This is a genomic window from Pseudomonadota bacterium, from assembly GCA_039815145.1.
GTDB lineage: Bacteria > Pseudomonadota > Gammaproteobacteria > Steroidobacterales > JBCBZW01 > JBCBZW01.
This window is the reverse complement of the sequence record JBCBZW010000029.1, coordinates 1-49588: the sequence shown is the minus strand read 5'-3', so window position 1 is coordinate 49588 and position 49588 is coordinate 1. Positions and strand designations below refer to the sequence as shown.

Sequence of the window (49588 nt, the reverse complement as noted above, 5' to 3'; positions counted from 1 at the left end):
CGGCGCCGTACGCCCGGATCCCGCAGGTCGCGCGTTCCTCACCCTCTTGCATTGCCGCGACGAGAGCTACTCGGCGCATCGCTTCGCCGAGTACCTGTCCTTGGGCGAGGTGCCCGCGGCTGCGGCTGCGGCGGCCCCGGCAGCGCAAGCCCCCGCCGGCGAGTGGGTCGCCCCGGACCCGGAGCTTGCCCCCATCCTTGGCTTCGCGGAGGAAGACCAGGCTGACGCCTTGCGCGGCAATGGCCCCCTCGGCGAGCCGACGCCAACCCGCGCTGATGAGGCGGTGCAGCTCGGTGGCTTGCGCGCGCCGCGACGCTGGGAGCAGCTGCTGCACGAGGCCGCGGTGATCGGCGGCCAGGCGCGCTGGCAGCGCCGCCTCGACGGGCTGCGCCAAGCGCTCGAGGTGGCCCGCGACGAGCTGGCGGACACGGACAACGACGTGCGCCAAGCGATGGTGGAGCGCGACCTCGAGGACCTGGCACACCTGAGCGAATTCGCGCTCCCGGTCATGGCCACCCTCTCGCAATTGCCGAGTGCCGCCACCTGGGGCGAGTGGTTGGACCACCTGGCGCCCCTCGCCACCATGACTCTGCGCGATCCGCGCCGGGTGCTCGCGGTGTTGTCCGAGCTCCGGCCGATGGCGGGCGTCGGGCCGACGGGCCTGGCAGAAGTCATCGCGGTGCTGGGGCCACGCCTGCGCGAACTGGCTGAGCCACCGCCGCGCAGTCGCTACGGCCGGGTCTTCGTTGCCCCCGTGGACAGCGCACGGGCGATGGCCTTCGATCGCGTCTTCGTGCCGGGCCTTGCCGAGAAGCTGTTCCCGCAGAAGATCAGCGAGGATCCGATTCTCCTCGACGCGGTGCGCGACCAACTCGACCCTGCCCTGAAGACCAACCGCGATCGCGTCGAGCAGGAGCGCCTGGCCTTGCGTCTGGCCGTGGGCGCAGCGCGCCAGCACGTGGTGCTCTCCTACCCCCGCATGGACATGGAACAGGGGCGCCCGCGCGTCGCCTCCTTCTACAGCCTCGAGGCGATTCGGGCGGCAGAGGGCGAACTGCTGGACTTCGAAGCGCTGGCGAAACGTGCGGAACGCCAAACCCAGGCTCGCATCGGCTGGCCGGCACCCGATGCGCCGAGCGACGCCATCGACGAAGCGGAACACGACCTGGCGCTGCTCCAGGGCGTGCTGCAAGCGGACGAGGGGCGCGCGGCGGGCGCTGCCCGCTACCTCCTCGACGCCAACAGTTATCTGCAGCGCGCCCTGCGCTTCCGCGCGCGCCGCTGGCTGCGCCGCTGGACGCCGGCCGACGGTCTGGTCGGTCCCCTCGGTGATGCCGCCAAGCAGGCCCTGGCCAGCCACGTCCTCGACCAACGTACGTATTCGCCCACAGCGCTGCAGAACTACGCCGCCTGCCCCTACCGCTTCCTGCTCTACGCCGTGCACAAGCTCGGCCCACGCGAGGTGCCCGCCGCGATCGATCAGATGGATCCGCTGCAGCGTGGATCGCTGGTCCACGACGTGCAGTTCCACCTGTTCACGGAGCTGCGCGGAGACGGATTGCTCCCCGTGAGGCCCGATAACCTGGAGACCGTGCTGGAGCGGCTGGACACGGTGCTCACGCGGATCGCCACCGACTACCACGACCGTTTGGCGCCGGCCATCGAGCGGGTCTGGGACGATGGTATCGCCGGTATCCGCGCCGATCTGCGCGGCTGGCTCTCGCGCATGAGCGAAGACGAGTCAGGCTTCGTGCCCTGGGCCTTCGAACTCGCCTTCGGTCTACCTGATGCCCACGATAGGGACGCCAGGTCCGTGGCCGAGGGCGTGGAGCTCGCGAGCGGCATCCGCCTACGCGGCGCCATCGACCTGGTGGAACGGCGCAGTAACGGCGAATTGCGGGTGACCGACTACAAGACCGGCAAGAACGTGGCGGAGAAGCACCAGATCGTCGGTGGCGGTGAGCACCTGCAGCCGGTGCTCTACGCCCAAGCCGCCGAGCGCATGTTCGCTAAGGACGGCGCGAGCGTGACCTCCGGACGCCTGTGGTATTGCACCACGCGTGGCGACTACGGCGAGCACGAGGTGCCCTACGACGATCGCGCTCGCCAAGCGGCGCAGACCGTGGCGGACACGATCGGCACCGCCCTCAGCCAGGAATTCCTGCCGGCGGCGCCGGCGTCGGCGGACAAGTCCCTCAAGAAGCGCTACTCCACCTGCGAGTACTGCGACTACCGCATCATCTGCGGGCCTTACGAGGAAGAGCGCGTGCAACGCAAGCCGGCGGAGGAGCTGGCGGCCCTGGCCTTGCTGAGGCAGCTCTCGTGAGTCAGGCGCCCCGCGTTCCCGCCGACGCCGCCGCCCGCCAGGCCATCCTCGAGGACCTGGATCACTCCCTGTTCGTCGAGGCAGCGGCGGGCACGGGCAAGACCACGGCGTTGGTCGGGCGGATGGTGGCGTTGATCCGCTCTGGCCGCGCGCAGCTCGATACGTTGGTCGCCCTGACCTTCACGGACAAGGCGGCCGGCGAGATGAAGCTGCGCCTGCGCGCCGCCCTCGAGCGCCAGCTAAGAGATCCGCAAACACCGTCGGAACAAGCCGAGCGTCTGCGCGACGCCCTCTCGCAGCTCGAGCTGGCGGCGATCACCACCATCCACGCCTTTTGCAACGATCTGCTGCGCGAGCGTCCCGTGGAAGCGCAGGTCGACCCGCTGTTCGAGATTGCGGCCAGCGACGAGGAGGCGATGATCGCCCGTGCCTTCGACGACTGGTTCGAGCGCGCCGTCGCCGACCCACCGCCCGGCGTGCGCCGCGTGTTGCGCCGGGAGGCCACCAGCGTGATGGCGGACAACGGGCCGCGCCAGCAGCTGTTCGCCGCGGCGCGGGCGTTGATCGACACGCGCGACTTCGATGCGCCTTGGGCGCGCGAGGTCTTCGATCGCGACGCGCAGATCGACGCCCTCATGACCCAAGCGAACGACGTCGCCGCCCTCGCGGCGCTGTCCTCCTGGCCCGACGATTACCTCACGCAAAGCCTGCGCAACCTCGACCGTGAACTCGCCGAGATCCGCCAGCGGGAACAGGCGGCGCAAGGCGAGCGCGACTACGACGGACTCGAGGCGAAGCTGCGCGCCCTGGCGCGTCCCAAGCCCGTAAGCTGGCATTGGAAGGGGTCGAAGCGCACCCAGTACGGCGAGCTCGACCGCGACACGGTGCTGGAGCGTCGCAACGCCCTGAAGGAAGCGCTGGATCGCTTCAAGGCGGCCTGCGAAGCGGACCTCGCACCGCAGCTGCAGCAGGAGCTGCGCGCCGTGGTCGAGGCCTATGAAAAGCAAAAGGCGAGTGTCGGCAAGCTCGATTTTCTCGATCTGCTGATCCGCACCCGCGACCTGCTGGTGCGCGACAGCACCGTGCGCAACCTGCTGCAGCAACGCTACAGCCACTTCTTCGTCGATGAGTTCCAGGACACAGACCCCTTGCAGGCGGAGATCCTGCTCCTGCTGGCGGCTGATGACCGTCAGGAAGAGGACTGGACCGCCGTCCGCGGGGTGCCCGGTAAGCTCTTCATCGTGGGGGATCCCAAGCAATCCATCTACCGCTTCCGCCGCGCCGACATCGCGATCTACGAGGGTATCAAGCAGCAGCTGACGCAGGCGGGGGCGCGGGTTCTTCACCTGAACACGAGCTTCCGCAGTCGTCCGGCGATTCAGCGCTTCGTCAACGCCGCCTTTAACCGAGCCATGACCGGCGAGCAACAGGCCCGCTACGAGGCGCTGGCGCCCTGGCGCGAGGAGCAGACCGCTCAGCCGGCGGTGGTGGCGCTGCCGGTCCCCCGCCCCTACGGCGACTACGGCACGGTGGTGAACTTCCGCGTAGACGACTCCCTGCCCGAGGCGGTGGCGGCGTACATCCAGTGGCTGGTGGAGGAGAGCGGCTGGACGGTGGAGGAGGGCGGCGAGTCAGTGCCCCTGCGGCCACGCCACGTGTGCGTGCTATTCCGCCGTTTCAAAACCTTCAACCGCGACGTCACCCGGCCCTACGTGCGCGCCCTGGAGGCGCGGCGCATCCCCCACATGCTGGTGGGCGGTCGGTCCTTTCACGATCGGGAGGAAGTGCTGGCCCTGCGCAACGCCCTGACCGCGATCGAATGGCCCGACGATGAGCTGCGGGTCTACGCCACCCTGCGGGGGCCTCTGTTCGCGTTCTCCGATGAGGCCCTCCTCGCCTTCCGCTTCACCGCGCAGGCGGACGGCTCGATTGCGCGCCGACCCCTGAATCCTCTGGTGCGCTTCGAAGGCGACGACGGCGAGCTAGCGGCCGAGCTCAGCGAGGACGATCGGCAGATCATCGAGGCCCTGACGCTCCTGCGTGAGCTGCACTTCCGGCGCAATCGACGGCCCCTGGCGGAGACGGTGACGCGCTTGCTGCGTGCCGTGCGCGCCCACGCGGGCATCGCGATCTGGCCGACCGGTGAGCAGGCCCTGGCCAACGTGTTGCGCACGGTCGACCTCGCTCGGCGCCACGAAGCGCGCGGCGCTATCTCCTTCCGCTCCTTCGTCGAGCAACTCGAGCGCGATGCCCAGGCCCGCGAGGCCGAGGAAGCGACGGTGGTGGAGGAGGGCACCGAGGGCGTGCGCATCATGAACACTCACAAGGCCAAGGGGCTGGAGTTCCCGGTGGTGATCCTGGCGGATCCCACCTGCTCGCGCGTGAGCGAACGGCCGAGCCGCCACGTCGATGCGAGCAAACGCCTCTGGGCTCAGCGCCTGTGCGACTGCGTGCCGCCGGATCTGGCCGCGGTGGCGGAGCAGGAGCTGGCGCGCGAAGAGGAGGAATCCGTTCGCCTGGTCTACGTGGCGGCCACGCGGGCGCGCGATCTGCTGGTGGTGCCGGCGATCGGTGACGATCCCCTCGCGGGCTGGCTGGACGTGCTGCACCCCGCGGTCTACCCCAATCGCGAAGCCCGTCAGCTCGCCGTGGTGGCGAACGGCTGCCCGCCCTTCGGCAGCGACACCGTGCTCGAGCGCCCGCCCAACGCGCGCACCCAGGTGGCCGCGGTGATCCCCGGGCAGCACCGCACGGCCGACGGGGAGGCGGAGGTGGTGTGGTGGGACCCTGGCTTGCTCGCCCTCGAAGCACCGCGCGAGGTGGGCCTGCGCCAGCAGCGCATCCTCGAAGTGGACGAGGCAGGCCAAGCCGAGGCCAGCGAGGCCCATCATCGGCGCTGGCAGGAGGACCGTCAGGCGGTGCTGGCGCAGGGGGCGCAGGCCAGCTGTCGGGTGCGCACGGCCACGGCGTTGGCGGCCGACGGGGCCAAAGCGCAGGATGACTCGACCCACGCGGTCGAGGTGTTGAGCGTCGAGGCCATCGACCCGGCGCGCCCCGGGGGCCGGCGCTTCGGCACCCTCGTGCACGCCGTGTTGGCGACGGCCGAGCTGACCGCCGATGAGAGCGCCCTGGAGGCGGTCGCCAAGGTGCAGGGACGTCTGCTCGGTGCCAGCGATGAGGAGGTCACCGCGGCGATCGCGACCTGCGTGCAGGCCCTGACCCATCCCCTGGTGCGAGAGGCGGCGGACGCCCTCGCGCGCGGCGATTGCTACCGCGAGTGGCCGGTGACGGCGCGGGCCACGCAGGACCCCTCCACCCTCGTCGAAGGGGTGATCGATCTCGTGTTTCGCGACGCGACGGGAGCGTGGTGCGTGGTGGACTTCAAGACCGATCGCGAAGTGAGCGAACTGGCCGATCGCTACGCGTTGCAGCTCCACGCCTACGCCACCGCCTTGGCGCAGGCGCTGGGGTCGACACCGGGTCGCCTGGTTCTACTTCGCGTTTAGGGCGTCGCCGCCGGGGTGTGTGGCCAACGCAGGCGCACGGATACGCGGGTCGGCTCCACCGCGGTGTCGAGCTCACCGTGCAGCGAACGCAGGCGATCGCGCAGCAGGGCCAGACAGGCCTGCCCTTGCGCCTCCTCACCCGGCGGTAACCCGACCCTACCCTCAGCGATGCTCGCGAGCATGTGCACGGCGAGCTGCGCATCCTGCGTCGCCGACAAGGTGATGCTGGTCACCCCCTTATGCAGCATCGCGTAGCGCACCGCGTCGACGATCAGGTGATGCAGGTGCTGGCGCTGCGCGCCTGACAGCGTGACTTCCGGCGGGGACGCTGCCACCGCGAAGGGCCGTTGGAAGCGCTCGCTCAGCTGGTCGGCCAGGTCGCCGAGGAGGCGGGCGAGGGAACTCGCCTGGGCGCTGGGATCGAGGGTTCGGCTGAGGCCGCGGGTGCGTTCCTTGGCCTCCGCCAGCAGGGCGGATAAGTGGCCCGCGCTACGCTCGACGCCATCCTGCTCGGCCGAGCTGAGCAGAAGCACGCCGGTCAGCGCCTGGCCGAGGCCGTCGTGTAGCTCCCTGGCCAGGCGGCAGCGCTCCGCGTCCACCGCCGCGAGCACCCGATCCTCCGCTGAACGGTCCTCATCTGATCCCTTGTGATCCACCGTACAGGCCTCCTCCGCCGGCGCTTGACGCTCCCAGATGCGTTGGTACTATCAGTGACCATGACGACGCAAATCGAGTGGACGAATGATCTCGGGTGGTGGCGCCCTCGCTGACAGCGAGGGGGTACTGTTCGCACACGTCACACACGAGTCGTCCGCTTCAGACCCATCTCCTCCGCGCCGGGGTGATGGGTTTTTTATTGTCGGCGTAGACCGGATCTTAGGATTCGCGTCGCTCCCAGAGGCTGCCGATGCAAGACGCATTCGACATCATCGCCGACACGGAAACGCCCGTATCGGCGTTTCTGAAGCTCGCGCCCCTGCGCCCTCGCTACCTGCTGGAGAGTGTGGAGAGCGGGTTGCAGGTGTCCCGCTATTCGATGCTCGGCTTCGGCGAGGCGACGGAGGTGACGCTCACCGGTGAGCGCTTCGATGTCGACGGTGTCGGCCGGCCCCTGCCGCAAAATCGCGAACAGCTGCTGGATGCCCTGCGCGAGCTTCTCGCCCACGCGCCGCGGCCCAAGCCCCAGCTCGAAGGTCTGCCCTTCGCGGGCGGCCTGGTCGGCAGCGCGTCGTACGATCTGGTGCGATTCTTCGAGCGCCTGCCGACCCATGCGGAGGATGTGCTGGGGGAGCCCCTGGCCGCCTTCGTCGCCACCCGCTCCGTGCTCGTGTTCGATCACCTCACGCGGCGCGTAGCCCTCCTGCACGAAGGCACGGAGGGGGAGCGGCGCGCCCTGCGCGATGAGGTGGTGAGCCTGCTGCGCAGCGGATTGCCTGCGCACCCGACCCAGGGGCGTTTCGAGACCGGTCGCCAGAGCATGGCGCGCGGCGATTACCTGAGCGCCGTCGATCGGGTGAAGGAGTACATTCGCGCTGGCGACGTGTTCCAGCTCGTGCTCTCTGTGAGCTTCGGCGGCGACTGCGACCTCGATCCCTTCACCACCTACCGCGCCCTGCGCCTGATCAACCCCTCGCCGTACATGTACTTCGTGGACGTCGGCGGGATGCAGATCGTGGGCTCTTCACCTGAGGCCCTCGTCAGGTTGCAGCAGGGCACGGCGTCCCTGCGCCCCATCGCCGGCACCCGCCCGCGCGGCGCCTCGGCCAGTGAGGACCAGGCCTTGAAGGAGGAGCTCCTCGCCGATGCGAAGGAGAATGCGGAGCACGTGATGCTGGTCGATCTGGCGCGCAACGACCTCGGTCGTGTGGCGGCACCGGGCACGATCGAAGTGGCGCCCTATCGGCACATCGAACACTACAGCCACGTCATGCATATGGTCAGCGGCGTGCGCGGGAAGTTGGAAGCGGGCCGTGATGCCTTCGACCTGTTCGCCGCCACCTTCCCCGCCGGCACCCTGGTGGGGGCGCCGAAGGTGCGTGCGATGGAGATCATCGACGAGCTCGAGCCCCAGCGACGCGGCGTCTACGGCGGCACCGTCGGCTACTTCGGCGCCGGCGGCGGCATGGACCAGGCGATCGCGATCCGCACGCTCGTGTTCAAGGACGGTGCCTACCGCTACCAGGCGGGCGCCGGCATCGTGGCCGATAGCTTGCCGCACCGTGAGTACGACGAAGTCTTGGCGAAGGGGGCCGCCTTGGAGCGCGCCCTGTTGATGGCAGCGGAGGGTTGGGCATGAGCGCCACCGCGACGACGGCTGCGGCGGCACGGGTGCTGCTGATCGATAACTACGATTCCTTCACCTTCAACCTGCTCCAGGCCTTCCGCGAGCTCGGCGCACAGGTGGATGTGTACCGCAACGATGTGCTCAGCATCGAGCAAGCTGAGGACCTTGCGCCGACCCACCTGGTGATCTCGCCGGGCCCCGGCACGCCTGACGACGCCGGTTGTTCGATGGATTTCATCGCACAGTTCTCCGGTAGCATACCCGTGCTCGGGGTATGCCTCGGGCACCAGTCGATCGTCCAAGGGCTGGGTGGGCGCATCTCTGCGGCGGTGACCCTGATGCACGGCAAGTCTTCGCCGGTCTCCCACGACGGTGATGGCGTCTTCGCCAAGCTCGACAATCCCTTCATCGCCGGGCGCTACCACTCCCTTGCCGTCGAGGAAGGCTCGCTGCCGGAGGTGCTGCGGGTAACGGCGCGGACCGAGGACGGTGAGATCATGGGCGTCAAGCACCGCGAGCTGGAGGTGCACGGCGTGCAGTTCCACCCGGAGAGCATCCTCACGCCCCTGGGCAACCAACGGTTAGGGAATTTCCTCGCCTTGCGCGAGGCCTGAGCGCGCCATGGCGAGCGACGCACAGGCACTTGGTGATCGGGCGCGCGGCTGGCTGGCACAGCTGCTCGAGGGGCGCAGCCTCGACGAAGGGCAGGCGGGCGCCTTGCTCGAGGCACTGGCGAGCGGTGACCTGGATCCGGCGCTCGCCGGCGGGCTGCTGTGCGCCCTGCGGGCCAAGGGCGAAAGCGCCGAGGAGATTCGTGGCTTCGCGCGCGCCATGCGCGCCCTGGCGATCACGCCCGCCCTCGACGCGCAGGACAGCATCGATATAGTCGGCACGGGCGGCGATGGGTCCGGTAGCCTCAACCTCTCCACCGGCGTCTCCCTGCTCACGGCCGCGTGCGGCCTGCGCGTGGTCAAGCACGGTAACCGCTCGGTCTCCAGCCGCTCGGGGAGCGCCGACGTACTCGGCGCCTTGAACGGGGCGCTGCCTCCCTCGCCTGCGGAAGCAGGAGATTGCCTGGACGCGACGGGGTTTACGTTTCTGTTCGCGCCGCATTTCCATCCGGCCATGAAGGCGATCGGCCCGGTGCGCCAGGCCTTGAAGGCGCGCACGATCTTCAACGTGCTCGGTCCCCTCACCAACCCGGCGGCGCCTCCGTACTACCTGTTGGGGGCCTTCAGCGCGCCGATGGCTCGCCTGATGGCGCAAGCCTTGGCAGGGTTGCCGCTGGCCCGTGGATTCGTGGTGCACGGCGCGCCGGGCTGGGATGAGGCGACCCCCTGCGGCCCCTTCGAGCTGTTCGACGTACGCGACGGCGAGGTGCACCACGAGGTGCGCGATCCCGAGTCCTTAGGGCTCGCGCGCTGCGCGCCGCAGGCGCTCGCCGGTGGCGATGCGCAGGTCAACGCGACGCACCTGCGCGCTGCGCTCGCCGGCGATCGAGCGGAGGCGGCGCACATCGATGCGCTGGTGCTGGGCTGCGCCCTGGCCCTGGAGGTGAGCGGTCGGGTAGCGAGCGCGGCCGAGGGCGTCGAACTGGCTAGGGAGACGATCGATGGCGGCGCCGCCCGGACCTGGCTCGAGCGCCTACAGTCTTGGGAGCCGGCAGGGTGAGTGAGGACTTTCTGCACACGATGGCGCAGGCGTCCGCGGCGCGGGTGGTCGAGGCGCGGGCCGCGCTCGATGAAGCCACCTTGCGCGAGCGCGCGTTCAGCAGCCCGCCGCCACCGAGGCTGCGCATGCACGACGACGGCTTCGACATCATCGCCGAGATCAAGCTGACGTCCCCCGCCGCGGGCGTGTTGGCCAGCGCGGACACGGCCATCGGCGAGCGCGCCCTCGCCTACGCCGGGGCGGGTGCCGCTGCCGTGTCGGTGCTGACGGAACCGACCCGCTTCGACGGCCACCTGGAGCACCTGCGCGAGGCCGCCGCGGCGCTCGCGAGCACGCCGACCGTGGCGATGCGCAAGGATTTCCTGGTCGATGCCTATCAACTCTATGAGGCCCGTCTGGCCGGTGCGGGCGGCGCACTGCTCATCGTCCGCATGCTGGACGACGCCCGCCTGCGGGAGCTGCTGGACGTGGCCGCGGAGTGCGGCCTGTTCGTGTTGCTCGAGGCCTTCGACGAGGACGACCTGCAACGCGCGGCCCCCTTGCTCTCGAACCCGGCAGCGGCCGATGCACCGCCCGTGCTGCTCGGGCTCAACTCCCGCGACCTGCGTACCCTGGCGGTCGATGAAGGGCGCTTCGCCCGTTGCATCGATGCCTTCCCGAGCGGCGTGCCGGCGGTGGCCGAGAGTGGTTTGGAATCCCTCGCCGACGTGGCGCGAATCGCTGGCCTCGGCTACCGATGGGCGTTGATAGGGTCAGCCCTGATGCGCGATGCAAGCCCAGCCGTGATGTTGCGGCAAATGCTCGATGCCGGGCGACACGCCGCCCGGGGCAGCGGGAGCTGAGCGGCCGTGGCGCTGGTCGTGAAAATCTGCGGTGTGACCAGCTTCGAGGCGATCGAGGCGGTGAGCGCGGCGGGGGCCGATCGGGTGGGCTTCGTGTTCGCACCCTCGCCGAGGGAGGTGAGTGCGATGCAGGCAAAGCAGCTCGCCATGGCCTTGCCGCGACACGTCGAGCGGGTTGCCGTGTTCAAGCACGCCGCGCAGGATGCGGTGGACGAGGTGCTGGCGGCATTCCCCGCCCACTGGGTGCAGGCGGATGCGGCGAGCCTCGCCCAGGTGACCCTGCCGCCAGGCGTGCGCCCCATGCCTGTGCTGCGCGACGGGGAAGTCGCGTCGCACGACGCGTTGCCCACGAACATGTTGTACGAGGCCCCCGTGAGCGGGCAGGGCGTCTGCGCTGACTGGGATGCGGCGGCAGGCCTTGCCAAGCAGGCCTGGCTCATGCTGGCCGGCGGCTTGCATCCCGGCAACGTCGAGCAGGCGATCGAGCACGTACGCCCCGCCGGCGTCGATGTGAGTAGCGGCGTAGAACGCGCGCCCGGCGAGAAGGACCCTGAGCGCATCGTAGCGTTCGTGAACGCGGCCCGGAACGCGGCCGCGCGGCTCCCCGCCCAGGTGGGCGACTGAGCAGAGATAACCCGCGCTGCCCCGAGCAATGGGGCGCGCTACTTCGAGGAGAGATGACGATGAGCGCTGTCAAAGACGCAGCCATCGATGGCGAAGCCCTGCTGAAGGCACTACTCGAGGGTCGGCTACCGGACGAACGAGGTCGCTACGGTGACTTCGGCGGTCGCTACGTCCCCGAGACCCTGATTCCGGCTCTCCAGCGCCTGGATGCGGGCGTGCGCGAGATCCTGCCCGCGGAGGCCTTCGAGCAAGCCTACCGCCACGAGCTTCACACCTGGGTCGGCCGCCCGACAGCGATGACCCACGCCCCCAACCTCAGTGAGGCCTGGGGCGCCGACGTCTGGCTCAAGCGCGAAGACCTCGCCCACACGGGGGCACACAAGATCAACAACGCGATCGGTCAGGCCCTGCTAGCGAAGCAGTTGGGTGCGAAGCGGATCGTCGCCGAGACGGGCGCGGGGCAGCACGGCGTGGCCACCGCGGCGGCCTGTGCGCGCATCGGCATGCCCTGCCGGGTGTACATGGGGGCGGTCGACACGGAGCGCCAGGCGCCGAACGTGCGACGAATGCACTTGCTAGGCGCGGAAGTCTTCCCCGTCACCAGCGGCGATGCCACCCTGCGCTCGGCGATCGATGAGGCGCTGCGCGACTGGGTCTCCGATCCCGAGGGTACCTATTACATGCTCGGGTCGGCCGTCGGTCCCCATCCCTACCCGCTGCTCGTGCGACGCTTGCACTCGGTGATCGGCCATGAGTCGCGAGAGCAGCTGCTGGCGCAGGCGGGCGGTTTGCCCGACGCAGTCTTTGCCTGCGTGGGCGGCGGGTCGAATGCGATCGGCTTGTTCCACGGTTTCTTAGGTGACCGGGATGTCGAGATCTTCGGTGTGGAAGCTGGGGGGCGCGGGCTGTCGCTCGGCGATCACTCGGCCACCTTGGCGCGCGGAAAGCCCGGCGTGCTCCACGGCAGCTACTCGATGCTCCTATTCGATGGCAACGGCCAGATCCAGGAAACCCACTCCGTGTCCGCCGGCCTCGACTACCCCGGCGTGGGGCCCGAACACTCGCTCCTGCAGCAGATCGGTCGCGTGCAGTACGAGGCGGCAAGCGACGAAGAGTCCCTCGAGGCGCTCGCGGAGTGTTGTCGAACGGAAGGCATCCTGCCGGCGGTCGAAACGGCCCACGCCTTCGCCGGCGCCCGTCGTTGGGCTAAGGCGAACCCAGGCAAGCGCGTGCTGATCGGGTGCTCGGGCCGCGGCGATAAGGATGTGGACACGCTGGCCAAGGTGATGCCGTCGCTCGCCGCCGCCCCCACCGCAGGAGCGAGCGCATGAGCGGCACCCCGAGCGAGAGCATCACCACCGCCATCGAGGCAGCGCGGACGGCGGGCCGACCGGCCCTGGTGCCGTTCTTCACCGCAGGCTATCCCTCGCCGGACGCCTTCGCGGCCACCTTGCGCGAGATTGCTGGGGCGGCGGACGTGGTGGAGATCGGCGTGCCCTTCACCGATCCGATGGCCGATGGCATGAGCATCCAACGCGCTAGCCACGCGGCGCTGGAGGCGGGCGTGAGCCTGCGTTGGATCTTCGACCAGATCGAGGCCCTGGACGATCGACCGACCACACCCCTGCTCCTCATGAGCTATCTGAACCCGCTTCTCGCCTTCGGCTACGAGGCCTTGGCCGAGCGCGCGGCGCAGGTTGGCGTCGCCGGCTTCATCGTGCCGGACCTGCCCTTCGAGGAGAGCGCGGAGCTGCGCGAGGCCCTCACGGCCAAGGGCGTGGCCCTGGTGCAGTTGGTGTCGCCCCTGACCAGCGACGAGCGTTTGCCGGTGGTCTGCGGGGCGAGCGGCGGCTTCGTCTACGCCGTGACCACCACCGGCGTCACGGGCGGTGCCGGGGGCCTCGGGGACAGCGTCGGCACCTACCTGGACCGCGTGCGAGCGGCCTCGCCCCTGCCCGTCTGTGCGGGCTTCGGCATTCGCAGCGCCGCCGACGTGCAGCGCCTGGCGAGCCACGTGGATGGGGTGATCGTAGGTTCGGCCTTGGTCGAAAGCCTGGAGCGTGGCGCTGCGCCCGCTACCATGCTGCGTGAACTAGCCGGCGCCTGAGCCTCAGGTGCCGCACGAACGGAAAGGAGTCCGCTATGTTTTTCAGTAAGTTACGCCGCGGTGCGGCGGTGGCCCTGGCGCTGGGCTTGAGCGCGTCACTGCCGGCCTCCGCCACCTGGTCGGTCATCATCACCGACTCGGCCACGGGCGAGGTGGCGATCGGTTCGGCCACCTGCGTGCCCTTCGTCGACCTCAAGCGCGAGGCCAGCGTGGTGCGCGTCGGCCGCGGCGCCGGCGCGGCCCAGAGCTTCGTGGAGCCGACCGGCCGCAACCGCGGCATCATCTTCGACGAACTGGCCAACGGCACGCCGCCCGCCACCATCCTGGACATCCTCGAAGCCCAGGACAGCGGCCACCAGACCCGCCAGTACGGCATCGCCGACACGCAGGGCCGGGCCGTCGGGTTCAGCGGCAGCTCCAACGGCGCCTTCGCCAACGACGTGAGCGGCACCTCGGGCAGCCTCGCTTACGCGGTGCAGGGCAACGTGATCACGGGCCAGTCGGTGCTCGACGAGGCCGTCTCCGCCTTGCTCGAGCCAGGCGATCTGCCCACGCGCCTGATGCGCGCGATGATCGCCGCCCGCGACCAGGGCGGTGATGGCCGCTGCTCCTGCTCGCCCTTCGACGCGGACGGCTGCGGCGCCCCGCCGCCGGACTTCGACAAGTCCGCTGATGTGGGCTACATGCTGGTGGCCCGTGTCGGCGACACGGATGGCACCTGCAGCAGCAACGGCTGCGCCACCGGGGATTACTACATGGATCTGAACGTGGCCTTCGCCGCGCCGAGCGATCCCGATCCCGTGGATACCCTGTTCGCCGAGTTCCAGGCCTTCCGCGCGGACAAGACGGGCGTGCCCGATCACTTCCGCACCCTGAAGATCTTCACCGCCGATACGCTGCCTGCCGATGGCGCCAGCGTGACGCGCCTGGTGCTGGTCGCCCGTGACCTTCGGGGCGCACGGATCACCAGCGGTGGGGCGGCCGTGAGCGTGACCGTCGATCCCGCCAGCGACGTGGACGCCACCGTGCAGCCGGTGGTGGATCGCAACAACGGTCTGTACATCGTGCCCATCGTGGCCGGTCAAGACGCCGGTGAGGTGAGCTTCAAGGTCACGATCGACGACGGTACGGGGCCGGTGGAGCTGCAGCCCCAGCCGGTGCTCGAGCTCGTGCCCGCGGCTCGCTAGGAGCTAGGCTGGATGTCCCTGCGCCGCTTCAAGGATCATCGACCGGTGCTCGGTGAGCGGGTCTACGTGGATGAGACGGCGCTCGTCATCGGCCAGGTCACCCTGGCCGATGACGCCTCGATCTGGCCGGGCACGGTGGTGCGCGGCGACGTGAACCAGATCCGGATCGGTGCCCGCAGCAACGTGCAAGATGCTTGCGTGTGTCACGTGACGCACGACGGTCCCTACGCGCCGGGAGGCTTCGCCCTCACCGTCGGCGAGGACGTGACCGTCGGCCACCGCGTCGTGATCCACGGCTGCACGATCGGCGATCGTGTCCTCATCGGGATGGGCGCCGTGGTCATGGATGGCGCGGTGGTGGAGAGCGAAGTGTTGCTCGGTGCCGGCGCGCTGGTGCCCCAGGGCAAGCGCTTGGAGTCGGGTTACCTCTACGCGGGCGTGCCCGCGCGGCAGATTCGTCCCCTCTCCGCCGAGGAGATCGAATCGCTCCCCTACTCCGCCAGGCACTACGTGAAGATGAAGGACGCGTACCTGGCCGATCGCGCCGAAGGCCAATAGAGCGCTTAGGCGCTGTCGGCTGCTTCGAGCACAGAATTCACACAACCGAGGCGGTCGCGCAAATCGTGGCCGCAGGAGCCTTCCCATGACCGCTACCGCAGCGCCCCAGTCCCTCGCGCTTTACCACTTTCTCGGTTGCCCCTACTGCGAGATGGTGCGCGCCGTGATCGATGAGTTCGCTATCGATGTGGAGTTCCGCGACATCTACGGTGACCCGAAACACCGTGATGACTTGGTCGCCGCTCGTGGCCGTCAGACCGTACCGGTGCTGGCGATAACGGACGCGGCGGGCGAGGTGCAGTGGATGCCGGAGTCGAGGGACATCGTGCAGTGGCTGCGCGAACGCCACGCCGACGGCACGCTAGCGAAGTAGGTCGAACACCGCATTCGTCGGCGGACGCACGCCACGCCAGAGGTGGAACGCCTCCGCCGCTTGCTCCACCAGCATCCCTAAACCCGTTGCCACCTGACGGGCTCCTGCGCTTCTCGCCCAGCGCTCGAAGGGCGTGTCCTCGCCGTAGAGCATGTCGTAGCAGAAGGCCTCCCGGATGATCTTGGGCGGCAGATCGGGCACGGCGCCTTGCATGCCCGAGGAGGTCGCGTTGATCACCACGTCGTAGGGCGCTTGGCCCTCCAGGGCAGCGCGCGTCACGGCGGCGAGGTTCGCGGAGTGCCCGCGCGCTCGCAGGTGTTCGACCAAGGCCTCCGCGCGCGCGGCGGTGCGGTTGACGACGTCGATACTCGCGCACCCTGCGCGCAGCAAGGGCCCGCAGGTGCCGCGGGCGGCGCCACCAGCACCCACCATCAGCAGTCGGGCACCGTTGAGCGAGACGCCATGGCGTTGGGTGAGGTCCTGTACCAGGCCGGCACCGTCCGTGTTGTGGCCGACCATGCGCGGGGTGGTGGTGGACCGATCGATGATGACCGTGTTGACCGCACCCGCCTCGGCCGCCTCGTCGCCGAGTGCGTCACAGCGCGCCATCACTGATTCCTTGTGCGGCACGGTTACATTGAAGCCGTGCATCGAAGGTCGCTCGCGGAATGCCTGGAGCGTATCGGCGAGGTCTTCCGGCGCGACCGGATGGGCCTCGTAGGTGAGCGCCTCGGCGCAACTCTCGGCGAACCGGCGGTGGATCTGCGGTGAGCGCGTGTAGTCGAGCGGCCATCCGATGACAGCGTAGCGATCCATGACGGGCGCTGACCGATCAGTCGCTGCGCAGCCACTCGGCAGCTTGCAGGGAATAGTAGCTGAGCACCGCATCGGCCCCTGCACGCTTGCAACCTAACAGAGCCTCTAGCACGACCTTACGCTCGTCGAGCCAGCCTTGCTGGGCTGCCGCCTTGAGCATCGAGTACTCGCCGCTCACCTGGTAGACCATGGTGGGCACGCCGAAGGCATCCTTCACCCGGCGCACGATATCCAGGTAGGGCATGCCGGGCTTGATCATCACCATGTCGGCGCCTTCGTTGATGTCCATCGCCACCTCGTGCAGGGCCTCGTCCGAGTTGGCCGGGTCCATCTGGTAGGTGTCCTTGCTGCCGGCGCCCAGGTTGGCGGCGGAGCCGACGGCATCGCGGAAGGGTCCGTAGTAGGCCGAGGCGTACTTGGCAGCGTAGGCGAGGATGCGTGTGTTGCGATGGCCGCCCTGCTCCAACGCCTCGCGGATGGCGCCGATGCGGCCATCCATCATGTCCGACGGGGCCACGACGTCGGCCCCGGCGTCGGCGTGGGAGCGCGCCTGGCGGACGAGCGTCTCCACGGTGTCGTCATTCATTACGTAGCCGCTGGCGTCGATCAGGCCGTCCTGGCCGTGGGAGGTGTAGGGATCGAGGGCCACGTCCGTGATGATGCCGAGCTCGGGGAAGCGGTCCTTGAGCGCCGCCGTTGCCTGCTGGGCGAGGCCGTCTGGGTTGTAGGCTTCCTCGGCCAAATCGGACTTCTTCTCCGTGGGCACCACGGGAAACAGGGCCAGCGCCGGGATGCCCAGCTTCAGTGCCCGCTCCGCCGTCTCGTACAGGTAATGCAGCCCCTGGCGCTCCACCCCTGGCATGGAGGGAACGGGCTCGCGCGCGTCCGGCGCTTCCAGCACGAACACCGGGTAGATGAAGTCCGCCGCGGTGAGCACGTTTTCGCGCACCAGATCGCGGGAGAAGGCATCGCGACGCAGGCGACGAGGACGGCGGGCGGGGTAGCTGGGATTGATCATGGGGTCGGCCTTGGAACGGATGTCATGCTTAGGGGCCAAGTGTCACCGAATCGAGAGAGTGTCGCCAATAAAACGCGACTCACAGGACTGTGATCGCGTGGCGACGCTGGCGTCGGTTCTTTGTTTCGAAGAGTGTCGCGAGGTTGAGGGTGGTCGACTACACTCGCCCTTCGGCGACACGCGTGATCTACGGGTTTGCGGAACCTGAGCCACGCGCGGCAGGTCTACTCGCCCTACCGCGAGGACTCCTCCGTTCATCGCGGACATCTGGGGGCGGTGAAACCTTTTTCCTAGTGCTGACCACCAACACCAAGCCAGGCCGGTGAAGCATGACGGCGTCCAGACGCCCTGCTGGTCACCGGATGAACACGCTTAGCTCATGTTTGAGCAGTTGATCGATACGTTTACTCCCAAGGAGACACAACGATGTCCGACAAGACCGACAAGGCCCTGAAGCCGATCACCCTCGCCGTTAGTGCCGCGCTGGTTACCAGCTTCGGTGCCTCGGTATTCTCGGCTTCGGCCAGCGCCAACCCCTTCTCTGCAGCAGATCTCTCCAGCGGCTACATGGCCGACACCCTGGGCGAGGGCAAGTGTGGCGAAGGCAAGTGTGGCGGCGAGAAGGGCGAAGAAGGCGCCTGTGGCGGCGACAAGGGTGAGGAAGGCGCTTGTGGCGGCGACAAGGGCGAAGAAGGCGCTTGCGGCGGCGACAAGGGTGAAGAAGGCGCCTGTGGCGGCGACAAGGGCGAAGAAGGCGCTTGTGGCGGCGACAAGGGTGAAGAGGGCAAGTGCGGCGAAGGCAAGTGCGGCGCTGCCTAATTCCCTAGGCTGAACGGGCGATCGCGTCGGGCGCAGTGCATCGGGTGCTGCGCGCGACCCCTCGCCACTAACGGGCTCGCGAGTGTCATCATTCGCGGGCCCGTTTGTTTTTGAGCATCGTAGCGAGGACGCGAGTGGCCAAGCGAGGAGCGGTAGCGGGGGAAGACGGACGCAAGCGTTGCCCCTGGTGTCTCGGCGGTGCGGACTACGTGGCCTATCACGACGAGGAGTGGGGAGTGCCCGTCTGGGACGACGCCCAGCTCTTCGAATGCCTGACCCTGGAGAGCGCCCAGGCGGGACTCAGTTGGATCACCATCCTGCGCAAGCGCGAGGGCTATCGCCGCGCCTTCGCCGGCTTCGATCCGCTCAAGGTGGCCCGCTTCACCCCGAAGCGCGTGGAGAAGCTCCTCCAGGACGCCTCGATCGTGCGCCACCGGGCCAAGATCGAAGCCGCTATCGGCAATGCGCGCGCCTTCCTGGAATTGCAGGCCCGCCACGGCAGCTTCGCCGACTGGCAGTGGGCGTTCGTCGACGGCGAGCCGATTCGCAATCGCTGGCGCGGCCTCGAGGAGGTGCCCGCGAGTACGCCCGCGTCTGATCGAATGGCCAAAGCGCTGAAGGCCGAGGGCTTCAAGTTCCTCGGCACCACCACCGTCTATGCGCACATGCAGGCCACCGGCATGGTGAACGATCACCTCCAGTCCTGCTTTCGCTACCGTGAGGTGACTGGCCGGGAGGCTTGAGAGCAGGGCATCATGCGCTCCAATAGCGACCCGTTCACCCGCCTGCTGACAGGGAGTCCTAGGCCTCATGCCCATTCAAGTTCCACTCATCACCGGTCTCTACGCCGGCCTTTGTACGCTCCTGATGCTGGTGCTCGGCGCGCGCGTGAGCATGAACCGTCGACGCCACAAGGTGGGCGTCGGGACCGGCGGCAACCGCGATCTGGAACTCGCCGTGCGCGTGCATGGCAACGCGGTCGAGACCATCCCCGTCGGGTTGCTCCTGCTGCTGCTGTTCGAGCTGAATGGGGCCGCGGTCTGGGCCGTGCACGCGGCGGGCGCGATCTTCACGATCGCTCGTATCTCCCACGCATCGGGCCTCAGCAGCTCCGCTGGCGTCACCCAGCGCCGATTCCTCGGCATGGCGGCTACCTGGAGCGTGATGGCCGTGCTCGCAATCGCGCTGGTAGTGCAGACGGCCGTGGGCTTGCTCAGCTAGGCCCGCTCAGTCGGTAGCGAAGATCTGCCGATCGTCCGCGAAGGCTTTGAACTCCAACGGGTTGCCGCTGGGGTCGCGAAAGAACATCGTGCGCTGCTCGCCGGTGGAGCCGGCGAAGCGGGTGGTCGGGGCGATCAGGAACGCTGTGCCCGCCGCGGTGAGGCGCGCGGCGAGGGCGTCCCATGCGGGGATCGTCAGGATCACGCCGAAATGGCTCGCCGGCACCTGTTCGCCATCGACGGGATTGGTCGACGCGGGGCTGGCTGGCGTATCGGTCAGGTGCACCGTGAGCTGATGACCGAAGAAGTCGAAGTCTAGCCAGCGCGCACTGGCGCGACCGCAGGCGCACCCCAGGAGCTCGCCGTAGAACGCCTGGGCCTGGGCGAGGTCGTGCACCGGTAAGGCGAGATGGAACGGGCGTAGCGCTTGAGTCAGCGCCGCGCCCGGGCCTTCGCTCACTCGCCGTCGCTCGAGGACTTGGCGGTTTTCTTCTTGGCCGCCGTCTTCTTCTTGCTCGCCGCTTTCTTCTTGGTGGTCGTCTTCTTCTTAGACGCGGCCTTCTTCTTGGTCGCCGTCTTCTTGCGCGTGGTCGTGGTCTTGCGACGGGCCGCCTCGCGCTGACGTCCGCCAGCCTCGTCGTCGTTGGCCGCGCTGGCGGCGACTGCCGTCGCGGCCTTGGTCTTCTTGCTGGCGCCGCGCCGCTTGCCCCGCTCCGGGGCAGCTGCGATGAGCTCCTGGCATTCTTCCAGCGTCAGCGACTCGGGCTCACGGTCCTTCGGCACCTTGGCGTTCTTCTTGCCGTCGGTGATGTAGGGGCCGTAGCGACCGCGCAGAATCTTGATGTTGTCCACGCCGAAGTCTTTGATCGTGCGGTTCGCATCCTCGTGCTTCTTCTGCGCGATGAGTTCGAGGGCGCGGGGCAGCTCGATCGTGTAGGGGTCGTCGTCGTCTTTGATCGAGACGTACTTGCTGCCGTACTTCACGTAGGGGCCGAAGCGACCGATGTTGGTGGAGACGGCTTCGCCTTCCGGGGTCTCGCCTAAGTTGCGCGGCAGCTTGAACAGCTCGAGGGCTTCCTCGAGGGTGATCTGCTCCATCTTCTGGCCCGGCCGCAGACCGGCGAACTTCGGCTTCTCCTCATCGTCCTTGGTGCCGATCTGCACCACGGGCCCGTAGCGGGCGAGGCGCACGCTTACGGGGCGGCCGCTCTTCGGGTCCGTGCCGATCTCGCGGGCCTGGATGGCCTGGCTGCGGTCGATGTCCTTGCCCTGGTCCACCTGCTCCTTGAAGGCCTTCCACCAGGCGTGCATGAGCGGCACCCAGTCACGTTCGCCGCGGGACACGTCGTCGAGCTCGTCCTCGAGCCGCGCCGTGAAGTCGTAGTCCACGTAGCGTTCGAAGTGTTCGGTGAGGAAGCGCGCGACCACGCGGCCAACGTCCGTGGGTGTGAAGCGACGACGCTCAAGCTCGACGTACTCGCGGGAGACGAGGGTCGAGATGATCGAGGCGTAGGTGGAGGGACGGCCGATGCCGTGCTCTTCCAGGGCTTTCACCAGGGAGGCTTCCGTGTAACGCGGCGGCGGCTCGGTGAAGTGCTGCTCGGGGAGCATTTCGATCAGCTTCACGGCGTCGCCCTTCTCGAGCGGCGGCAGGATGCGATCGCCTTCCTCTACCATGTCGTCCTGACCCTCCTGGTACACGGCGAGGAAGCCTGGCTTGACCAGGGTAGAGCCGCTGGCGCGCAGCTTGTGCGGGCCGGCGGCGAGGTCGACGCTCACCGTGTCGTAGAGCGCCTGCTCCATCTGACAGGCCACGGTGCGCTTCCAGATGAGTTCGTAGAGGCGGAACTGATCGTCGTCGAGGTACTGGCGCAGGTCCGCGGGCACCCGGGCCGAGGAGGTGGGGCGAATGGCCTCGTGTGCCTCCTGAGCGTTCTTCGACTTGGTCTTGAAGGCACGCGGCGTCTCGGGCACCTCGGTGGCGCCGTAACGCCCGGTGATCACCTCGCGCAGCTCCGTCAGCGCCTCCTGGGCGAGGGACACGGAGTCCGTACGCATGTAGGTGATCAGACCGACCGAGCCCTGGCCGATGTCGATGCCCTCGTAGAGCTTCTGCGCCGTGCGCATGGTGCGCTGGGCGCCGAAGCCGAGCTTGCGCGAGGCCTCCTGCTGCATCGTCGAGGTGGTGAAGGGCGGCGCAGGGTTGCGGCGGCGCTGCTTCTTGGTGACGTTGGCGACCAGCATCTCGCCGCCGGCGGCATCTTCGATGGCCTTGACCGCCTTCATCGTGCCTTCGGCGTCGGTGAAGGTGAACTGCTCCACCTTGGTACCGTCGAATTCCGTTAGGCGTGCCGTGAAGTTGGTCGAGTCCCTATCGAGGCGCGATTCGATCGACCAGTACTCGCGCGAGACGAACTTCTCAATTTCCAGCTCGCGCTCAACGATCATGCGAAGCGCGGGGCTCTGCACGCGGCCGGCGGAGAGGCCGCCGCGGATCTTGCGCCAGAGCAGGGGCGAGAGGTTGAAGCCGACCAGGTAGTCGAGGGCTCGACGCGCCTTGTAGGCATCTACCAGTTCCAGGGACAAGCCCTTGGGATTGGCTACCGCGTCCTGGATCGCGCGTTCGGTGATCTCGTGGAACACCACACGCTGCACGTCGCGGTTTTCCAGCAGGCCTTGTTCGCCCAGTAGTTCCGCTAGGTGCCAAGAAATGGCTTCCCCTTCGCGGTCCGGGTCAGTGGCCAGGTACAGGGCGTCGGCCTTCTTCAGGGCGCGGGCGATGGCGTCCACATGCTTCTGGTTGCGCTCGATGACCTCGTAGCGCATAGCGAAGTCATTCGCCGGATCGACGGCACCTTCCTTGGGCACGAGGTCACGGACGTGACCGTAGGAGGCGAGTACGTCGTAGTCCTTGCCCAGAAACTTCTTCAGGGTCTTGGCTTTCGCCGGTGACTCGACGACGACCAGGTGCTTTGGCATCGCTTCGATTCAGCTCTTGAAAGAAAAGGGTTTACCGACCACTAAAACGCAAACCGCGGCAGGTGCCGCGGTTCAGGGTCGATGCTTTGGGGCGAGCAGCCTTCCTTAATGGACGATTGCCGTTCCCTCTTCGAAAATCAAGTCCTCCATCCGCGCGTAGGCCACTTCTTGGCCCGGCTGGGTGAACAGGACGAGCAGCACGACCCACTTGATCTGCTCCACATCGACCTCGCTGCCGAGGGCCATGATGCGGTCGATGGTGAGCTCGCGCTGGGCGGCGGAGAGGATGCCAACGTGCTCTAGGTAAAGGAGGTAGCCGCGGCAATGCACGTCCAGGCGCTCACACTCCTCGTCACTGAAGACGCGAATGGCGCGATCGGTGACGGGGTGCGCCCCCTCGTCGGCTCTCTCCTCACTGAGGCCGTCGAGCCATTCGAGGGCGTGGTCGATCTCCAGACGCCCGAAGCCGGCCTTTTCCAACTCGCCGCGCAACGCATCGCGGTCGGGTTCCGGCTGGGGGTCGGCGTCGAGATAGGCCTCAAACAGATACATCAGGACGTCGAGCACGTCTTCCTTCATCGCGATCTTGGTTCCTGGGCGACCTTATTCCTGGCGAGAGAGCAGGGCGTAACGGCCGTCCGCAAAGCGGCAGGCGACGCCTTGGACTTCTAATGCCGGCAGAATGGAGCAAAGGGCTTCCGTCGTCAATCCGCTGCGGGCGGCGATCTGCTCGATGGTGGCGGGATCGTGCCCCAAGTTGTCGATAACCTTTCCGCTTTGTGGCGGTAACGTGTCAGGGAGCTCAGACCCCTCCGAGATCTTTGCTGCAGTGCATTTGGGCGTCGGGCAGAGGGCGCCCAGGAGCGCCGGCAGGGCGTCCACCACATCCTCCGGACGCTCCACGAGAACTGCCCCATCGCGAAGCAGCAGGTGGCATCCCCGAGCGGTCGGGCTGCGCACGGATCCGGGGATGGCGAACACTTCGCGCCCGGCCTCGTTGGCGAGCCGAGCCGTGATCAGACTGCCGGATCTCTCGGCAGCCTCGACCACGAGCGTACCGACGGCTGCCCCGGCGATGATCCGGTTGCGTTGGGGGAAGTGGTGGCGCAGGGCGGGGGTGCCTGGGAGGAACTCGCTCAGCAGCTGGCCGTCGCGGGCGATCGCGCGCGAGAGCGCGTGGTGCTCGCAGGGGTAGACCCGATCCGGTCCCGTGGCGAGCACCGCCACCGTTCGCCCGCCGGCGCTGAGGGCCCCACGATGGCTGGCGCCGTCGATCCCGTGGGCCAGGCCGCTGATGATCGTGAAGCCTGCACCGGCCAAGGTACGCGCGAAGCTGTGGGCGAGCTCCATGCCCGGTGGCGAGGCTCGACGCGAGCCCACCATGGCGAGCATCGGCTCGCCGAGGCCCGTCGGTGGGCCTTCGCTCAGTAGGACGAGCGGGGGATCGGCGGTGGTGAGCAGGAGTTGCGGGTAGGCGCTATCGCTGCAGGTGATCAGGCGGCGCTCGTCGGGGGCGCCTCGGAGCCAGGTCAAGGCGCTGGCGACGCTGGTGGGGTCGGGACGCAGGAGCCAGCGGCAGGCCTTGGCGCCGAGGCCGAGGGCTTGCCAGACGCTGCGCGGCTGCGTCCATAGCGCGAGCGGGTCGCCGAGTTCGCGGCGAATGGTGGGCAGGCATCGCGCGATGCCCGGCGTCGCCGCCAGCAGCAGCCAGGCGATGAGGTGATCCATCGCCTGTGGGGAGGGGTGTTCCGCGGCCATGGACCCAGTCTGGGGCCTGGAGCCGCGATGCTGGGGCGCCGATTCTGGGCGCCTTCACCGGATTCTCAGTCAGATGTGCGTCGGGTCGATCAGCGAGCCGACTTGTCGCGGCGTGCGGCGCGCCGTTCCTCGCGCAGCTCCTCGTCGGAGGCCTCACCCGGGGTGCGCACGATGTCAGCCACCCGCATTTCGCTGGTCGCGCTCATGACCAACGCGTAGCTGATCTCGTCGAGGACCCGGAAGACGAGCACCCGCCCCGCGTACTCCTGGGGCAGGCGTACGCTGTTGAAGGGCCCGCCGCGGAAGCGATCGCGCACCTTCTCGCCGCGCTGAAACACCTCCAACACGTGCCCTTGCTGCAGGCCGTCGTCGCCGCCGCGGTTGAGTACCACCACCTGGTACTGGCCGATCAGCGATACGCCATCGACCACATCCACGATGCTGCCCTGGATACGTTCTTCGGGCACGGTCGGATAGAAATAGAGAGGAATGTCCGTATCGAGGGGCAGCAGGATGTCGCCTGCGAGGGCCTCGCGGGTGCTCTCCGTGAGCAGCACCGTGGCCGGATCGCCCTCGCGCTCTACCTGCGCCTGGCCGACGTAGAGCGCTTCGCGACCGATCGTGCGGCCCGTATCGGGGTCGACGTATTTGTCTCCCACGTGCATGAGGGAGAAGGTCGCTCCGCGCGTGAGCCCCTTGCCGCGCACGTAGGCGCGCAGGCCCTGGCCGCCGATCAGGTGTTCGCCTTGCAGCTGCAGCAGGTAGGGCGCCCGGTTGATCTGGCCCTTGGTCAGCACCGTGGGTCGGGTGAGGAACGGGGCGATCACCTCGTAGGGGATGGTCGTGATCGCATCATCAAGCGACGAACGGCGTATCTGCGGGGACAGTTTCAGGGTGGACTGCGCAAGTCCGCCGCGGTCCAGGCGCAGCTGGGGCACCCCGTCGACGTAGATCAGGGTCAGCCGGTCGCCCGGGAAGATCAGGTGGGGGTTTTCGATCTGCTCGTTGACGTACCAGATCTCCGGCCACCGCCAGGGCTCGGCGAGGAACTTCTCAGAGATGTCCCACAGGGTGTCGCCGCGTACCACCACGTAGGTGTCGGGCGCGTCGTCCGCCAGCGGGATGCGGCTACCGCTGCCACCGCTCGTCGCCCGGCGCACCGGTGGCGGGGCGGGCTGGCTGCGAGGCGGTTCCGGCGGCGGCGTGTAGGTCCGTGCAACCGGCGCCGCTTCCTCAGGCTCCCTCGAGGCGTCTCCGAATGTGCCGCAAGCTGAGGTAACAGCGAGGGCAGCCGCGGCGGCGGCGATCAATACCAGGCGCATCTTATGCGTAGCTCCTACTGCGCGGCCCTTCGGGGCTGCGGTCACGATCTGGTCGACTGATATAATCTACCCAGTCTGCAGCGGCCTATCCTTGCAGGCGGCACACTCTTGAACGTTGGCGCTAGCGCACCCACCTGACCGAAGGTGTGGCGTGGAGCCTCTGCTCCCCGCCCAGCGGTCCGATTACGTCCAATCCAGGCACGATTATGGCAATCCTCACGATACTTGAATATCCCGACAGTCGGCTGCGAACCAAAGCACAGCCTATCGAGGAGGTCGACGATGGCATCCGTCAGCTGATCGACGACATGTTCGAGACGATGTACGCCGCACCGGGTATCGGCCTCGCTGCCACCCAGGTGAACGTGCACAAGCGTCTGCTGGTTGCGGATGTCACCGAGGATCACTCCCAGCCCGTCACCCTGATCAACCCCGAGATCATCGAGCGCGATGGGGTGCGTATGGGCGAAGAGGGCTGCCTGTCCGTGCCGGGCTACTACGAGGCCGTCGAGCGGGCGGAGTCCATCCGTGTGCGTGCCCTCGATCGCCATGGCGAGACCTTCGAGATGGAGGCTGAGGGACTGCTGGCCGTGTGCATCCAGCATGAGATGGATCATCTCGAGGGCAAGCTCTTCGTGGACTACCTCTCCGAGCTCAAGCGCACGCGGATCCGCAAGCGCCTGGAGAAATCACGCAAAGTGGCGGCCAGCGCCAGCTGATTCCACGCGCCTCCCGGTGATCGTCCTGGTCCACTGCGCGGCGAGCGCAGGCAGCACGCGGCGATGAGTGTGCCTCGCATCGTTTTCGCGGGTACGCCAGACTTCGCGGTGCCCACCCTCGAGGCGCTCGTGCAGGCTGGCCTGCCGGTGGTCGGGGTGTACACCCAGCCGGACCGACGGGTGGGGCGTGGCAAGAAGCTGCATGCACCGCCCGTCAAGCAGTGCGCCCAGGCGCACGATCTGCCCGTCTACCAGCCGGACCGCATTCGCGACGACCTGCCGACCCTGACGGCGCTGGCACCGGACCTAATGATCGTCGTGGCCTACGGTCAGTTGCTCACGCAAGCGGTGCTCGACGTGCCGACGCGCGACACCCTCAACGTGCACGCATCGCTCCTGCCGCGCTGGCGTGGGGCCGCGCCGATCCAGCGGGCGATCGAGGCGGGCGACGCCACGACGGGGGTGGCCATCATGCGCGTGATGCTGGAGCTGGACGCAGGTCCGGTGTATCGCGTGGGCGAACTTCCGATCGAGGCGGCCGACACCACGGCGACCCTGCACGATCGCCTCGCCACCCTCGGTGCTTCCCTGCTGGTAGAGACGGTAAAGGCCTTGGTCGATGCGGACTACACGCTCGAGCCTACCGAGCAAGATGTTCGCGATGTCACCTACGCTCACAAGTTGAGCAAGGCGGAAGCGGTGATCGATTGGCAGGAGTCGGCAGCGGTCATCGCGCGCCGTGTGCGCGCCTTCGTACCCTGGCCCGTGTGTCAGACAGGGCTCGACGGGCTGGACGGACCCCTGAGGGTTTGGGCAGCGAGTGTGGCGGTCGCCCCGGAGGAGGCGCCATCGGTGGCGCCGGGAACGGTCATCGCTCAGGGTCAGGAGGGCGTCGATGTGATGACCGGTGACGGCGTGCTGCGTATCACCCGGCTCCAGGCGCCTGGACGAAAACCCGTATCCGCTCGGGAATTCGTCAACGCGACGCCCCTGCTCCATCGCCTCCTGCAGTGAGCGAGCCCGGCACACCTAAGAAACCTACTCGGCGGCGGCGTAAGGCAAAGGCTCACGCTTCGCCCACGGGCGGCACTGCGCTCGGCTCGCCGGCCCGCGTGCGCCTGCAGGCCGCCCGCGCGGTGGTTGGGGTCGTTCGCGACGGCCGCTCGCTAACGCGCTTGCTCCCCAAGCACGCGAGCCCCATCGAAGCCCCCCGCGACCGCAGCTTCTACCGCACCCTCGTGTTCGGCACGATCCGCTACTGGGAGCGCTATCGGTTCTTATTGACGAAATTGCTAGGTAAGCCCCTGCGCGAGGACGCCCATCTGCTCGAGGCGCTCCTGTGCGTGGGTCTGTGTCAGCTGGAGCACCTGGCGGTGCCGGCGCACGCTGCCGTCGGGGAGACGGTGGCTGCTGCGCGCGCCGCACTCGGCAAGGGGCCGGCGGGGCTCGCCAACGCGGTGCTGCGACGCTACGACCGCGAGCGAGCCTCCCTGGATGCGGCCGTGGCGGACGAGCCCACCGCCCACCACGCCCTGCCGAGCTGGTGGTTGGCCCGCTGGCGCGAGGATTGGCCCGAAGACTGGCAGGCCCTGGCCCTGGCTGCCCGCACGCAGGCCCCCATGTGGCTACGGGTCAACGCTCAGCGCCTGTCGCGAGAGGACTGGCTGGCACAGGCCGGATTGGAGGCCCGTGTGCACCCCACCCTGCCCCAAGCGTTGTGCTTGGAATCGGCGGTGGACGTGCAGGCCCTGCCCGGCTTCGAGGCAGGCGAGGTGTCGGTGCAGGACGCGGCGGCGCAGTACGCGGCCCATGCGTTGCAAGCGCCGCCCGGTGCGCGCGTTCTGGATGCCTGCGCTGCCCCGGGGGGCAAGAGCGCACATCTAATGGAGATCGTGCCGGGGATCGAACTGCTGAGCATCGATGTCTCGGCGCGCCGGCTGGAGCAGGTGGAGGAAACGCTGGTGCGATTGGGGCTGGAGCAGGCGTCTGCCAGTCGTCGTCTGGCGGCGGATGCCGGGGATCCGCAGACGTGGTGGGATGGACGTCTCTTCGATCGTATTTTGCTCGATGCGCCGTGTTCCGCGAGCGGGGTGATCCGCCGTCATCCGGATATAAAGTTGTTGCGTCGTCACGACGACCTCGGCCCGCTGGCGCAAACGCAGGCGCTGCTGTTGCGCAAACTGTGGCCCTTGCTCGCCCCTGGCGGACGCCTACTTTACGTTACCTGCTCAGTACTGAAGTGCGAAAACGATGCGGTGGTCAGCGATTTTCTGAGTGAAATGAGCGATGTTGAGGTGGAGGATCTGACCCTTCACGGGGCGCGAAAAACCGCCTACGGGTGTCAAATCATGTCTGGAGAGGACGACATGGACGGCTTCTATTATGCTTCGCTCGTGAAACCCTGAGCTGAATCGCGTCTGATGAGCACTGCCTACGCAATCGCTACCACTCACGGCCTGGAGCCCGCCGCGTCGCCATCGACGCACGGGTCGTCGCGTGTGCGCCACGGTTGGGCAGCGATCGGGCTCATCGGGTGGCTGCTGGTCGCGCTGTTCGCGATGGCCAACTCGGCCGAGGCCGCCGGCAACTTCGAGGTGCGCTCGGCCTACACCTCCCTGCGCGACGGGGTCGTGTTCCTCAACGCGCAGATCCATTACGACCTGCCGGACGGCGCCGAGGGGGCCCTGCGCAGCGGGGTCACCCTGGACCTGGTCATTCAGATCGAGGTGGAGCGAAATCGACGTTTCCTGCCCGATCGCACGGTGGCCAGCCTGCGCCAGCGCTACACCTTGTCCTACCATGCCCTCAGCGACCGCTACGTGGTTCGCAACGTGAACAGCGGGGAGCAGGGCTCCTTCGCTACGCTGGAGGACGCCCGCGAAGAACTCGGCGATCTGCGCGATCTGCCGGTGATCGACGATGGGTTGCTGCGCGACGGATCCGCCTACGAAATGCGCATCCGCGCCGTGCTCGATCGGCAACGCCTGCCCGTGCCGATCAGCACCCTCGCCTCGCTGTTCGACGATTGGCGGCTGGCGAGTAATTGGTTCACATGGCGACTGACGTCCGCAGACTAAGACGACTCCTCACGACCCTTGGCGCCGTGTTCGGCGTCGCTATGCTCCTCGGCTCCCTCGCCCTGCTGGCGGAAAGCACGCAAAACCGCGGTCAGTTCGGCCAGACCCAGCTGGTGATCCTGGCCAGCACGGCGATGGGTGTGGCCGTCATGTGCCTGCTCATCCTGTTCGCCCTGGTGCGCCTGGCGCGGGAATACGCGCGCGGCGAGGCGGGATCACGGCTGAAGGTGAGGATGGTCTCGATCTTCGCCGTGCTGTCCCTCCTGCCGGTGCTGATCGTCTTCGCCTTCTCGCTCCAGTTCATCACCCGCGGTATCGACAGTTGGTTCGACGACGACGTCGGCCAGGGCCTGAGCGAGGCCCTCTCGCTCGCCCGCCTGGCCCTCGATGCGCGCAAGGACGAGTTCCGCGCCACCACCCTGGACATGGCGGACAGCCTCGCCGGGCTGGACGACGTCGAGCTTTACGGTGAGCTCGATCGCCTGCGTGAGCGCTTCGGCGCCCAGGAGCTGACCGTGCTCGCCTCGTCCGGGCGCATCCTCGCCCTGAGTGCGGGCCTGCCGAATCTCGCCGAGCAAACCGTGGCCCCGAGCAGCCCCTCCCTGTCCTTGCCGCCGTTGCGCCAGGGCGAGGCCTACGTGGAGGTGGAGCCGCTCCCAGCGGGGGGGCTGTTGGTGCGCACGGCGGTGCACATGGACGCGCCGACCTCCGGCGAGCACCGAGTGCTGGTGGGGGTCTTCTCCGTGCCAGAGCGTTTCTCCGAGCTGGCGGAGACGGTGCAGGGGGCCTACACGGCCTACGCGAGATCCGACTACCTGCGTCAGCCGCTGAAGTTCAGCTTCGCGCTCACCCTGACCCTGGTGCTGCTCCTGTCCGCCCTGAGCGCGGTGTGGGGGGCCATCTTCGCGGCGCGCCGGGTGGTGGCGCCCATTCAGGATCTCGTGGCCGGCACACGCGCGGTGGCTGAGGGCGACTTCTCGCGCAAGCTCCCGGTGCCGACGCGCGACGACATCGGCTTTCTGGTCAACTCCTTCAACGACATGACCGAGCGCTTGGGCCAGGCCCAGGCCCTCGCCCAGCGCGCCCGCCAGGCGACGGAGAGCGAGCGCGGCAAGCTGAGCACGATTCTCGCCAGCCTCTCGACCGGCGTGGTCGCCCTGGAGCCGGACCAACGGGTGCGGGTGGCGAATACGGCCGCCGAGACCATCCTCGGCATCACCATCGTGCCGGGGCAGCGCCTGAAGGCCCCGCCCGGGTCATCGGTAGCCCTCGAGCGTTTGCTGCAGGTGGCCCAGGAGCACTTCGCCGCCGGCCGCCGCGCGTGGCGGGAGCAGATCGCGTTCACCGGCGAGCGGGGACCCCGTGTGCTGATGTGCGCGAGCGCGATCCTGCCGGGCGACGATCCCGCCGCTCAGGGCAGCGTGCTGGTCTTCGACGAGGTGACTCGCTTGATGCGGGCCCAGCGCGATGCGGCCTGGGGCGAGGTGGCGCGCCGCCTGGCCCACGAGATCAAGAACCCGCTCACGCCTATCAAGCTGTCGGCCGAGCGCGTCCGCCGGCGCTACCTGCGGGGTGATGATGGCGGGGATGACATGGCGGTGCTTGATCGCGCCACCCACACGATCATCCAGCAGGTCGATGCCATGCGCGGGATGGTCGACGCCTTCCGCGACTACGCGCGCGCGCCGGAGCTCAATCTCAGCCTCGTCGACGTGAATCGAATCGTCTCGGAGGTGGTGGAGCTCTACCGCGATCGCGAATTGCCGGTGCGGGTGGAGGTGGCCACAGACCCCGATCTGCCGCCGGCGGAGGCTGACGGCGATCGCCTGCGCCAGATCCTGCACAATCTGATTACCAATGCGATCGAGGCGCTGTCGGAGCGCACGGACGGCCGTATCCGCCTGTTTACTGCGCTGCAGCAGGAGGACGGTCACGACTTCGTGCAACTGCGCGTCGAGGACAACGGGCACGGCTTTCAGCTGCCGAGCGTCGCCCATGTTTTCGAGCCCTACGTGACGACGAAGGAAAAGGGGACTGGGCTCGGGCTTGCGATCGTGCGCAAGATAGTGGAAGAACATGGCGGGGGGATCGAACTAGGCGACATGCCAGCGGGAGAGGGCGCCTGGGTCAGCATCGTGCTGCCCCGCGACGCCGATGCCCGCGCCTACGCCGCCGCTCGCCTCGCTGCCGGAGCCGAGGATTATCGGGCGCCAACCCTGGGGGAATCGGGGAGCGCACGTTCGGCTGTAAGAGCAATCAATACATAGAACAGGGGCGATTCCGGCGCTCGCCCGCGATGAGAGGTCAAACATGAGTGCTGCCCGCGTTCTAGTGGTGGACGACGAGGCGGACATCAGGGAGACACTGCAGGAGATTCTCGAGGAGGAGGGCTACGAGGTCGACGTCGCTGGGGACGCGACGATGGCACGTAGCGCCCGCGACCAGGCGACGCCCGACCTGGTGCTGCTGGATATCTGGATGCCTGAAACGGACGGCATCAGTCTCCTGCGCACCTGGCGCGACGAAGGTCTGCTCGAGTTTCCCGTGGTGATGATGTCCGGCCATGGCACGGTGGATACCGCCGTGGAAGCTACGCGTCTCGGCGCGTTCGACTACGTGGAGAAACCGCTCTCTCTGCACCGATTGCTATCGACCGTTCAGGCGGCGCTGCAGGATGGGCGCACGCGGCGCAAACCTGCCCGCGCGATCATGCCCGATCGCACCAGCGGACCGGTGGGCAAGAGCCAGGTGGTAGCCCTGCTGCGCGAGCAGATCAAGCGCGTAGTGCGCCACGATGCGCCCCTGATGATCGTCGGTGAGCCGGGCAGCGGACGCGAGTCCCTCGCGCGCTACGCGCACGCGTTGAGCGCGCGCAACGAAGGGCCCTTCGTGCAGCTGGCGGCCGGTGCCATCACCGATGGCAACGCCGAGGAGCAGATCTTCGGCCAGGGCGCCGACGCGCTAGGGCTCATCGAGCAGGCTAACGAGGGTGTTCTGTTCATCAACGAGCTGCAGGAGCTCACGCCCTTCGCGCAGCGGCTGCTGCTCGGGGTGCTGGAGCGCGGCAGCTTCGAGCGCCTCGGCACGCGCGATACGGTGGCCGTCACCGCACGCATCATTACGTCCATCGGCAAGGGTTTCGAGCGCCAACGTGATCGGGTGCGATCAGATTTGCTAGCCCACTTGAACGTCGTGCCGGTGCACGTGCCGCCCCTGCGCGACTACGCGGAGGATGTGCCCGAGCTCCTGCGTCACCACGTCGACTTTCTGGTGGAGCACGAAGCGCTACCCTTCCGCCGCTTCAACGTGGCGGCGCAGAATCGCCTGCGCAACTACCCCTGGCCCGGCAACATCCAGGAGCTGCACAACCTCGTCAAACGCCTGTTGATCCTCGGCGGCGAGGAGACGATCTCCCTGGATGAGGTGGAGGCGCAGCTGGCCACGGACGGGCCCGAGAACGAACCTCTGGTCAAGCAGGACCTGTTGGCCCTGCCCCTGCGCGAGGCGCGCGAGCAGTTCGAGCGGGCTTACCTGCAGCAGCAGCTACAGCTGTGCGGCGGCAAGGTGCAGCTGTTGGCCAAGCGCGTGGGCATGGAGCGCACGCACCTGTATCGCAAGCTGAAGTCCCTCGAGGTCGATCTGCGCCAGAGTTCGGACGAGGGCTAGGCCGACTGCTGGTCGGTCGTCTCCGCGGGCGGAGGCGGCCGTAGCACGTTGATCACCCCTTGCTCCACGAGGGCGAGGGGGTCGCGGCTCATGGCGGCGAGCAGATCGTCGCACTCCAGGGTAGAGCTGGTGGCCTCGAAGCCCACGTGCGTGTTGCGCTGTTCCTTCGCCTGGTACATCGCGTGGTCGGCCACGTTCAGCACCTGCTCCCACGAGAGATGGCCGGGCGCTTCCTGGATGAACGGGTAGCGGGCGTAGCCGATCGAGGTGGAGGTGCGCGCGACGCGGCCGTTACCGACCGGGAACAGGGAGTTGGCGACGGCGCTGGAAATCCGTTGCGGTAGATGTTGCACGGGGTCTCCCGGCAGCAGCTTGCCGACGACGAGGAACTCGTCCCCGCCCCAACGGATGATCCAATCGCCCTCGCGCACCGTGTCCTTCAGCACCTGCGTGATCTGCAGGAGCAGGCTGTCGCCCGCGGCGTGACCGTAGGCGTCGTTGACGGGCTTGAAGTGATCGAGGTCGATCATCACGAACACGAGACCTTCCGGTTGCTCGGGATCGGGCTCCACGTCGTACTGGCGCCCCACGGACTTGATCTCGCCTGAGATCCCGTCGAAGAGGAAGCGACGGTTGTTCAAGCCGGTCAACGGATCGGTGAAGGAAGACTCCTTCAGCTTCTCGTTCAGGGAGCGCAGCTCTTCGGCACGCTCGGCCAGCTCGTGGGTCCGCTCATCCACCTCGTGCTCGAGGCGAATGCGGTACTGCTCCTCGCGCTTCAACTTCTCGCGCTGAATGCGCAGCAGAAGATACAGGGCGCCAACCGCTGCCAGCACGTAGGCCAGGTAAGCCCACCAGGTTTCCCAGGGTGCCGGCTCCACCACGATCGGCAGCTCCAGCGGATCTTCGCTCCAGAAGCCGTCGGCGTTGCGGGCGCGGACCTGGAAGACGTAACGCCCCTTGTCGAGGTTGGTGTAGGTGGCGCGACGTACGGCACCCTTCGACACCCAATCGGCATCGAAGCCGTCGAGGCGGTAGGCGTATTGGTTGCGATCAGGGGCGGCGAAGTCGAGGCCGGCGAACTCGATCGTCAGCACGTCGTCGCGGTAGCCCAGGCTCAGGTTTTCGAGGGCGCTCGGCGGCGTATCGATGGGCACGTTCAGCTTACTGATACTCGTGAACACCGTGCGCGGCGGCACCTGGTTCAGCTGCAATCGCTCGGGCAGGAAGGCGTTGAAGCCGTTGCTGCCGCCGAACACGAGCGTGCCGTCGCGCAAGCGCAGGTAGGCGGTCTGGTTGAAGTCCTCGCCTTGCAGGCCGTGTTCGAGGTGGAAGCTGCGCACGGCGCCGGTTTCCGGATCGAAGCGGTTCAGGCCGTAGTTCGTGCTTAGCCAGAGCTGACCGCTGCGGTCGCGCAGCACACCGTAGACGGTGCTGTTGGAGAGCCCGTCGTCCTTATCGTAGTTGCGATAGGTGAACGTCGAGGGATCGGTCCCACGCACGGACACGCGGTCCAGGCCGCTGCGCCCGCCCACCCAGAGCACGTCGCCGTCGGCGTAGATCGTGTAGATCGAGTCACTGGCCAGGGAGTCGGCGGCGTTGGGGTTACTGCGCAGGACGCCCAAGACATCGCCCTTGGGACTCAACATGTTGAGGCCGCCGCTGTCCGTGCCCACCCAGATGCGCCCGGCGCCGTCTTCGCGAATGACCTGAGCCACGTTGTCCGAAAGGCCGTCTGCGGTGGTGATGCGTCGCAGCTGGCCGTCGCGACCGATGCGGTTGACGCCCTCGCCGAAGGTGCCCGCCCAGAGCACGCCGCGGCTGTCTTCGAAGACGCTCATCACGGCGTTGCTACTGATCGATTCGGGATTCTTCGGATCGTGGATCCAACGTTGGACTTCGCCGGTCTCAGGCTGCACGCGGCAAACGCCACCGCGCATCAAGCCTACCCACACGCTGCCGTCGGCTGAGCTGCTCAGGGTCATCACGGAGCTGTCGCCAAGCTCGAGGTCGAGGGCCTCATCGCGTCGGATGTAACCGCCTTCCATGTCCCGCGTCAGCTTGTGAATGCCATCGCCGAAGGTGCCCATCCACAGGTTACCGCCGACTTCAGCGAAGGACGTAACCACCCGTGAGTTACGCTGATCGTTGGCTGCCGGCTGGTAGTGGCCGAAAGCCCAGGAGCGGGGGTTGAAGTAGCTGAGGCCGTTGGTCTTCGTGCCCACCCACAGCAGGCCCGTATGGTCCTCCATCAACGACTGCAGTCGGATGTTGGAGAGGCTCGTGGGGTCCGCGCTGTCCGGGACGTAGGCGGAGAAGGATCCGCGGGTCGGACGATAGAGGTTCAGGCCGCCCTTGGTCGCGGCCCAGATGCGCCCGGCACGGTCTTGGAGCAGGGCGGCCACCCAGTTGTGGGCCAGGTCGCCGCGCCCACCATGGGTCTCGCCGGCCGCGTAGAAGTGCTCGGCCACCTTACCGTCGCGGCCGACTACGAACAGGCCGGCGCCGCGCGTGCCCACCCAGAGCTGGCCCTGGCGATCGCGCATGATGGCGCGCACGCGCACGGTGGTGACGGAAGTGCCCGTGCCGAAGGCTTCCTTCATCGCACCGGCGAGGGGGACCCGCCCTACGCGCCCGGAATTGAGGTCCACGCGGTAGAGGCCGTTGTCCGTGCCCACCCAGGCGGAGTTGTCGAGGTCCGGCAGGATGGCGTGGACGAAGTCGTCGTCGACCTGGGAGGCATCGCCGTCGAAGTTATCGAAGTGGTTGACCACCTTGCCCGTGCGCGGCTCGTATTGATCCAGGCCGCCCCCTTTGTGGCCGACCAGCACGTGGCCGTCGCTGGTGATCTCGAGGGCGCGAACGTCGTTGGTACGCAGGCCATCGTCGGAGGTGACGCTGGTCCACTTGCCGGTGTCCTGGTTCAGGCGCGCGATACCACCGCTGCGCGTGGCCACCCAGATGTTGCCTGCTTCGTCGCCGGTCACATCGAGGAGGAAGTGATCCTGCAGGGAGCCGGCGTCCTCGCGATCGCGCAGGAAGGTCCGGAATCGGTAGCCGTCGTAGCTGTTCAGACCGTACTCGGTGGCGATCCAGAGGTAGCCCGTAGGATCCTGATACGTGGCGTACACCTGATTCATCGACAGGCCGTCAGCTTGCGTCAGGTGCTTGAAGCGAATCGGGATATCGGTGGCCTGGGGATCTTCCTCAGCAGCCAATGCGCTGCCGAGCCCCATCGCCGCCAGGCCAAAAGCTACCAACAGCGCCGTCGCCGTGCGTGCGGGCTGCAGGTATCTTGATCGCGTTGTCACACGCCCATTCATCGAGTTACGTCTTCTAGCTTCTCCGCGCCGGACGCAGCACCGGCGAGGCGCAGTTCACCACGAGGGCCGAGGCGCGCCGCAATACCCGTTTCACAGCCCGCAAAGTACCCAGGTGGGTAGGCGAGCATTCTGCGAACGAGATCACACGCCCTCCGCGGGAAGCGTGCGTCGGTCCCGTTTGGAAGGCGCCGGGGGACGGCGCGAGCGGGGGCTTAGGGGGCGATTTGCCCGTCGGTGAGCCACCGCAGGGGGCTTTGCGGGAAGTCTTCGCGGGTCAGCCGTCGCATCAGCGTCGCGGCCGTTTGCGACGGATCAGGCTGGGGCCCGATGGGGCGGGTCTGGCGGTAGGAGTGGATTTGGCCGCCCACGAAGCGACCCTCGTCGTCGAGTTCCACCCACAGCAACGGCGCGACGCCTTTCAGGCCGTTGACGCTGATGCCGTAGTAGGTGGCGAAGTTGCCCAGGCTGTACGCGATGAGGCGGTCGCGGTAGAGCTCCAAGCCGCGCGGCACGTGGGGCCCGTGGCCCAGGACCAGGTCCGCGCCTGCGTCGATCACCGCCCGCGAGAAGGCGCGCAGGTCGCCGCGTTCCTCGCCGAGATACTCCTCCATGCCCTGCGCCACGTGTAGGGCGTCCAGGCCCTCGCCGCCGCCGTGGAAGGACACGATGAGAATGTCGACCTCACTCGCCAGCGCACCCACCTGCTCCCGCGCCAGGTCGATATCGAGGATCGGATTCAGGTCATGGTTCGGTGCGTAGGCGATCATGCCGATGCGCTGCTGCGCACGCTCGATGATGGCGAAGGAGTCGAGCGGGCCCGAGTGGCCGATGGCCAGGGCATCGAGGCTCGCCTGGCTGCTGGCGAGGCCGTCGTCGCCGAAATCACGGGCGTGGTTGTTGGCGAGGCTGATGAGGTCGTAGCCGGCGTCGGCTAGGAGCTGGGCGTAGCGGGTCGGGGAGCGGAAGAAGTAGCAGCGCCCCGTGCAGATCTTCTCCGGCTCACCGCCGTCCAGGAGCGCACCTTCGTAGTTGCCGAAGGCCACATCGGCGGCGCGCAGCCTGGGCGTCACCCCGGCGAGGTAGCCGGCCGCATCGTCATCGTCGAGGGTGTTTTCCGGGTAGTCCGTGCCGAGCATGACGTCGCCTGTAGCGGCCACCGTGAGGGCCTGGGCGCTCGCCATCATGGCCAGCGACAGCAGCACCAGCGTCGCCAGGCGCCCCGCGCCGATCACCCCTCGTTCTCCAGGCGGATGATCATGTGCTCCACGTCGATCGTGCGCAGTTGATTGCGCAGCTCCTCGAGGCGAGCGAGGTCTGCGATCGGTCCGACCCTTACACGGTGGTAGGAGACGTCGTCGATCGTCACCACCTGGATGCGCGATTCGATGCCCTGCAGGGCGAGGGTGGCCTGCATGCGATCGGCGTCGGTGAGCTGGAGGAAGGAGCCGGCCTGCAGGATGTAGGTGCCCGGTTGGCGCACGGCGGCGGGCCCCTCGGTCGGCGCGTCCACGGCGGACTCGCGCGCTTCCGGAACGATCACCTCGAAGCGTGGCAGCAGATCGTAGAAAGCGTAGTCACGCGGCGCGTCCGCGGTCGTGTCGGCGGCCTTCGGTGTGTCACCGGGGTCCTGGTTGGTCGCCTTTTCTGCGCTCGTGCCGCGGCCCGTGACCGGCGAGGGGATGGGCTGAGGCCCACGCTCGTGCACCACGCCGCCGGGTAGGCGATCGATGACGAACACACCGGCCGCCACGAGTAGGCCCGCGCCGAGGCCGCTGAGCAGCCATTGCCATCCAGGGGCTGCGTCGCGTCGGCGGCTGTTGCCACCGCTGCCGCGTCGCCCCTTCTTCACTGCGCCGCCGCCCGTGCGCTTACGTCCGCCCGACGCCTTGCGCGGCTTGCCGCCGCGGGATTTGTAGTCGCGAGCCACGGCGTCTACATGCTCTGCGGGGCTTGCACGCCGAGCAGTCCTAGCCCGTTGGCGATCACCTGGCGGGCAGCGTGGCTGAGGGTGAGGCGTGCGTTACGCACAGCGTCATCGTCCACCAGCACCTTGTGCGCGTTGTAGTACGAATGAAATTCGTTAGCCAGTTCGCGAAGGTAGTGCACCAGCAGCTGCGGCGCCCGCTTGTCCGCCGCCGCGCGGAGGATCTCCGGGTAGCGCTCGAGCGTACGCATGATGGCCTGCTCCGCGGGTTCGCGCAGGGCCTGGGTTTGTTTGAGACCCTCTTCCACCGTGTAGGCGTGGCCCGTCTCCTCGGCTTTGCGCGCCATGCTGCACACCCGGGCGTGCGCGTACTGCAGGTAGTACACGGGATTCTCGTTGGAGCGCTCGCGGGCGAGGTCCAGATCGAAGTCCAGGTGCTGGTCGTTGCCGCGACTCACGTAGAAGAAGCGCGCGGCGTCGTCGCCCACCTCGTTGCGCAAGTCACGTAAGGTGACGAACTGGCCACTGCGCGTGGACATCTGTTGCTTGACCTTGCCGCGGTAGAGTGCCACGAACTGAACAAGTTGTACTTCCAACGACTGCGGCGGCTCGCCCATCGCTTCGAGGCCGGCGCGCACGCGCGAGACGTAGCCGTGGTGATCGGCCCCGAGCACGTCGAGCAGCACGTCGTAGCCACGTTCGCGCTTGTTCAGGTGGTAGGCGATATCGGAGGCGAAGTAGGTGGTGACGCCGTTGTCGCGCCGAACCACGCGATCCTTGTCGTCGCCGTACGCCGTGGCGAGGAACCACAGGGCGCCGTCGCGTTCGACCACCTGGCCGCTGCCCTGGAGCTTCTCCAGCGCGTGCTCCACGAGCTCCTCTTCCATCAGGCGCTTCTCGGAGAACCACTCGTCGAAGTGCACGCCGAACTCGCCCAGGTCGTCGCGGATGTCGCCGAGGATGTGCTCCAGGGCCAGGGACAGCACGTCCTGGAAGGTGTCCGCGCCGAGGAGTTGGCGTGCGCGATCGATCAGCGCATCGATGTAGCGCTCCTTGTCGCCGCCGTCTGCCTCGTCGGGCGGCAGCCCGGCCAACACGTCTGCCGCCGGGTGCCGCAGGGCATCGCCGTGCGCCTCGCCGAGCGCGGTCGCGATGGCGAGGATGTAGTCGCCCCGGTAGCCGTTGGCGGGGAAGGGCAGGGCCTCTCCACGCTGTTCGAGGTAACGCAGCCACACGCTGGCGGCGAGGATCTGCATCTGCCGGCCTGCGTCGTTCACGTAGTACTCGCGGTGCACCTCGTGGCCCTGGGTCTGCAGCAGGTTGCCGAGGGTGGCGCCGTAGGCCGCGAGCCGGCCGTGACCCACGTGCAGGGGGCCGGTCGGGTTGGCCGAGACGTACTCGAGCAGGATCTTCTGACCCGAGGAGTTCGCTGGCGCGCAGGCGTAGCGCTCGCCATCAGCCAGGATGTCCGCCAGGAGCTGGCGGTACACATCGTCGCTGACGCGGAAGTTGATGAAGCCTGGGCCGGCGATCTCCGCCGCCGTCACCTGCCCCGAGGCGGGCAGGTGATCGATCAGCAGCTGGGCCAGGTCGCGCGGTTTCATCCCCGCCGCTTTGGCGGCGACGAGGGCGACGTTGGAGGCGAAGTCGCCGTGCTTGGGGTCGCGGGCGGTTTCGATGGCGATGCTCTCGGGGATGACATCGCGCTCGAGTTTGCCGTCAGCGGCGAGCGCATCGAACGACGCGCCGAGCAATTCTGCCAGGTGTTCCTTCATGGGGTCCGGGGGTGTTTCAAGGTGATACGCCGGGGGGCGGAGGAGCCGCTTCGCGGCCCGTCGACGCTGATCGCACCGGCGCGAAAACTGCGTAGATCGATGATAAGCGCATCGCCCGCGAGGCGCGAGCGATGGCTAGTCCAGGTCCACGGGATCGACGTCGACGGACCAACGCACGCGGCGAGCGGCGGGTAGCGCGTCCACCTGCGGCAGCAGGTGGCTGAGCAGCGTTTGCAGGGGCGCACGTCGCGGTGCGCGCAGCAGCAGCTGGGCGCGGTAGCGGCCGGCTCGTCTCTCCATCGTGGCCGGTGCCGGGCCGAGCAAGGTCAAGCCGGCGTCCAGGCGCAGCAGGGGCCCGGCCAATGCGGCGACCTCGTGCAGGAAGTGGATGGCGCGGCTGGCCTCGACGGCCTCGGCGCGTAGCAGGGTGAGCGATTGAAACGGCGGCCAGCCGGCCTCGGCGCGTTCCTCACAGGCATCGCGGGCGAACCCGTCGTAACCCTCCTGCAGCAAGGTGGCGAGCAGGGGATGGTCCGGGAAGGCCGTCTGCACCAGCACCTCACCACCGCTGCGGGCGCGTCCCGCCCGGCCTGCCACCTGCACGGTGAGTTGAGCGAGGCGCTCCGGCGCGCGAAAGTCGCTGCTGTAGAGGCCACCGTCCGCGTTGATCACGCCGACCAGGGTGACGCCAGGAAAATCGTGACCCTTGGTCAGCATCTGGGTGCCGATGAGGATGCGTGTCTCGCCACTGCGGATCGCCTCCAGGCGCTGCTCCAGCTCACCCTTGCGCCGGGTGCTGTCGCGGTCGATGCGCGCCACGGCAACGCCGGGGAAGGTGTGGGCGAGGGCCTGCTCCACCTGCTCCGTGCCGGCGCCGATCGGTCGTGGGCTGTCCTCCTGCTTGCAGTCCGGGCAACGGGTCTGCACCCGGCGCTCGTGGCCGCAGTGGTGGCAGATCAGGCGCTGGTCGTAGCGGTGCAGGGTGAGCCTGGCGTCGCAACGATCGCAGGTGGCCTGCCAACCGCAGTCGAGGCACATCCACACGGGCGCGTAGCCGCGACGGTTGAGGAACAACAGCACCTGCGACCCTTCGGCGAGGTGGCTGCGCATGCGGGCGATGAGCGTGTTGGAGAGGCCGCCCGCTTCCGGCGCCGGCGTATCGCGCCGCAGGTCGATCAGGCGCACGCTCGGCGGCACGCCGGCCCCGGCGCGTCGGGTGAGTCGCGCCGTGCGGTAGCGACCCTGGTGGACGTTCTGCAGGGTCTCGAAGGACGGCGTTGCTGTTCCCAGCACCACCGGCACACCCAGCTGGCGCGCGCGGTACACGGCGAGGTCTCGGGCGTGGTAGCGAAAGCCGTCCTGCTGCTTGAAGGACGCGTCGTGTTCCTCGTCCACCACGATGAGGCCCGGGTTGGCCAGCGGGGCGAAGATGCCTGAGCGAGTGCCGAGCACGACACCCGCCTGGCCCTCACGCGCGGCCAGCCAGGCCCGCGCCCGCGCGCCGTCGGCCAGGCCCGAATGGAGCACGGCGATCGGCGTGGCGAGGCGCGAGCGCAGGCGATCTACCAGCTGGGGGGTCAAGCCGATCTCCGGCACCAGTACCAGGGCCTGGCGACCGGCGCTCAGCGTCTCCTGGATCAGGCGCAGATAGACCTCGGTCTTGCCGCTGCCCGTGACCCCGTGGAGCAGCCAGGCCTGGAACTCGCCCAGGGAATCGCGAATCTGCGCCACGGCCGCGGCCTGCTCCTCGTTGAGCTGCACCGGGGCGGGGATGTCCTCGCCAGCCACCACAGGCGCCGTCGGGGCGATCGACACGGCCTCGAGCCAGCCACGCTCGCGCAGGCGTCGCGCCACGTCGCGCCAGCCGGGCGCGAGGGCATCTTCCAGCGCGTGCTGGGGGGCGAGATGGTCGGGGCAGTTCGCCAACCAACCGAGGAGGCTCGCCTGCCGCGGGGCGCGTCGGCCGAGCGCGCTTGGGTCCTGGGAAAGGCCGGCCTCGGTGATGCGCCAGCCGGGCTCGTGGGTGCTCACCGTGTCGCCGCGTCGAAGGGGCCCCGGAAGGGCGGCGGCGAACACCTCGCCCGGGGCGTGGTGGTAATACTCCGCGGCCCAGCGCAGGAGCTGCACGGTGGCGCTGTCGAGCAGCGGCTTCTCGTCGAGTACCGCGGCCACCGGCTTCAGGCGTCCGCGCGGCACCTCCGTCTGCGTGGGGTGCTCCACCACCACGCCCACCACGCCGTCGCGGCCGCGGCCGAAGGGCACGCGTACGCGGTAGCCGGGCGCCGGCGGCAAGGGCGATGAGGTGTCTGCTGGCGCCAGGTAGTCGAAGTACCGGCGCAGGGGCGTGGGCACCGCGACTCGCAGCAAGGGGATCTGCGCCTGCAGGCCCGTCGGCGGTGGCATTTATTGAGCTTCCATCGAGGCGGCCGCGACCCTCGCTCGCGTTGTCCACAAAATCTGTGGATATCTCTGTGAGCATCCCGGGGTCGAGGGCCCCAGAATGCCGTGCTGATGGGCACTTACGTCAGTTTGGTCAAAGATTAATCGCATCCCCGGGTTCTATATAGATCAGACACTTGCAGGCACCACGGGCGGCTGCCATGTCACATTGGGGATAACTGCTGGGGAGATGCCGTGCGGTTGTGCACAACTGACGCTGCGGCGGAGGCCGGCGGGGTCGCGTAGGTTCCCTCATGGCGTTATTCCTGTCAACCGCCAGTTGTCTGACCCGTTGTTGTCGTCAGCAGGTCACGGTGGCATGACGCCCCGATGACGACCATTCACGACAGGCAGGTACCGGATAAGACGATGGCGATCGGCGAGCAGGCTGTGTTATCACCCGCGTTTCCGTCCCTAGCGGCGCGCACGGAGTCGACCCTGAAGAGCGACGCAAAGCTCGACGCCTTTCTCGCCGACGTCGAGAAGCGCGCCTATCGCATGGCGCGCTTTGCCATCGGCGATGCGGATGAAGCCCTCGATATCACCCAGGACGCGATGATTCGCCTGGCGACGCGCTACGCGGACAAGCCCGATGCGCAGTGGCCGGCGTTGTTCTTCCGCATCCTGCAGAACCGTATCCGCGATCACCAGCGTCGCCAGGGCGTGCGCCAACGGGTCATGGCCTGGGCCCCCCCGACCAACCCCGAGCGCGAGGGACCGCCCCTCGACCCGGTGGAGGCGGCGCCCGATTTAGCGCCCGATGTCCTTCCCGATCGGCTGCTGGAGCTCGATGATGCGCAAGGCGCCATCGAGGAAGCGGTCGCCGCCTTGCCCCGACGTCAGCAGCAGACCTTTCTCCTGCGCGCCTGGGAGGGCTTGGATGTGGCCGCCACCGCCAAGGCTATGGGATGCTCCGAAGGGAGCGTCAAGACGCACTACTCACGTGCGGTGCGCGCCTTGAGGGCGCGTCTGGAAACCCACTACCGATGAGCACCAACACCCCCGACAACCGCGAGCTACCACCGATGGACGACGCACAGGATCGCGCCCTGGTAAGTGCGATTACGCAGACCTTGACCGAGCAGACTGAGAGTCTCGACGGGCATACCCGCTCGCGCCTGACGCAGGCGCGTGCTGCCGCCATGGCGGCTCGTGCACGCCAGCAGCGCGGCCCCCTGTTGGGCTGGGTGCGAAGTCTGCTGCCGACGACGGCTTTGGGATCCGGTGTGGCGGCGAGTGCGATGCTGGCGTTGCTGGTGGCCGCGCCGCTGCTGTTGTTCGGACCCGGCGTGCTGCGCGCGCCGAGCGAGACTTTCCAACCGGCCGGTCCCGCCATCGCAGATACGGGTGGCCCCGTGGACGAGTTGGAGATCGTGCTCGCCGGCGATATCGAGATGTTGGAGGACCTCGAGTTCTTCGAATGGTTGGCGACCCAGCCGGTCGGTTGATCGATGGCAAAGGGCCCTGCCGACAACGCGATCACGCCGCCGACCAGGCCCCCTGCCGGGCGCCTAACGCTGGCGATCGCATGGATCGTACTGATGGGAACGAGCCACGCGCAGGAGGTGCCCGGCGATGCCGCGGTGCCTGCGCCGAAGGCACCGCCCGAACAGGAGGCGGAGGCGACCACCGAGGCGCAGTTTCTCGCGTTTCTGGAATACCTCGGCAGCTGGGACGAATCGGATGAGGAATGGCAGGCCTTTCACCCGGATGAAGGCCTGAGTGAGATCAGACTTCCGGCAGCCGGCGAGCGAAACGCCCGGGGCGCGGCGCAAGGCAACGAGGATACGTGGGATGAGAAGGGGCGCTCTTAGGTCGCAGGCCAATCGCATCGGCACCTCGCCGTTGCGCTCGCGCCAGCGTGTGGGCCTGCTGGGCCTCGTGGTAGGCCTCGGCCTGTTGCTGGGTGCTCAGGGCACGGCTTGGGCCCAGGATGCGCCCAGCACCACCGGCGGTGGTCCTGCCTGGGATGAGCTGAGCGCGCAGCAGCAGGAACTCCTCGGCGGCTATCGAGATCGTTGGGCGCAGATGCCTGCGGATCGCCGCGATAACCTCACGCGCGGCTCCCAGCGCTTTCTCGATATGGATGGCAGCGAGCGAAACGCAGCGCAGCAACGGTTCCAGCGCTGGCGCAACCTCGATCCTCAGCAGCAAGATCGCGTTCGCGATCAGTACCGCCGCTTCCGCAACCTGAGTCCGGAAGATCGCCAGCGTGTGCGCCAGAGCTACGATCGCTATCGCCAACTCTCTCCTGAGCGCCGCCAGGCCCTGCGTGAGCGCTTCAGCACCATGTCGCCCGAAGAGCGGCGTCAGGCTGTACGCGATCGGCGCGGCAACGGCGCGGCGGCCAACGGGGCGCGTCGCGGCGAGGCAGCAGAGCGTCGCGGCCAGCGCCGTGGCAACGGCAATGAGCGCCGGCGCCGTGGCAACCGCAACGGGAACTAAGCGCGCACAGCATCGGTCTTTTCTCACGGAGCCTTTATGACGCGCTAATGAAGGCGTCGGCATCTTGGTTGCATTCCACCCAGAGATGCCGCTATAACCCGGCTGACCGTGAAGGATGTGTGTTGCTGTCGTGATCTCCCTAGGCCAACAGGTACTGAGAACCGACGTTTCCGGGATGCCACTCGAGTGGATCGATTACCGGGACGCAGTGCGCCTCTATCACACCGATCAGGTGGCCTACACCTGCGGCACCTTGCTCTATCGTCTCCGCGGCGGCATCAACGCCGCGTCGGGCGAGCGCAGCACCGTCGAGGTGAACTCGATCATCGCCACGGTCGGCGAGCGCTACCGCGGCCCCCGGATTCGCGATGAGTACGCGCCACCGCTGAACAACCAAACCCTCTTCAAGCGCGACGCCCACGTCTGCCTCTACTGCGGGCAGCGGTTTCTGGCATCGGCGCTCTCGCGCGATCATGTGAAGCCGATCAGCCAGGGTGGGGAAGACCGATGGACCAACGTGGTCACGGCATGTCGGCGCTGCAACAACCATAAGGCGGGGCGTACGCCGGAGCAGGCGCACATGCAGCTGCTCGCCGTGCCCTTCACCCCCACCTACGCGGAGTACATCTACCTCAAGGGGCGGCGAGTGCTCGCCGATCAGATGAAGTATCTGCTAGCCCACTTCCCGCGTACCAGTCCGCTTCACGCCCGCCTCCGGGGGCACCTCGACGCCCAGGGCAACGCCATCAATGAAGAGGGGGCCCACGGGCCCCCTTCTTCTTCCTGGCAATAGGCGGCTAACGGCTCGCCACACGCGCCGAGCCGCTGCCGGCAGGCGCTTAGCGGATGATCCGCGACACGGTGCGGTTGAGGTCCTCGACCTCCTGCAGCGACACCTCCACGAACTGCGGTACGTCCGCGGTCAGGTCAGCGTAGATCACGGCGCCGCCGCCTTCGCTTGTGCAGAACACCTGCTCCACATCCACGAGCCGAATGGTCACGGCCAGCGAGTCCGTCGAGCGCACGAAAAAACGGACGAGGAAGTCGAAGCCAAGGCCGGTGTCGCGGACGTCTTCGAGAATGCAGAAGCCGGGCGAGCCGGTGACGTCGGCGGTGGGGATCCCGGTACGCGCGAACTGACCGAAGGTGGGGCTCAGGACGGGCACGTTGAACTCGTCGATGTCGATGACGCCAAACACCTGGGCGTCCTGCTTGCCGTCGCCGCCGACGAACAGGTCGCTGCCGTCACCAGGGGCCCAGATGTTGGTGTCGTTGCCCTGGCCGCCGCGGATGATGTCGCGGTTGCCCACGCCTTCCGGGTCGAACTGCTCGACGCCACCGATGGTGATGTCGTTGCCGGGGCCGCCTTCGATCACGTCGTCGCCGGAGAGGCCGATCAGCACGTCGCAGCCGCCGCGGCCGTCGAGCATGTCAGCGTTGTCGAGGCTCTGGTTGGGCGGTGCTTCCACGATCTGGATGATCGGGTTGTTCACGTTGTCATCGTCCTGACCGATGAGCACGTCGGGACGGCCGTCGCAGCCGTCGCCGAGGCCCTGCAGGTTAGCGGCGAAGCTAGCGTTGGCGGACATGGCGGCCACGATGGCGATGGCGAGGATCGGGTGCTTACGCATGGGGAACTCCTTAGTTTTTTGAGTCTCTGTGTGAGGTCGGTGCCCCGCCGCTGCTCCCAGCGGGGCACCTAGGGAGGATCAACACAACAACTGAGAGGGAGTGGCGGGCTCGCTCGCCCTCACGCCGTTCTCGGGACGTAGGTTCCCTTCTGAGCGTGGAATGGTTCGTTGTATCTACCGTGGAATCGATATTCGGCCGGACGGGCGGCATGCGATGGACGGTGAGGGAGAGCGCCGAGAGCCCACCCATTGGGCCGCGCGTTATCATGGGCGGGTACGGCAAGCTCAAGGATGATCCGCGCTCATGCTCTATCTGGTCGACGCCAGCATCTACGTCTTTCGGGCATGGTTTTCCCTGCCCGACTCGATGACCGACCCGGCGGGTCGCCCGATCAACGCCCTCTACGGCTTTGCACGCTTCCTCGGCGAATTGCTCGCCACGGAAGCCCCGGGGAGCATCGGCGTCGCCTTCGATACCTCACTCACGGCCTCCTTCCGCAACGAGATCTATCCACCTTACAAAGCGAATAGGCCGCTGCCGCCGCCGGAGCTCGAGTATCAGTTCGCCTTGTGCCGCGAGTGGTGCCGTCTGATGGGCGTGGCGGAGTTCGCCTCCCCCCGCTACGAGGCCGATGACATCATCGGCACGCTCGCCGCCTGGTCGCGAGTCCAGCAGATACCCGTCGCCGTGGTGTCGGCGGACAAGGACCTGGCCCAGCTGCTGCGCGAGGGGGACGTGATGCTCGACCCGGCTCGCGAGCGCCGCCTCGGTTATCGTGACATTGCGCCGGAGTACGGTGTGCCCCCGGAGCAGATCGCCGATCTGCTGGCCCTGATGGGCGATGCCGTCGACAACATTCCCGGCGTGCCCGGTATCGGACCGAAGACGGCGATCACGTTGCTCGGCGCTTTCGCCGATCTAGGGGAGCTCTACGCCAATCTCGATCGTATCGCCGACCTGCAGCTACGCGGGGCCGCCCGCGTGCAGCGCTTACTGAGCGAGCACAAGGAGCAGGCGTTCCTCGCTCGCGAACTCGCGACGATCGCCGAAGACGCCGATGTGGAAGCGGACGCCAGCGTCTTGCGACGGCGTCGGCCGGATCTCGAGGGGCTGGGCAAGTTCTACGACGCACTCGGCATAGGCGATGTGCTGCGCAAGCAGGCCACGAGCCTGGCGTCGGCCATCACCGATGAGATCCCGACCGCGAGGCGGCCGTCGGCGCCGACCACGCCCACCACCCTGCCGCTGTTTCGCCCCGTGAGCGCGGACGGCCCCGCCGACTGGTACGCCATCGCCGATGCGGTGCGCGAGGATGGCGGTCCGGCGCTGTTTCCGGAGGATGTGACGCCCGTCTCCGGCGGTTGTATCCACGGCACCTTCCGCGTGCGCGGCGATCAGGGCTGGTACTTCGTCAAACGCAACGATGCCGACCAGCTGCCTGTGCTGCGCGCCGGGACCCAGGGCCTGCGCGCCCTGCACGATGCGGACGTGGTCCGCGTGCCGACCCCCCTGCGCTGTGGCGTTGCGGGAGAGGCCGCTTACCTCGTGATGGAGTGGATAGACTTCGGCAAATTGCAAAAGTCTGGCGCACGTCAGCTAGGGAAATCATTAGCTGCTCTTCACCGTCAGAAATGCGATCGTTTCGGTTGGCATGAGCCGAACTACCTCGGCGCCACGGTGCAGCGGAACAGCTGGTGTACGGACTGGGTCGAGTTCTTCGCCGAGTGTCGCCTCGGCCCGCAGCTGCGCTTGGCCTACGACAACGGTTACCGTGGCCAACTGCACGAGGACGGTGAGCGCCTGCTCGCGCAGTTGGACGCCTTCTTCGAGGGCTACACGCCTGTGCCCTCGCTGCTCCACGGTGATCTCTGGGCGGGCAACTGCTCTGCGGATAAGCAGGGGCGCCCCGTGCTGTTCGATCCGGCGGTCCACTACGGTGATCGCGAGTGCGACCTGGCTATGATGGCGCTGTTCGGCGGCTTCGATCGTCGCTGCTTCGAGGCCTACGAGGAGCTCGCGCCCCTGGAGGACGGCGCGCCCATGCGCCAACCCCTCTACCAGGCCTACCACGTGCTCAATCACCTGAATCTCTTCGGTGGCGGCTACCTGGCGCATGCGCAGCGCCTGCTGCAGGACTGCCTGCGGGCCTGAGTGCTTCGGGCACGGTTCACACGTGTGAGCACCCCGCCGGCGGCGTGCTCCAGTTCCCGCGCAGCGGGCCGACTAGGGTGACAGGTCGGTCCGGACAGGTCCCTTGCGCTCGCTCAACGCCACCCTCCTTATGTTTTTGCTCTGCCTGCTCGCGGCTGTGCCCGCGCGCAGCATGGAGTTGGCGTTGTCGCCCGATCCACCCTTTCGCATCTACACGGTGGCGGACGGACTGAACCAGCGCACGGTCCTGGAAGTGGCTCAGGACGATGACGGCTACTTGTGGATCACCACCTTCGGCGGACTGAATCGCTTCGACGGCCAGCGTCTGGAGTCCCTCACCACGCGCCAGGGTATGCGCTTGAACCAGGTGCAGTCCCTGCTGGTGAACGAGGGCAACCGCTTGTGGGTGGGCGATGTGGGCGGGGGCCTCACCCTATTGCAGGACGGGCGCGTGGTGCGCACGGTCGAGCCGCTGGAGGGGCGACAGGGGGTCGTGCGCGCGTTCCTACGGGTGGGCGACACCCTGTACTACGGTCTGGATCCCGGCGGTTTCGCGGCCCTGGACCTTCGGGATCCGGCGGCCCAACCCGTGGCCGTACCCAGCGCGCCCTCCTCCGTGCTGCGCCTCGCCCCGATGGATGGCTCGGTCATCGCCCTGGCCAGAGACGGACTCTATCGCTTGCGCCCCGACACCGATGACGGCTTCGAGATGCTCCTCGAGACGGCGAGCGGCCTGCGGGCTAGCGAACTCGGATATGTGGTGGTCGGCAACGAGGACGGCCGTATCGGACGCTTGCTCGACTCTGGACAGGTGCAGTGGCAGGAGACAGCCTATCCCGGGCGCGTCACGGAATTCGGCTTCGATCCGCAGGGAGGGCTCGGGTGGGTACTCATCGATGAGCGCACCTGGCTGAAGGCCGAGGACCCCTCGCGCAGCTTCTCCCTGGAAGGCGCCGACGGCACCATGCTGTTCGACCACGAGCAGGTGCAGTGGATCCCGACCCGTCACGGCCTGGCGAGACACTTG

Annotated in this window: 42 protein-coding genes; 28 read left to right on the top strand and 14 right to left on the bottom strand. The window is 67.8% G+C overall.

Going from position 1 to position 49588, the window contains the following annotated elements; all coding sequences use genetic code 11:
• The coding region (locus AAF184_10145) for a PD-(D/E)XK nuclease family protein (protein ID MEO0422686.1) at positions 1–2326 on the top strand (2326 nt) is incomplete at its 5' end.
• The gene (locus tag AAF184_10140) at positions 2323–5832 is read left to right on the top strand and encodes a UvrD-helicase domain-containing protein (protein ID MEO0422685.1); all 3510 of its coding nucleotides are present in this window, start codon (positions 2323–2325) and stop codon (positions 5830–5832) included. The genes AAF184_10145 and AAF184_10140, both read left to right, overlap by 4 nt.
• On the opposite strand, the gene AAF184_10135 is transcribed toward AAF184_10140, so the two are convergent.
• Positions 5829–6488, bottom strand: coding sequence for a histidine kinase (locus tag AAF184_10135; protein ID MEO0422684.1), 660 nt, complete (start codon positions 6486–6488; stop codon positions 5829–5831). The two genes, AAF184_10140 and AAF184_10135, sit on opposite strands and share 4 nt — an antisense overlap.
• A 251-nt stretch (positions 6489–6739) precedes the next feature.
• Between AAF184_10135 and AAF184_10130 the strand changes: the two genes are divergently transcribed.
• From AAF184_10130 to AAF184_10085, 10 genes are all read left to right on the top strand, one after another.
• Positions 6740–8128 carry an anthranilate synthase component I family protein gene (locus tag AAF184_10130; GenBank protein ID MEO0422683.1) on the top strand — a complete coding sequence of 463 codons (1389 nt, stop codon included), beginning with the start codon at positions 6740–6742 and terminating at the stop codon, positions 8126–8128.
• Complete coding sequence (locus AAF184_10125; GenBank protein MEO0422682.1) at positions 8125–8730, top strand: aminodeoxychorismate/anthranilate synthase component II; 606 nt, start codon at positions 8125–8127, stop codon at positions 8728–8730. The genes AAF184_10130 and AAF184_10125 overlap by 4 nt, the downstream gene beginning before the upstream one ends.
• 7 nt (positions 8731–8737) lie before the next feature.
• On the top strand, positions 8738–9787 hold the full coding sequence (trpD, locus tag AAF184_10120) for an anthranilate phosphoribosyltransferase (protein ID MEO0422681.1): 1050 nt from the start codon (positions 8738–8740) through the stop codon (positions 9785–9787).
• A complete protein-coding gene (locus AAF184_10115; protein MEO0422680.1) occupies positions 9784–10629 on the top strand; it encodes an indole-3-glycerol-phosphate synthase in 846 nt (281 codons plus the stop codon). Before trpD ends, AAF184_10115 begins: the two co-directional genes overlap by 4 nt.
• Positions 10630–10647: 18 nt before the next feature.
• Positions 10648–11253 carry a phosphoribosylanthranilate isomerase gene (locus AAF184_10110; protein ID MEO0422679.1) on the top strand — a complete coding sequence of 202 codons (606 nt, stop codon included), beginning with the start codon at positions 10648–10650 and terminating at the stop codon, positions 11251–11253.
• A gap of 59 nt (positions 11254–11312) precedes the next feature.
• Positions 11313–12584, top strand: a complete 1272-nt coding sequence (trpB, locus tag AAF184_10105) for a tryptophan synthase subunit beta (protein MEO0422678.1) — start codon at positions 11313–11315, stop codon at positions 12582–12584.
• A complete protein-coding gene (trpA, locus tag AAF184_10100) occupies positions 12581–13360 on the top strand; it encodes a tryptophan synthase subunit alpha (GenBank protein ID MEO0422677.1) in 780 nt (259 codons plus the stop codon). The genes trpB and trpA overlap by 4 nt, the downstream gene beginning before the upstream one ends.
• A 35-nt stretch (positions 13361–13395) precedes the next feature.
• The gene (locus AAF184_10095) at positions 13396–14547 is read left to right on the top strand and encodes a DUF1028 domain-containing protein (protein ID MEO0422676.1); all 1152 of its coding nucleotides are present in this window, start codon (positions 13396–13398) and stop codon (positions 14545–14547) included.
• 12 nt (positions 14548–14559) lie between these two features.
• Positions 14560–15105, top strand: coding sequence for a gamma carbonic anhydrase family protein (locus tag AAF184_10090; protein ID MEO0422675.1), 546 nt, complete (start codon positions 14560–14562; stop codon positions 15103–15105).
• An 85-nt stretch (positions 15106–15190) separates the two neighbouring features.
• Positions 15191–15478, top strand: coding sequence for a glutathione S-transferase N-terminal domain-containing protein (locus AAF184_10085; protein MEO0422674.1), 288 nt, complete (start codon positions 15191–15193; stop codon positions 15476–15478).
• Here the strand turns inward: AAF184_10085 and aroE are convergent.
• Both aroE and hemB read right to left on the bottom strand, forming a co-directional pair.
• Entirely contained in the window at positions 15467–16294 is an 828-nt protein-coding gene (gene aroE, locus AAF184_10080) for a shikimate dehydrogenase (GenBank protein MEO0422673.1), read from the bottom strand. The two genes, AAF184_10085 and aroE, sit on opposite strands and share 12 nt — an antisense overlap.
• Positions 16295–16310: 16 nt before the next feature.
• A complete protein-coding gene (gene hemB / locus AAF184_10075; GenBank protein MEO0422672.1) occupies positions 16311–17312 on the bottom strand; it encodes a porphobilinogen synthase in 1002 nt (333 codons plus the stop codon).
• A 426-nt stretch (positions 17313–17738) separates the two neighbouring features.
• Here hemB and AAF184_10070 point away from each other — a divergent pair, with 426 nt between their 5' ends.
• From AAF184_10070 to AAF184_10060, 3 genes are all read left to right on the top strand, one after another.
• Positions 17739–18131 (top strand): hypothetical protein, encoded by a 393-nt coding sequence (locus tag AAF184_10070; protein ID MEO0422671.1) that lies wholly within the window; start codon positions 17739–17741, stop codon positions 18129–18131.
• Between the two features lie 134 nt (positions 18132–18265).
• A complete protein-coding gene (locus AAF184_10065) occupies positions 18266–18874 on the top strand; it encodes a DNA-3-methyladenine glycosylase I (GenBank protein ID MEO0422670.1) in 609 nt (202 codons plus the stop codon).
• 67 nt (positions 18875–18941) lie between these two features.
• Positions 18942–19352 (top strand): MAPEG family protein, encoded by a 411-nt coding sequence (locus AAF184_10060; GenBank protein MEO0422669.1) that lies wholly within the window; start codon positions 18942–18944, stop codon positions 19350–19352.
• 6 nt (positions 19353–19358) lie between these two features.
• On the opposite strand, the gene AAF184_10055 is transcribed toward AAF184_10060, so the two are convergent.
• The 5 genes from AAF184_10055 to AAF184_10035 all read right to left on the bottom strand — a co-directional run bounded on the left by AAF184_10055 (position 19359) and on the right by AAF184_10035 (position 25410).
• The gene (locus tag AAF184_10055) at positions 19359–19811 is read right to left on the bottom strand and encodes a VOC family protein (protein MEO0422668.1); all 453 of its coding nucleotides are present in this window, start codon (positions 19809–19811) and stop codon (positions 19359–19361) included.
• Positions 19808–22330 (bottom strand): DNA topoisomerase I, encoded by a 2523-nt coding sequence (locus AAF184_10050; protein MEO0422667.1) that lies wholly within the window; start codon positions 22328–22330, stop codon positions 19808–19810. Before AAF184_10050 ends, AAF184_10055 begins: the two co-directional genes overlap by 4 nt.
• 105 nt (positions 22331–22435) lie before the next feature.
• Complete coding sequence (locus AAF184_10045) at positions 22436–22909, bottom strand: DUF494 domain-containing protein (GenBank protein ID MEO0422666.1); 474 nt, start codon at positions 22907–22909, stop codon at positions 22436–22438.
• 24 nt (positions 22910–22933) lie between these two features.
• The gene (gene dprA, locus AAF184_10040) at positions 22934–24088 is read right to left on the bottom strand and encodes a DNA-processing protein DprA (GenBank protein MEO0422665.1); all 1155 of its coding nucleotides are present in this window, start codon (positions 24086–24088) and stop codon (positions 22934–22936) included.
• Positions 24089–24177: 89 nt separating this feature from the next.
• The gene (locus AAF184_10035; GenBank protein MEO0422664.1) at positions 24178–25410 is read right to left on the bottom strand and encodes a LysM peptidoglycan-binding domain-containing protein; all 1233 of its coding nucleotides are present in this window, start codon (positions 25408–25410) and stop codon (positions 24178–24180) included.
• 206 nt (positions 25411–25616) lie between these two features.
• Between AAF184_10035 and def the strand changes: the two genes are divergently transcribed.
• The 6 genes from def (at position 25617) to AAF184_10005 (ending at position 32872) form a co-directional block, all read left to right on the top strand.
• Positions 25617–26129, top strand: coding sequence for a peptide deformylase (gene def / locus AAF184_10030; GenBank protein MEO0422663.1), 513 nt, complete (start codon positions 25617–25619; stop codon positions 26127–26129).
• A 63-nt stretch (positions 26130–26192) separates the two neighbouring features.
• Entirely contained in the window at positions 26193–27143 is a 951-nt protein-coding gene (gene fmt, locus AAF184_10025) for a methionyl-tRNA formyltransferase (protein MEO0422662.1), read from the top strand.
• Positions 27140–28534 carry a 16S rRNA (cytosine(967)-C(5))-methyltransferase RsmB gene (gene rsmB / locus AAF184_10020; protein ID MEO0422661.1) on the top strand — a complete coding sequence of 465 codons (1395 nt, stop codon included), beginning with the start codon at positions 27140–27142 and terminating at the stop codon, positions 28532–28534. Before fmt ends, rsmB begins: the two co-directional genes overlap by 4 nt.
• Positions 28535–28549: 15 nt before the next feature.
• On the top strand, positions 28550–29206 hold the full coding sequence (locus AAF184_10015) for a DUF4390 domain-containing protein (protein MEO0422660.1): 657 nt from the start codon (positions 28550–28552) through the stop codon (positions 29204–29206).
• A complete protein-coding gene (locus AAF184_10010; GenBank protein MEO0422659.1) occupies positions 29182–31473 on the top strand; it encodes an ATP-binding protein in 2292 nt (763 codons plus the stop codon). The genes AAF184_10015 and AAF184_10010 overlap by 25 nt, the downstream gene beginning before the upstream one ends.
• A gap of 43 nt (positions 31474–31516) precedes the next feature.
• On the top strand, positions 31517–32872 hold the full coding sequence (locus AAF184_10005; protein MEO0422658.1) for a sigma-54 dependent transcriptional regulator: 1356 nt from the start codon (positions 31517–31519) through the stop codon (positions 32870–32872).
• Here the strand turns inward: AAF184_10005 and AAF184_10000 are convergent.
• The 5 genes from AAF184_10000 to AAF184_09980 all read right to left on the bottom strand — a co-directional run bounded on the left by AAF184_10000 (position 32869) and on the right by AAF184_09980 (position 42297).
• Positions 32869–36183, bottom strand: coding sequence for a two-component regulator propeller domain-containing protein (locus tag AAF184_10000; GenBank protein MEO0422657.1), 3315 nt, complete (start codon positions 36181–36183; stop codon positions 32869–32871). The genes AAF184_10005 and AAF184_10000 overlap by 4 nt on opposite strands.
• A 224-nt stretch (positions 36184–36407) precedes the next feature.
• Complete coding sequence (locus tag AAF184_09995) at positions 36408–37427, bottom strand: CapA family protein (GenBank protein ID MEO0422656.1); 1020 nt, start codon at positions 37425–37427, stop codon at positions 36408–36410.
• Positions 37424–38122 carry an SPOR domain-containing protein gene (locus AAF184_09990; GenBank protein MEO0422655.1) on the bottom strand — a complete coding sequence of 233 codons (699 nt, stop codon included), beginning with the start codon at positions 38120–38122 and terminating at the stop codon, positions 37424–37426. Before AAF184_09990 ends, AAF184_09995 begins: the two co-directional genes overlap by 4 nt.
• Before the next feature lie 5 nt (positions 38123–38127).
• A complete protein-coding gene (gene argS, locus AAF184_09985) occupies positions 38128–39894 on the bottom strand; it encodes an arginine--tRNA ligase (protein MEO0422654.1) in 1767 nt (588 codons plus the stop codon).
• A 135-nt stretch (positions 39895–40029) separates the two neighbouring features.
• Entirely contained in the window at positions 40030–42297 is a 2268-nt protein-coding gene (locus AAF184_09980; protein ID MEO0422653.1) for a primosomal protein N', read from the bottom strand.
• Between the two features lie 366 nt (positions 42298–42663).
• Between AAF184_09980 and AAF184_09975 the strand changes: the two genes are divergently transcribed.
• From AAF184_09975 to AAF184_09955, 5 genes are all read left to right on the top strand, one after another.
• Positions 42664–43323, top strand: coding sequence for an RNA polymerase sigma factor (locus AAF184_09975; GenBank protein ID MEO0422652.1), 660 nt, complete (start codon positions 42664–42666; stop codon positions 43321–43323).
• Positions 43320–43781: a DUF3619 family protein gene (locus tag AAF184_09970; GenBank protein ID MEO0422651.1), complete on the top strand. Its 462-nt coding sequence runs from the start codon at positions 43320–43322 to the stop codon at positions 43779–43781. Before AAF184_09975 ends, AAF184_09970 begins: the two co-directional genes overlap by 4 nt.
• A 93-nt stretch (positions 43782–43874) precedes the next feature.
• The gene (locus AAF184_09965) at positions 43875–44147 is read left to right on the top strand and encodes a hypothetical protein (GenBank protein MEO0422650.1); all 273 of its coding nucleotides are present in this window, start codon (positions 43875–43877) and stop codon (positions 44145–44147) included.
• Entirely contained in the window at positions 44128–44778 is a 651-nt protein-coding gene (locus AAF184_09960; GenBank protein MEO0422649.1) for a DUF3106 domain-containing protein, read from the top strand. Before AAF184_09965 ends, AAF184_09960 begins: the two co-directional genes overlap by 20 nt.
• A gap of 115 nt (positions 44779–44893) precedes the next feature.
• Positions 44894–45571, top strand: a complete 678-nt coding sequence (locus AAF184_09955) for an HNH endonuclease (GenBank protein ID MEO0422648.1) — start codon at positions 44894–44896, stop codon at positions 45569–45571.
• A gap of 46 nt (positions 45572–45617) precedes the next feature.
• Here AAF184_09955 and AAF184_09950 read toward each other — a convergent pair whose 3' ends face one another.
• Positions 45618–46409, bottom strand: a complete 792-nt coding sequence (locus AAF184_09950) for a hypothetical protein (GenBank protein ID MEO0422647.1) — start codon at positions 46407–46409, stop codon at positions 45618–45620.
• Positions 46410–46713: 304 nt separating this feature from the next.
• On the opposite strand from AAF184_09950, the gene AAF184_09945 reads away from it, so the two are divergent.
• Entirely contained in the window at positions 46714–48561 is a 1848-nt protein-coding gene (locus AAF184_09945) for a fructosamine kinase family protein (GenBank protein MEO0422646.1), read from the top strand.
• 103 nt (positions 48562–48664) lie between these two features.
• On the top strand, positions 48665–49588 hold a 924-nt coding region (locus AAF184_09940), incomplete at its 3' end, for a hypothetical protein (protein MEO0422645.1).

Bases quoted from the DNA above. Each gene is read 5' to 3' on its own strand.
- AAF184_10005 (MEO0422658.1), top strand. From the start codon at position 31,517: ATGAGTGCTGCCCGCGTTCTAGTGGTGGACGACGAGGCGGACATCAGG.
- AAF184_09950 (MEO0422647.1), bottom strand. From the start codon at position 46,409: ATGCGTAAGCACCCGATCCTCGCCATCGCCATCGTGGCCGCCATGTCC.
- trpB (MEO0422678.1), top strand. From the start codon at position 11,313: ATGAGCGCTGTCAAAGACGCAGCCATCGATGGCGAAGCCCTGCTGAAG.
- AAF184_10060 (MEO0422669.1), top strand. From the start codon at position 18,942: ATGCCCATTCAAGTTCCACTCATCACCGGTCTCTACGCCGGCCTTTGT.
- AAF184_10095 (MEO0422676.1), top strand. From the start codon at position 13,396: ATGTTTTTCAGTAAGTTACGCCGCGGTGCGGCGGTGGCCCTGGCGCTG.
- AAF184_10090 (MEO0422675.1), top strand. From the start codon at position 14,560: ATGTCCCTGCGCCGCTTCAAGGATCATCGACCGGTGCTCGGTGAGCGG.
- def (MEO0422663.1), top strand. From the start codon at position 25,617: ATGGCAATCCTCACGATACTTGAATATCCCGACAGTCGGCTGCGAACC.
- AAF184_09965 (MEO0422650.1), top strand. From the start codon at position 43,875: ATGGGAACGAGCCACGCGCAGGAGGTGCCCGGCGATGCCGCGGTGCCT.
- trpA (MEO0422677.1), top strand. From the start codon at position 12,581: ATGAGCGGCACCCCGAGCGAGAGCATCACCACCGCCATCGAGGCAGCG.
- trpD (MEO0422681.1), top strand. From the start codon at position 8,738: ATGGCGAGCGACGCACAGGCACTTGGTGATCGGGCGCGCGGCTGGCTG.
- AAF184_10125 (MEO0422682.1), top strand. From the start codon at position 8,125: ATGAGCGCCACCGCGACGACGGCTGCGGCGGCACGGGTGCTGCTGATC.
- AAF184_09980 (MEO0422653.1), bottom strand. From the start codon at position 42,297: ATGCCACCGCCGACGGGCCTGCAGGCGCAGATCCCCTTGCTGCGAGTC.
- AAF184_10015 (MEO0422660.1), top strand. From the start codon at position 28,550: ATGAGCACTGCCTACGCAATCGCTACCACTCACGGCCTGGAGCCCGCC.
- AAF184_09955 (MEO0422648.1), top strand. From the start codon at position 44,894: ATGTGTGTTGCTGTCGTGATCTCCCTAGGCCAACAGGTACTGAGAACC.
- AAF184_10045 (MEO0422666.1), bottom strand. From the start codon at position 22,909: ATGAAGGAAGACGTGCTCGACGTCCTGATGTATCTGTTTGAGGCCTAT.
- AAF184_10050 (MEO0422667.1), bottom strand. From the start codon at position 22,330: ATGCCAAAGCACCTGGTCGTCGTCGAGTCACCGGCGAAAGCCAAGACC.
- AAF184_10070 (MEO0422671.1), top strand. From the start codon at position 17,739: ATGTCCGACAAGACCGACAAGGCCCTGAAGCCGATCACCCTCGCCGTT.
- argS (MEO0422654.1), bottom strand. From the start codon at position 39,894: ATGAAGGAACACCTGGCAGAATTGCTCGGCGCGTCGTTCGATGCGCTC.
- AAF184_09970 (MEO0422651.1), top strand. From the start codon at position 43,320: ATGAGCACCAACACCCCCGACAACCGCGAGCTACCACCGATGGACGAC.
- fmt (MEO0422662.1), top strand. From the start codon at position 26,193: ATGAGTGTGCCTCGCATCGTTTTCGCGGGTACGCCAGACTTCGCGGTG.
- AAF184_09975 (MEO0422652.1), top strand. From the start codon at position 42,664: ATGACGACCATTCACGACAGGCAGGTACCGGATAAGACGATGGCGATC.
- AAF184_10010 (MEO0422659.1), top strand. From the start codon at position 29,182: ATGGCGACTGACGTCCGCAGACTAAGACGACTCCTCACGACCCTTGGC.
- dprA (MEO0422665.1), bottom strand. From the start codon at position 24,088: ATGGCCGCGGAACACCCCTCCCCACAGGCGATGGATCACCTCATCGCC.
- AAF184_10035 (MEO0422664.1), bottom strand. From the start codon at position 25,410: ATGCGCCTGGTATTGATCGCCGCCGCCGCGGCTGCCCTCGCTGTTACC.
- AAF184_10085 (MEO0422674.1), top strand. From the start codon at position 15,191: ATGACCGCTACCGCAGCGCCCCAGTCCCTCGCGCTTTACCACTTTCTC.
- AAF184_09960 (MEO0422649.1), top strand. From the start codon at position 44,128: ATGAGAAGGGGCGCTCTTAGGTCGCAGGCCAATCGCATCGGCACCTCG.
- AAF184_10130 (MEO0422683.1), top strand. From the start codon at position 6,740: ATGCAAGACGCATTCGACATCATCGCCGACACGGAAACGCCCGTATCG.
- hemB (MEO0422672.1), bottom strand. From the start codon at position 17,312: ATGATCAATCCCAGCTACCCCGCCCGCCGTCCTCGTCGCCTGCGTCGC.
- AAF184_09945 (MEO0422646.1), top strand. From the start codon at position 46,714: ATGCTCTATCTGGTCGACGCCAGCATCTACGTCTTTCGGGCATGGTTT.
- aroE (MEO0422673.1), bottom strand. From the start codon at position 16,294: ATGGATCGCTACGCTGTCATCGGATGGCCGCTCGACTACACGCGCTCA.